52 protein-coding genes and 1 tRNA gene (1 of these 53 only partly in view) are annotated in these 57,181 nt (G+C 57.0%); 30 read left to right on the forward strand and 23 right to left on the reverse strand.

Features of this window, described 5'->3' with window-relative positions; all coding sequences use genetic code 11:
* The first annotated feature begins 129 nt into the window (after positions 1-129).
* From speE to P406_RS19240, 8 genes are all read left to right on the forward strand, one after another.
* Entirely contained in the window at positions 130-990 is an 861-nt protein-coding gene (gene speE / locus P406_RS19210; protein ID WP_004410209.1) for a polyamine aminopropyltransferase, read from the forward strand.
* A gap of 263 nt (positions 991-1,253) precedes the next feature.
* Complete coding sequence (locus tag P406_RS19215) at positions 1,254-3,341, forward strand: LTA synthase family protein (RefSeq protein ID WP_046237046.1); 2,088 nt, start codon at positions 1,254-1,256, stop codon at positions 3,339-3,341.
* A 190-nt stretch (positions 3,342-3,531) separates the two neighbouring features.
* Entirely contained in the window at positions 3,532-3,780 is a 249-nt protein-coding gene (locus P406_RS19220) for a hypothetical protein (RefSeq protein ID WP_032698242.1), read from the forward strand.
* 237 nt (positions 3,781-4,017) lie between these two features.
* The gene (locus P406_RS19225) at positions 4,018-4,359 is read left to right on the forward strand and encodes a ribonuclease E inhibitor RraB (RefSeq protein ID WP_003315117.1); all 342 of its coding nucleotides are present in this window, start codon (positions 4,018-4,020) and stop codon (positions 4,357-4,359) included.
* An 83-nt stretch (positions 4,360-4,442) separates the two neighbouring features.
* Positions 4,443-4,655: a hypothetical protein gene (locus P406_RS29460; RefSeq protein ID WP_162234443.1), complete on the forward strand. Its 213-nt coding sequence runs from the start codon at positions 4,443-4,445 to the stop codon at positions 4,653-4,655.
* Positions 4,656-4,820: 165 nt separating this feature from the next.
* The gene (locus tag P406_RS19230; protein ID WP_003371557.1) at positions 4,821-6,230 is read left to right on the forward strand and encodes a circularly permuted type 2 ATP-grasp protein; all 1,410 of its coding nucleotides are present in this window, start codon (positions 4,821-4,823) and stop codon (positions 6,228-6,230) included.
* Positions 6,231-6,242: 12 nt separating this feature from the next.
* A complete protein-coding gene (locus P406_RS19235; protein WP_003415868.1) occupies positions 6,243-7,202 on the forward strand; it encodes an alpha-E domain-containing protein in 960 nt (319 codons plus the stop codon).
* A complete protein-coding gene (locus P406_RS19240; RefSeq protein WP_046237047.1) occupies positions 7,199-8,029 on the forward strand; it encodes a transglutaminase family protein in 831 nt (276 codons plus the stop codon). The genes P406_RS19235 and P406_RS19240 overlap by 4 nt, the downstream gene beginning before the upstream one ends.
* A 54-nt stretch (positions 8,030-8,083) precedes the next feature.
* Here P406_RS19240 and P406_RS19245 read toward each other — a convergent pair whose 3' ends face one another.
* The gene (locus tag P406_RS19245) at positions 8,084-8,455 is read right to left on the reverse strand and encodes a rhodanese-like domain-containing protein (RefSeq protein ID WP_003415870.1); all 372 of its coding nucleotides are present in this window, start codon (positions 8,453-8,455) and stop codon (positions 8,084-8,086) included.
* Positions 8,456-9,064: 609 nt separating this feature from the next.
* Here P406_RS19245 and P406_RS19250 point away from each other — a divergent pair.
* Positions 9,065-9,793, forward strand: a complete 729-nt coding sequence (locus P406_RS19250; RefSeq protein WP_003415871.1) for an amidotransferase — start codon at positions 9,065-9,067, stop codon at positions 9,791-9,793.
* A gap of 63 nt (positions 9,794-9,856) precedes the next feature.
* On the opposite strand, the gene P406_RS19255 is transcribed toward P406_RS19250, so the two are convergent.
* The 3 genes from P406_RS19255 to P406_RS19265 all read right to left on the reverse strand — a co-directional run bounded on the left by P406_RS19255 (position 9,857) and on the right by P406_RS19265 (position 12,060).
* The gene (locus P406_RS19255) at positions 9,857-10,828 is read right to left on the reverse strand and encodes a magnesium and cobalt transport protein CorA (RefSeq protein WP_003371567.1); all 972 of its coding nucleotides are present in this window, start codon (positions 10,826-10,828) and stop codon (positions 9,857-9,859) included.
* Positions 10,829-10,951: 123 nt separating this feature from the next.
* Positions 10,952-11,641, reverse strand: coding sequence for a crotonase/enoyl-CoA hydratase family protein (locus P406_RS19260; protein WP_004410220.1), 690 nt, complete (start codon positions 11,639-11,641; stop codon positions 10,952-10,954).
* A 125-nt stretch (positions 11,642-11,766) separates the two neighbouring features.
* On the reverse strand, positions 11,767-12,060 hold the full coding sequence (locus P406_RS19265) for a DUF6388 family protein (protein WP_003415874.1): 294 nt from the start codon (positions 12,058-12,060) through the stop codon (positions 11,767-11,769).
* A gap of 152 nt (positions 12,061-12,212) precedes the next feature.
* Between P406_RS19265 and P406_RS19270 the strand changes: the two genes are divergently transcribed.
* Positions 12,213-12,542 carry an EthD family reductase gene (locus P406_RS19270; protein ID WP_046237048.1) on the forward strand — a complete coding sequence of 110 codons (330 nt, stop codon included), beginning with the start codon at positions 12,213-12,215 and terminating at the stop codon, positions 12,540-12,542.
* A gap of 1 nt (position 12,543) precedes the next feature.
* Here P406_RS19270 and P406_RS19275 read toward each other — a convergent pair whose 3' ends face one another.
* The gene (locus tag P406_RS19275; RefSeq protein ID WP_046237049.1) at positions 12,544-12,963 is read right to left on the reverse strand and encodes an iron ABC transporter substrate-binding protein; all 420 of its coding nucleotides are present in this window, start codon (positions 12,961-12,963) and stop codon (positions 12,544-12,546) included.
* Between the two features lie 157 nt (positions 12,964-13,120).
* Between P406_RS19275 and P406_RS26845 the strand changes: the two genes are divergently transcribed.
* Complete coding sequence (locus P406_RS26845) at positions 13,121-13,291, forward strand: DUF6021 family protein (RefSeq protein WP_046270237.1); 171 nt, start codon at positions 13,121-13,123, stop codon at positions 13,289-13,291.
* A gap of 66 nt (positions 13,292-13,357) precedes the next feature.
* Here P406_RS26845 and P406_RS19280 read toward each other — a convergent pair whose 3' ends face one another.
* The 3 genes from P406_RS19280 to P406_RS19290 form a co-directional block, all read right to left on the reverse strand.
* Positions 13,358-13,726, reverse strand: a complete 369-nt coding sequence (locus P406_RS19280) for a c-type cytochrome (RefSeq protein ID WP_046237050.1) — start codon at positions 13,724-13,726, stop codon at positions 13,358-13,360.
* A 66-nt stretch (positions 13,727-13,792) separates the two neighbouring features.
* A complete protein-coding gene (locus P406_RS19285; protein ID WP_046237051.1) occupies positions 13,793-14,323 on the reverse strand; it encodes a hypothetical protein in 531 nt (176 codons plus the stop codon).
* Positions 14,324-14,584: 261 nt separating this feature from the next.
* Positions 14,585-15,088 (reverse strand): cupin domain-containing protein, encoded by a 504-nt coding sequence (locus P406_RS19290; protein ID WP_046237052.1) that lies wholly within the window; start codon positions 15,086-15,088, stop codon positions 14,585-14,587.
* Between the two features lie 214 nt (positions 15,089-15,302).
* On the opposite strand from P406_RS19290, the gene P406_RS19295 reads away from it, so the two are divergent.
* The 6 genes from P406_RS19295 to P406_RS19320 all read left to right on the forward strand — a co-directional run bounded on the left by P406_RS19295 (position 15,303) and on the right by P406_RS19320 (position 24,099).
* The gene (locus P406_RS19295; protein ID WP_011267297.1) at positions 15,303-15,560 is read left to right on the forward strand and encodes a DUF1652 domain-containing protein; all 258 of its coding nucleotides are present in this window, start codon (positions 15,303-15,305) and stop codon (positions 15,558-15,560) included.
* Positions 15,561-15,841: 281 nt separating this feature from the next.
* Positions 15,842-18,334 (forward strand): ATP-dependent endonuclease, encoded by a 2,493-nt coding sequence (locus P406_RS19300; protein ID WP_235810429.1) that lies wholly within the window; start codon positions 15,842-15,844, stop codon positions 18,332-18,334.
* Entirely contained in the window at positions 18,331-20,229 is a 1,899-nt protein-coding gene (locus tag P406_RS19305) for a UvrD-helicase domain-containing protein (protein WP_046237053.1), read from the forward strand. Before P406_RS19300 ends, P406_RS19305 begins: the two co-directional genes overlap by 4 nt.
* 231 nt (positions 20,230-20,460) lie before the next feature.
* Positions 20,461-21,549: a hypothetical protein gene (locus P406_RS19310; RefSeq protein WP_046237054.1), complete on the forward strand. Its 1,089-nt coding sequence runs from the start codon at positions 20,461-20,463 to the stop codon at positions 21,547-21,549.
* Positions 21,550-22,074: 525 nt separating this feature from the next.
* On the forward strand, positions 22,075-23,262 hold the full coding sequence (locus tag P406_RS19315; RefSeq protein WP_144431126.1) for a DUF6932 family protein: 1,188 nt from the start codon (positions 22,075-22,077) through the stop codon (positions 23,260-23,262).
* A 588-nt stretch (positions 23,263-23,850) separates the two neighbouring features.
* Positions 23,851-24,099 carry a hypothetical protein gene (locus tag P406_RS19320; RefSeq protein WP_032698248.1) on the forward strand — a complete coding sequence of 83 codons (249 nt, stop codon included), beginning with the start codon at positions 23,851-23,853 and terminating at the stop codon, positions 24,097-24,099.
* Between the two features lie 33 nt (positions 24,100-24,132).
* Here P406_RS19320 and deoC read toward each other — a convergent pair whose 3' ends face one another.
* Entirely contained in the window at positions 24,133-24,813 is a 681-nt protein-coding gene (gene deoC, locus P406_RS19325) for a deoxyribose-phosphate aldolase (RefSeq protein WP_046237056.1), read from the reverse strand.
* A gap of 102 nt (positions 24,814-24,915) precedes the next feature.
* On the opposite strand from deoC, the gene deoR reads away from it, so the two are divergent.
* On the forward strand, positions 24,916-25,686 hold the full coding sequence (deoR, locus tag P406_RS19330) for a DNA-binding transcriptional repressor DeoR (RefSeq protein WP_046237057.1): 771 nt from the start codon (positions 24,916-24,918) through the stop codon (positions 25,684-25,686).
* 5 nt (positions 25,687-25,691) lie between these two features.
* Here deoR and P406_RS19335 read toward each other — a convergent pair whose 3' ends face one another.
* The 4 genes from P406_RS19335 to P406_RS19350 form a co-directional block, all read right to left on the reverse strand.
* Positions 25,692-26,759 carry an aldose 1-epimerase family protein gene (locus tag P406_RS19335; protein ID WP_046237058.1) on the reverse strand — a complete coding sequence of 356 codons (1,068 nt, stop codon included), beginning with the start codon at positions 26,757-26,759 and terminating at the stop codon, positions 25,692-25,694.
* A complete protein-coding gene (gene fucP, locus P406_RS19340) occupies positions 26,756-28,087 on the reverse strand; it encodes an L-fucose:H+ symporter permease (protein ID WP_046237059.1) in 1,332 nt (443 codons plus the stop codon). The genes P406_RS19335 and fucP overlap by 4 nt, the downstream gene beginning before the upstream one ends.
* Positions 28,088-28,116: 29 nt before the next feature.
* Positions 28,117-29,043, reverse strand: coding sequence for a ribokinase (rbsK, locus tag P406_RS19345; RefSeq protein WP_046237060.1), 927 nt, complete (start codon positions 29,041-29,043; stop codon positions 28,117-28,119).
* A gap of 514 nt (positions 29,044-29,557) precedes the next feature.
* Entirely contained in the window at positions 29,558-30,490 is a 933-nt protein-coding gene (locus P406_RS19350; RefSeq protein WP_046237061.1) for a DUF4145 domain-containing protein, read from the reverse strand.
* 1,021 nt (positions 30,491-31,511) lie between these two features.
* On the opposite strand from P406_RS19350, the gene P406_RS19360 reads away from it, so the two are divergent.
* Positions 31,512-32,132: a recombinase family protein gene (locus tag P406_RS19360; protein ID WP_046237063.1), complete on the forward strand. Its 621-nt coding sequence runs from the start codon at positions 31,512-31,514 to the stop codon at positions 32,130-32,132.
* A 292-nt stretch (positions 32,133-32,424) separates the two neighbouring features.
* Here the strand turns inward: P406_RS19360 and P406_RS19365 are convergent, their stop codons facing one another.
* The gene (locus P406_RS19365) at positions 32,425-32,790 is read right to left on the reverse strand and encodes a Rap1a/Tai family immunity protein (RefSeq protein ID WP_144430980.1); all 366 of its coding nucleotides are present in this window, start codon (positions 32,788-32,790) and stop codon (positions 32,425-32,427) included.
* Between the two features lie 64 nt (positions 32,791-32,854).
* On the opposite strand from P406_RS19365, the gene P406_RS26850 reads away from it, so the two are divergent.
* From P406_RS26850 to P406_RS19380, 3 genes are all read left to right on the forward strand, one after another.
* The gene (locus P406_RS26850; RefSeq protein WP_052739344.1) at positions 32,855-33,550 is read left to right on the forward strand and encodes a hypothetical protein; all 696 of its coding nucleotides are present in this window, start codon (positions 32,855-32,857) and stop codon (positions 33,548-33,550) included.
* 249 nt (positions 33,551-33,799) lie between these two features.
* Positions 33,800-34,816, forward strand: a complete 1,017-nt coding sequence (locus P406_RS19375; protein ID WP_046237065.1) for a RelA/SpoT domain-containing protein — start codon at positions 33,800-33,802, stop codon at positions 34,814-34,816.
* 451 nt (positions 34,817-35,267) lie between these two features.
* Positions 35,268-35,960 carry a hypothetical protein gene (locus P406_RS19380; protein WP_046237066.1) on the forward strand — a complete coding sequence of 231 codons (693 nt, stop codon included), beginning with the start codon at positions 35,268-35,270 and terminating at the stop codon, positions 35,958-35,960.
* A gap of 248 nt (positions 35,961-36,208) precedes the next feature.
* On the opposite strand, the gene P406_RS19385 is transcribed toward P406_RS19380, so the two are convergent.
* The 3 genes from P406_RS19385 to P406_RS19395 form a co-directional block, all read right to left on the reverse strand.
* Positions 36,209-36,592: a hypothetical protein gene (locus P406_RS19385; RefSeq protein WP_235810371.1), complete on the reverse strand. Its 384-nt coding sequence runs from the start codon at positions 36,590-36,592 to the stop codon at positions 36,209-36,211.
* 256 nt (positions 36,593-36,848) lie between these two features.
* A tRNA-Ser gene (locus P406_RS19390) sits at positions 36,849-36,938 on the reverse strand.
* Positions 36,939-37,116: 178 nt separating this feature from the next.
* The gene (locus tag P406_RS19395) at positions 37,117-37,866 is read right to left on the reverse strand and encodes a 3-oxoacyl-ACP reductase family protein (RefSeq protein WP_046237067.1); all 750 of its coding nucleotides are present in this window, start codon (positions 37,864-37,866) and stop codon (positions 37,117-37,119) included.
* A 113-nt stretch (positions 37,867-37,979) separates the two neighbouring features.
* On the opposite strand from P406_RS19395, the gene P406_RS19400 reads away from it, so the two are divergent.
* Positions 37,980-38,546, forward strand: coding sequence for a cysteine hydrolase family protein (locus P406_RS19400; protein ID WP_024649001.1), 567 nt, complete (start codon positions 37,980-37,982; stop codon positions 38,544-38,546).
* Between the two features lie 13 nt (positions 38,547-38,559).
* Here P406_RS19400 and P406_RS19405 read toward each other — a convergent pair whose 3' ends face one another.
* The 3 genes from P406_RS19405 to mfd all read right to left on the reverse strand — a co-directional run bounded on the left by P406_RS19405 (position 38,560) and on the right by mfd (position 45,368).
* Positions 38,560-41,304 carry a DEAD/DEAH box helicase gene (locus tag P406_RS19405; protein ID WP_004418371.1) on the reverse strand — a complete coding sequence of 915 codons (2,745 nt, stop codon included), beginning with the start codon at positions 41,302-41,304 and terminating at the stop codon, positions 38,560-38,562.
* A 75-nt stretch (positions 41,305-41,379) separates the two neighbouring features.
* A complete protein-coding gene (locus P406_RS19410; RefSeq protein ID WP_046237068.1) occupies positions 41,380-41,904 on the reverse strand; it encodes a CsiV family protein in 525 nt (174 codons plus the stop codon).
* An 11-nt stretch (positions 41,905-41,915) separates the two neighbouring features.
* The gene (gene mfd, locus P406_RS19415; RefSeq protein WP_016567723.1) at positions 41,916-45,368 is read right to left on the reverse strand and encodes a transcription-repair coupling factor; all 3,453 of its coding nucleotides are present in this window, start codon (positions 45,366-45,368) and stop codon (positions 41,916-41,918) included.
* 190 nt (positions 45,369-45,558) lie between these two features.
* On the opposite strand from mfd, the gene P406_RS19420 reads away from it, so the two are divergent.
* Entirely contained in the window at positions 45,559-47,022 is a 1,464-nt protein-coding gene (locus tag P406_RS19420) for a glyceraldehyde-3-phosphate dehydrogenase (protein ID WP_003315085.1), read from the forward strand.
* Between the two features lie 146 nt (positions 47,023-47,168).
* On the forward strand, positions 47,169-48,431 hold the full coding sequence (locus tag P406_RS19425; protein ID WP_046237069.1) for an MFS transporter: 1,263 nt from the start codon (positions 47,169-47,171) through the stop codon (positions 48,429-48,431).
* 63 nt (positions 48,432-48,494) lie between these two features.
* Here the strand turns inward: P406_RS19425 and P406_RS19430 are convergent, their stop codons facing one another.
* The gene (locus P406_RS19430) at positions 48,495-49,787 is read right to left on the reverse strand and encodes an MFS transporter (protein WP_003415899.1); all 1,293 of its coding nucleotides are present in this window, start codon (positions 49,785-49,787) and stop codon (positions 48,495-48,497) included.
* Between the two features lie 392 nt (positions 49,788-50,179).
* Here P406_RS19430 and P406_RS19435 point away from each other — a divergent pair, with 392 nt between their 5' ends.
* Positions 50,180-51,202, forward strand: a complete 1,023-nt coding sequence (locus P406_RS19435) for an FAD:protein FMN transferase (protein ID WP_046237070.1) — start codon at positions 50,180-50,182, stop codon at positions 51,200-51,202.
* A 165-nt stretch (positions 51,203-51,367) separates the two neighbouring features.
* Positions 51,368-52,762, forward strand: a complete 1,395-nt coding sequence (gene sthA / locus P406_RS19440) for a Si-specific NAD(P)(+) transhydrogenase (protein WP_003436620.1) — start codon at positions 51,368-51,370, stop codon at positions 52,760-52,762.
* Positions 52,763-52,804: 42 nt separating this feature from the next.
* On the opposite strand, the gene P406_RS19445 is transcribed toward sthA, so the two are convergent.
* On the reverse strand, positions 52,805-53,527 hold the full coding sequence (locus P406_RS19445) for a glycerophosphodiester phosphodiesterase (RefSeq protein WP_046237071.1): 723 nt from the start codon (positions 53,525-53,527) through the stop codon (positions 52,805-52,807).
* 44 nt (positions 53,528-53,571) lie between these two features.
* Positions 53,572-54,159: a PilZ domain-containing protein gene (locus P406_RS19450; RefSeq protein ID WP_046237072.1), complete on the reverse strand. Its 588-nt coding sequence runs from the start codon at positions 54,157-54,159 to the stop codon at positions 53,572-53,574.
* Positions 54,160-54,261: 102 nt separating this feature from the next.
* On the opposite strand from P406_RS19450, the gene P406_RS19455 reads away from it, so the two are divergent.
* From P406_RS19455 to P406_RS19465, 3 genes are all read left to right on the forward strand, one after another.
* A complete protein-coding gene (locus P406_RS19455; RefSeq protein WP_004410272.1) occupies positions 54,262-55,512 on the forward strand; it encodes a lipoprotein-releasing ABC transporter permease subunit in 1,251 nt (416 codons plus the stop codon).
* 7 nt (positions 55,513-55,519) lie between these two features.
* On the forward strand, positions 55,520-56,203 hold the full coding sequence (lolD, locus tag P406_RS19460) for a lipoprotein-releasing ABC transporter ATP-binding protein LolD (RefSeq protein WP_172452211.1): 684 nt from the start codon (positions 55,520-55,522) through the stop codon (positions 56,201-56,203).
* A 75-nt stretch (positions 56,204-56,278) separates the two neighbouring features.
* On the forward strand, positions 56,279-57,181 hold the 5' portion of the coding sequence (locus P406_RS19465) for a lipoprotein-releasing ABC transporter permease subunit (protein ID WP_004410275.1). 342 nt of this gene lie beyond the right edge of the window; only the first 903 of its 1,245 coding nucleotides appear in the window; it begins with the start codon at positions 56,279-56,281; its stop codon lies off the right edge, out of view.

Below are 57,181 nucleotides of genomic sequence, written 5' to 3' on the forward strand. Positions count from 1 at the left end.
GCATTCGCGGCGGCAGTGACACGCTAAGCTGCATAGAGGTTCGACCTGTCATGTTCCTCGACGTAGAATGCGCGCCTTTGTTGTGGGCGGTCGGCCGTCCTGTCATCAGTACCCAGCGGGAGCTTACCCATGAGCGATTATCAGGAAACGTTATACGAAGGCTACGGCCAACGCTTTCGTATGGAAAAAATGCTTCACGAAGTACGTACCGATCACCAGCACCTAGTGATCTTCCAGAACCCGCGCATGGGCCGTGTCATGGCGCTGGACGGCGTCATTCAGACCACCGAAGCGGACGAATTCATCTACCACGAAATGCTCACCCATGTGCCGATTCTGGCGCACGGTGCAGCCAAGCGCGTACTGATCATCGGCGGTGGCGACGGCGGCATGCTGCGTGAAGTCGCCAAGCACATGAGCGTTGAACACATCACCATGGTCGAGATTGATGCGACCGTGGTCGAGATGTGCAAGGAATATCTGCCCAATCATTCCAGCGGTGCCTTCGACGATTCGCGTCTGAACCTGGTCATCGACGATGGCATGCGCTTCGTCGCGACCACCGAAGAGAAGTTTGACGTGATCATCTCCGACTCCACCGATCCGATCGGCCCGGGTGAAGTCCTGTTCTCGGAAAACTTTTACCAGGCCTGCCATCGCTGTCTCAATGAAGGCGGCATTCTGGTCACCCAGAACGGCACGCCTTTCATGCAGTTGAGCGGTGTGCAGACCACGGCCGGGCGCATGAACGGTCTGTTTGCCGACTGGCATTTCTATCACGCTGCGATCCCTACTTACATCGGCGGAGCAATGACCTTCGCCTGGGGCTCAACCAACAAGAGCTATCGCAAACTGCCGCTGGAAACCCTGCGTCAGCGTTTCTCGGGCAGCGGTATTGTTACGCGTTATTACAATCCGGAAGTCCACATCGGTGCGTTCGCCTTGCCGCAGTACGTCCTGCAGGCCGTAGGCAAGGCCAGCAACGACTGATGAGTCGGTCCGGCTCCTCGAGCCGGATTTTCTCGAGCGTGGCCTGTGAGGCTTTATAAGCGCTTAATTCGCGACAGAAATTTCACACGATCTGTCACAAAATTGCGCGCGAAGCTGAACAGGCACGCGTCTTCATGGGCTGACCTGGCCCCTGGCGACCCGCAATCAAGTAATATCTGCGCCCTGTCGCGCGCCGTCTCCCTCAAGAGGAGGGTGGCGCTGCACTCTGAACCTACCCCTGAATCCACCGGATCCTGACAACCATGGCCAAAACGGACGCCCAGATTCATCGGCAAGCCCGCCTGCAAAATCCCACTGTCAAATCGCATCTGGCTTACATCCTGCTCAGCGGCTTCGCCCTGATGGTGATGTACACCCTGTTGCGTATCGGTCTGCTGGTCTACAACCGCGAGATGATTGGCGACACGCCTGCCTCGACGTTCCTTGAAGCACTGTTCAACGGCACGCGCTTCGACCTGCGCCTGACCGTGTACCTGCTCATTCCGCTGGTGCTGTCGCTGTTCAGCGCCCGCGCCATGGCGGCACGCGGGTTCTTCCGTTTCTGGCTGACGCTGGTCGGCAGCATCACGCTGTTCTTCGGCCTGATGGAAATGGACTTCTACCGTGAGTTTCACCAGCGCCTGAACGGTCTGGTGTTTCAATACGTCAAGGAAGACCCGAAGACTGTTCTGAGCATGCTCTGGTACGGTTTCCCGGTGGTCCGTTACCTGCTGGCATGGGCCGTGGTGACCTGGCTGCTGAGTCTGGTGTTCAAGGGCATTGACCGTGCAACCCGTCCACGTGTCGCGGCAAAAACCAGCCCGGAGGCCACTCGTTCCATTGCGCCTTGGTATGTGCGCGCCGGTGTGTTCGTGCTGGTGTTGCTGGTCATGGTGGTCTGCATCCGTGGCACTCTGCGCCAGGGCCCGCCGCTGCGCTGGGGTGACGCTTACACCACTGACTCCAACTTCGCCAACCAGTTGGGCCTGAACGGCACACTGACGCTGATCACTGCGGCCAAGAGCCGTATGTCCGAAGATCGCGACAACATCTGGAAAGCCACGCTGCCACAGGACGAGGCCCAGCAGACCGTGCGCGACATGCTGCTGACGCCGAACGACAAGCTGGTCGAGCCGGATATTGCCGCTGTGCGTCGTGACTTCACGCCACCGGCAGAGAAGACCTTGCCGATCCGCAACGTGGTCGTGATCCTGATGGAAAGCTTCGCCGGTCACTCGGTGGGCGCCCTGGGCAACGATGCCAACATCACGCCGTACTTCGACAAGTTGTCCAAGGAAGGCCTGTTGTTCGATCACTTCTTCTCCAACGGTACCCACACCCACCAGGGCATGTTCGCCACCATGGCGTGCTTCCCGAACCTGCCGGGCTTCGAGTACCTGATGCAGACGCCGGAAGGCAGCCACAAGCTGTCGGGTCTTCCGCAATTGCTGAGTACGGGTCGCAACTACGACGATGTCTACGTCTATAACGGCAACTTTGCCTGGGACAACCAGTCGGGTTTCTTCAGCAACCAGGGCATGACCAACTTCGTCGGCCGTGAAGACTTCGTCAACCCGGTGTTTTCCGATCCGACCTGGGGTGTTTCCGACCAGGACATGTTCGACCGTGGCGCGCAGGAGCTCAAGGCCCGTCAGGACGGCAAGCCGTTCTATGCGTTGCTGCAGACCCTGTCCAACCACACGCCGTATGCGCTGCCAGATCCTTTGCCGGTCGAGCGCGTCACCGGACATGGCTCGCTGGATGAGCATTTGACCGCCATGCGTTATGCCGACTGGGCGCTGGGCCAGTTCTTCGAGAAGGCCAAAAAAGAGCCTTACTACAAGAACACGCTGTTCGTGGTGCTGGGCGACCATGGTTTCGGTAACGACAAGCAACTGACCGAAATGGATCTGGGCCGTTTCAACGTGCCTCTGCTGCTGATCGGCCCTGGTGTGCAGGAGAAGTTCGGCCAGCGCAGCAGCATCGTGGGTACGCAGGTCGACGTCGTGCCGACCATCATGGGACGTCTGGGTGGCCTGAACCGCAACCAGTGCTGGGGCCGCGATCTGCTGAACCTGCCTGAGGGTGACAAGGGCTTCGGTGTGATCAAGCCGTCGGGCAGTGAGCAGGTGGTCGCTATCATCAGCGGCAACCGCATCCTGATCGAACCGACCGAGATGCCTGCCAAGCTATTGACCTACACCCTTGGCGCCAAGCCGCATGCCGAAGAAGTGCCGGATGCGCCCGACACGCAGGAGCTCAAGCGCAAGCTGGAAAGCTTCCTGCAGACGGCCACCAAAAGCCTTCTGGACAACACGGCAGGTGTAGAAGCCAGCAAGAACCGCAACTGACGAATACTGACTCGTCCGGGCGACCGGCGAGTCGGATCAGTCAAGCGACAAGGGTCCTCGGCATTGACTGCGAGGGTCTTTTTTTTGCCCGAAATGCCTGGCCCTGCGGCGTAATCGGTTGAACGAATACGTGGACTGAAAGGTCCAGATCACATAAGCCAGAGTGCCTGGCTTCGTATGGGAGGCATTGATGAAACAGTGGACCATTGTGTATCTGGACAAGGATGGTGTGCGGCAGCACCTTGAGGCCGATTTTGAACAGCATCCCAGTGATGAGCAAGTTGCACGTCTACTGCGCAAGGGCCTGTATCCAGTGACTGATGAGCTGGATCTCAATGACCTTGATGGGCGTACTGATGATCCTACCGTGAAGACGCTCAAGGACCATAACAGTGTGCAGATCATTTCCATTACAGAAAAGTCGCCTGATCTGCGTTGATCAAAAACCTTTTCGTGGCAACCACTTGGCATCCGGCCCACGATGGGGCTACTCTGCAGATGAGGCTGTTCACGCAGCCTCTGACATCTCGATACCCGACCGGCGCCAAGCCAGGTCCGGTCAGCTACATGCTTGATTCCCCGCGTCGGATTATCTGTCGTGAGGTGGCCTCCGAAGACTCGGCGGTCGCTCTGGAAGAGTTGAAACTCTATCTATCGTTGCATAGGAGGACGTTTCATGAGCACAGCCTATCAAGAGGACATCAGCAGTAACGTACTGCGCCGCATGAAAGAAGGCGGTTTTGACTTCGCGCGAATCTATCCCATCGAGTTCTACGCCATCTTCCCGGACGAGGAACGGGCACGGCAGGCCGCAGAGCAATTTCGCGGCGAATCCCTCAACACTCAGGTAAACGTACGTGATGACGGCCATTGGCACCTGCAATTGAGCAAAGTCATGTATGCGACCTATGACGGCATTGGTGACTTCGAGCAGGATTTCCAGACGGTCATTTCACCTATGGACGGCGAAGTCGAGGGATGGGGCGTTACTCAGGAGATCAGAAGACTGCACGCTTGATGGCTGCGGATTGTCAGGTAACACACCACCGGCTGATTCGGGATACTTTCCGGATCGGCCGGTTGTGTTTCTGGTGCTTGTTCATGAACAGTGGTCAAAAAAAAGCCACTCAAACGAGTGGCGCAAAGGGAAGTCTGTTTAAAATCCGCAGGCATTTTTGGCTTGCTGGACAAAATATCGGTGGCGGCAAAAAAGGCTTTTGGTGCCCTGTTTGCTCGGTTGCTGTGGAGTGTGGCGAACTAATGTCGTTGGCGGAAATCAACTCTGACTATGCTGATCATAGATTTCACGGTTGAATGACGCTTCCGAATGAGGCGTGAAAGATTTGGCTTGGGCGTTTAATGCACAGGAATGGTGCGTAGAGCGTCGGGTGTTTACCTAACCTTTTGAAATCAAAGCGTTTATGCCGGTGGCACGGGCTTTGCGATGGTCTTGGTGTCCATGGTGACAAGGAGTACGGCATGATCCGCACCTTTTATGACGAGATGTACGATGCGGGCGGCGTAGTCCGTCCGCACTATCGGGAGTTCGCCCGCTGGCTGGGTGATACGCCTCCCGAACTTTTGGCTCAGCGCAGGCGCGAAGCCGATCTGCTGTTTCACCGTGCCGGGATCACGTTCACACTCTATGGTGATGAGCAGGGCACCGAGCGGCTTATCCCTTTCGATACCATCCCGCGCAGCATCCCGGCCAGCGAATGGCGGGTTGTCGAGCGTGGCTGCATTCAGCGCGTCAAGGCGCTGAACATGTTTCTGGCCGATCTGTATCACGACCAGCGGATTATCAAGGCCGGGATAATTCCCGCCGAACAGGTGCTGGCCAACGAGCAGTACCAGTTGGCAATGCAGGGCCTGAATCTGCACCGCGATCTGTACTCGCATATTTCCGGCGTCGATCTGGTGCGCGACGGTGACGGCACCTATTACGTGCTGGAAGACAATCTGCGCACCCCGAGCGGCGTGAGCTACATGCTCGAAGACCGCAAGATGATGATGCGCCTGTTCCCGGAGCTGTTTTCCGCGCAGCGCATTGCGCCGATCGACCACTACCCGAACCTGTTGCTCGACACGCTCAAGAGTTCCAGCCATCTGGACAACCCGAGTGTCGTGGTGCTGACGCCTGGCCGCTTCAACAGCGCCTTTTTCGAGCATGCGTTTCTGGCTCGCGAGATGGGCGTCGAACTGGTGGAAGGTGCCGATCTGTTTGTCCGCGATGACCGCGTGTTCATGCGCACCACCGACGGCCCGAAAGCCGTTGATGTGATCTATCGTCGTCTCGATGACGCATTCCTCGATCCGCTGGCCTTCAACCCTGATTCGATGCTGGGCGTCCCTGGGCTGCTGTCTGCCTATCGATCCGGCAACGTGGTGCTGGCTAATGCCATCGGTACCGGCGTCGCGGATGACAAGTCGGTTTACCCCTATGTCACCGACATGATTCGTTTCTATCTGGACGAAGAGCCGATTCTCAAGAACGTGCCGACCTGGCAGTGCCGCAAGCCGGAAGAGCTGTCCCATGTGCTGGCCAACCTCGGCGATCTGGTCGTCAAGGAAACCCAGGGCTCCGGTGGCTACGGCATGCTGGTCGGCCCCGCAGCGACCGCCGCCGAGATCGAAGCCTTCCGGGCACGCCTCAAGGCCAAGCCGCATGCGTACATCGCCCAACCCACCTTGTGCCTGTCGACCTGTCCGACCTTTGTCGAGAACGGCATCGCCCCGCGACATATCGATTTGCGCCCGTTTGTTCTGTCCGGTCGTGAAACCCGCGTTGTGCCTGGCGGGCTTACCCGAGTGGCCTTGCGTGAAGGTTCACTGGTGGTCAATTCGTCGCAGGGTGGCGGAACCAAAGACACCTGGGTGGTCGAGGATTAAGGATGCCTGCCAATGTTAAGTAGAACTGCCTCTGATCTTTTCTGGATGTCGCGTTACCTGGAGCGAGCGGAGAACCTCGCCCGCATGCTGGACGTGAGCTATTCGCTGTCGCTAATGCCGCAGGACGGGCGGGGCGACGGGCTGGATGAAATAGCCATGCCGTTGCTGATCACCGGCACCCTGGAAACCTATATCGAGCGTCATGGCGAGCTGCATGCCGAACGCATGCTGCACTTCTTTGCCCTGGACGCCACCAACCCGGCGAGCATCTACAGCTGCCTGGGCGCAGCGAGGGCCAGTGCGCACGCGGTGCGCGGGCGCATTACCGCAGACATGTGGGAGAACATCAACTCCACCTGGCTGGAGATTCGCGGCATCGCCCAGCAGGGCCTGACCCGCTACGGCATGAGCCGTTTCTGCGAATGGGTCAAGGAGCGTTCGCACCTGTTCCGTGGTGCGACCTACGGCACCATCATGCGTAACGATGCGTTCCGTTTCATCCGTCTGGGTACGTTCATCGAGCGCGCCGACAACACCATGCGCATGCTCGATGCCCGTTATGAGATGCTTGAATTGCGTGGGCCACAGGCCAACGCTGCGGCAGACAACTCGGCGGCCGGGTATTACCAGTGGAGCGCCTTGCTGCGCGCACTGTCCTCGTTCGAGGCTTACACTGAAGTCTATCGGGATGCGCCAGGCGCGCGTCAGGTTGCCGAGCTGTTGCTGCTGCGTGCCGACATTCCGCGCTCGCTGCGCGCGTGCCTGGAGGAGATGGACGTCATTCTGGCCAGCCTGCCGGGCGTCAACGGTCGACCCGCACAGCGCATGGCGGCCGAGATGGACGCCAGATTGCGTTATACCAGCATCGACGAGATTCTGGCTGAAGGCCTGCACGAGTGGTTGAACGAATTCATTCCGATGCTGGCTCAACTGGGTGATGCCATTCACACTTCGTATCTGGAGGCTGCATGAGACTTTCGATAAGCCATGAGACCACCTATCACTACGATGACCAGGTGCGCTCGAGTATCCAGTATCTGCGCCTGACACCTCACGACAGTGAGCGTCAGCAAGTGCTCAGCTGGCAGCTGACGTTGCCACGTCCGGTGCGTGCGCAGATCGACCCCTTTGGCAATATCCTGCATGTTCTGAGCCTCGAAGAGCCGCACGAAGCGATCATCATCGGCGCGCGCGGGCAGGTGGAGATCGACGAGACCCGCGAGGCCGAGCACGAAAGCCAGTCGGCATTGCCGTTCTTGCGCGTGACCCGACTGACCGAGCCTGACGAAGCGATTCGCAGTTTTGCGGCGATGGAGTGCCGCAAACGAGCTGACCGCACCGGGTTGATCGACCTGATGCAGGCGCTCAACCAGCACATGACCTACACCCAGGGCGCGACCGAGGTGGACACCAGTGCCGCGCAGGCTTTCGCCGGACGCTCGGGCGTGTGTCAGGACCATACCCACGCGTTTCTGGCCTGTGCCCGCAGCCTCGGGGTGCCGGCTCGTTATGTCTCCGGTTATCTGTGCAGCGAAGACAGCGAACATCTGTCCAGCCACGCTTGGGCCGAGGCCTGGATAGACGACGCCTGGTACAGTTTCGATGTCACCAATCAGCTGGCCATCCCCGAGCGTCATTTGAAACTGGCGGTAGGGCTGGACTATCTGGACGCCTGTCCGGTGCGCGGCATGCGGCGCGGCGGCGGATCCGAGCATATGCACGCCAAAGTCGTGGTGTCGCCCATGACCGGCACGCCGAAAGTGAAAACCCGCGTGCAGGTCCAGACGCAGCATCAGTAAACCGTAACGGGCTGTGCGTCATGAAATGGCCGGGCTCAACTGCCCGGCCATTACTTATTCGGCGGGGTCGTCGGTGATGTCGTAGAGCGCGTTGTGCAGCTCTTCATAGTTGCCGCCATTGATGACGCTGAAGTAGCCCGCAGCCCGGAGCTGGTCCTGAGCCTTGTCGGCCTTGCTGTCCGTGCTGCTGAAAATCACGAACACCGCATTGCGATCGTTGAGCACCTGTTTCATCTGATTGACCAGCCGTCGGTCATCGACGCGCACGGCGTTCAGTACTGTGCCTGCGTCATAGTCGGTCTGACTACGCACATCCATCGCCAGCTTGCCTTCCTTCAGCGCTGCCACGGCCGCAGCCTGATCGACCATCCCCGCGTGTGCTGCGAAACTGCTGACAAGTGCACAAACAGCAATCCATTGGCGCATACATTCAACCTCCCTAAGTGCGAAGGGAAAGAGTGGCACAGTTGAACGTTGATCGAAAGCGCGTGGATCAGCCAAACAATCGATTCAGGTTAGGCACGATCAATAACAGCGCAGTGGTGAAGAGGATCAATCCCGCCTGACGTACTTTGGAGTGTTTGTACTTGAACATGGCTGACCGCCTTTTGTTGTTATTCCTGAGCGACAGAAGCAGGCCCGATCTGCAAGACAGATAATCGACTGCTGGCAAGGTTGTGCATTGAACAGGTGGGTCCGGTCATTCGACCGCTGGCCCGAGCGCTGAAAGGATTTTGCGCGCCTCCTGTTACAGATATAACCATAGAGCCGAGGTGCCGTTCAGCTTAGAACTGTTAGGAATCTCAATGTGTTTATCTAGAAGCAAACGTTATTACCGGGTGCGGCGCTGAATGCACAGCCCTTTTCTAGACGCTTCGGCATTGGCCGTCAGCTTTGCACCGTTCGTCCGGGACAGAATTTTCCTACATGGAATAAACGTCTGAAACGGGCCGGGGGGCAGCTTGATTTGCCGAGGTCTTCAAGGCAGGCTCTGCCGGTGCGCTATTGCCTCATTACTGCTTCAGGGTCCCTTTTATGTCTTTACGCATCTGTATTCTGGAAACCGACAATCTGCGGCCTGAACTGGTCGAGCAATATCATGGGTATGGGCGGATGTTCGAATTACTCTTCGCTCGCCAGCCCATCGCCGCAGAGCTGACGGTCTACAACGTGGTGCAAGGGGACTATCCACCTGCAGACGAGCAGTTCGATGCTTACCTGGTGACCGGCAGCAAGGCCGATTCATTTGGCACCGACCCGTGGATTCAGACCTTGAAGGTCTACCTGCTGGAGCTGTATCAGCGCGGCGAAAAACTGCTGGGCATCTGCTTCGGTCACCAGTTACTGGCCTTGCTGCTGGGCGGCAGGACCGAGCGTGCGGTGCAGGGGTGGGGCGTCGGCATTCACCATTATCAACTGGCCCCCGCCAGGCCGTGGATGACGCCGGCGATGGACAGCCTCACGCTGCTGATCAGCCATCAGGATCAGGTTACCGCGCTGCCCGAGAACGCGACGGTGCTTGCGTCCAGCGAGTTCTGCCCGTTTGCCGCCTACCATATCAATGATCAGGTGCTGTGCTTCCAGGGGCATCCCGAGTTCATCCATGACTTTTCCCGCACCTTGCTTGACCTTCGTCAGGAAGCGCTGGGCGAGCAGATTTACCAGCAGGGTGTCGCCAGCCTGGACCACGATCATCATGGCGCGACCGTGGCGGAATGGATGATGCGCTTTGTGGCGCACAAGCCGGAAAAACAGTCCGTCTGACCCGGCGCATGGCTCATCGTCATGCGCTTGCTGGATTGTCTGAACGGGAATGCGGTGGCGGAGTTATAGCCAGCCGGAGCGCTTGAAGCTGGCGAACAGCGCCGTACACCCGCCCAGAATGACGCCCAGCACGATGAAGTAGCCGTATTCCCACTTGAGTTCAGGCATGTTCTCGAAATTCATGCCGTAGATGCCGGCAATGGCCGTCGGGAACGCCAGAATCGCTGCCCATCCGGCGAACTTGCGCTGCACGATGCTTTGCCGCGAAGACTCCAGCAGCAGGCCGATTTCGATTGTCTGGCTGGCGATGTCACACAGGTTGCCCAAGTCTTCCATCTGCCGCTTGACGTGAATTTCGACATCGCGGAAGTAGGGGCGCATGTTCTTGTCGATAAACGGAAAACTCAGTCTCTGCAATTCTTCGCCCACTTCCACCATCGGTGCCACGTAGCGGCGCATGCGTAACAGGTCGCGGCGCAGGGCGTGAATGTGCTGGATGTCGGACTCGCGCAACGAACCACCAATGACGCTCTGCTCCAGTTGCTCTAGCTCGGCGTGGATGGCTTCGGTCACCGGCTGATAGTTCTCGGTCACGAAGTCCAGAAGCGCGTAGAGCACGAAGTCTTCGCCGTGCTCCAGCAGAAGTGGTCTGGCCTCGCAGCGCTGACGCACCAGCCCGTAGGACTTGGAGTGGCCGTTGCGCGAGGTGATGACATAGCCCTTGCCGGCGAAGATATGGGTTTCGATGAACAGCAGCTTGCCGTTGTCGCGCACGGGGGCGTAAGTCACGATGAACAGTGCATCGCCAAAGGTTTCCAGCTTCGGACGGCTATGCACCTCCAGCGCGTCTTCAAGGGCCAGCTCATGCAGGTTGAACTGCTCCTTGAGGCTGGTCAGCTCCGCGTTGGTGGGCTGTTCCAGTCCTATCCAGACGAAATGATCGGGCTTGGCTGCCCAGGCAGCGCCCTCATCGAGGGTAATATCACGGACTTTTTTGCCCTTGCTGTACACCGCTGCTGCAACAACTCGGCCCATGGCGCTATCGCTTCTTCAATTTGTCAGTGGCGCAAAAACATGCGCGGTCGCTGATCAGATTGATCAAACGCGTATGAGTTCGCCGATAAACCAAAGCCCGTTGACACGGGCTTTGGTTGAGGATCAGAGCATGTGCTGCCGATCCTGTTCGATCGCCGCCTCCAGCGTGTCGAGCAAGGCCTTTCTGACCTTGAGTTTGGTCTTCTTGTGCGCGCTCATATTGATCTTCTTCAACTGCCCGGCGACGGCCAGCGCGGTGCTCTGCAGCTCCTCGACGCTGACCACCCGGTCGAGGAAACCGGCGGCCATCGCTGCTTCAGGGTCGAACATCTCGGCGTTGATCACTGAGCGATTGAACGCCGATTTGCGCAGCCGATCGCGTGCCAGTTCGATACCGGCATGGTGCATGGTCATGCCGATCTGCACCTCGTTCAGGCCGATACTGAACGGCCCGGCGACACCGATTCGATAATCGGCAGACAGCAGCAGGAAGGCACCCTTGGCAACCGCGTGGCCTGGGCAGGCGACGATGATCGGGAAGGGGTGCGACAGCATGCGCCGCGCCAGCGTCGAGCCTTGTGCGACCAGCTCGATCGCGGCCTCGGCGCTGGAGGTCATGACCTTGAGGTCGTAACCGCCCGACAGAATGCCCGGCTGGCCGGTGAGAATAACGATGGCCCGGTCCTTTTCGGCCTGATCCAGCGCCGCGTTGAACGCAACGATCACGTCCGGGGAAATGGCATTGACCTTGCCGTTGTTCAGGGTCAGCGTGGCGACACCGTCGTCCAGATGGTACGAGACCAGATCACTCATGACGTGATTCCTTTATTGAAGTGAGCAGACGTTACTCATCCCTAAGGAACAGGTAAAGCGCTGACTGCCGGGTCACTGAATGGTGTGCCGATCAATGGCTGATTTAGCGCCGACTGCGCGCCGCGTCATGGCTGGATATCGTTGAATCCGCAATATTCTTCCCACTCCATCCCCAGCGCTTCGGCGACCTGGCGGTGTGCTTCAAGGCGCATGCTCTGCAACTGTTCGGGCGACTCGGCAATCAGCTCCAAGGCCAGCTCCCAGGTCTCGATACCCTGGCTCTCGGCCTCGTCTTCGAACGCCCATTGCACTTGCTGCTTTTGCTCCTTGGGGCTCAAGGCGCTGATTTCATCCTTCAGGGTCGGATGGGTCGCGAGGTATTTCGCCAGCGCGGCCTCGTTCCACTCAAGTGTATTCATGTAGTTTTGCCTCAAACGTTTCGATAGCCAGGCTGTCTCTTTGAGTAGTCTGGCAAGACCGCGTGATTGTGAGGGAGGTGGCCTTTGGTGTCAGCACTTGCAAACGGTTGTCCGCACGAATTTATCGATCATTTGAAGAGGAACCTGTCGTTATGATCAAAGTGAGCGTGCTGTATGCGTATGAAGAGGGTGCCCGTTTCGACCACGATTACTATCGTGACAGACACATGCCGCTGGTGCAGGAGCTGATGGGCAAGTACTGCAAGGGTTACAGCGTGGACCGCGGCATAGGCGGAGCCACACCAGGCTCCGACCCTGTGTATATCGGCATGTGCCACATTTACTGTGATTCCATTGAAGACTTTGAAGCCGGCATGGGGCCGCATTCAAAGCAGATCAATGCCGATATCATCAACTACACCGACCTGATCCCTGAAATTCAGATCAGCGAAGTGCGCGCCGATGTAAAAACCGCTCTGTAAGTTATCGAGCGGCATCCCGAAACGCCGCCTGTTTTTTCGAGGACATTCCACCCGACGGATCGAAACACTGACTGTCGTAACGCGGGCTTTGGCACTGCGACGGAATGTTCGGGGGAGGCGGGCGGTTTCGCTGGAAAGCCTTGTAGCGTTCGGTCTCGATCACCTGCACTCGAGTGCGACCGCCGACCTTCAGGTATTCGGTTGCCTTGAGGTTGGTCTTGTGAACGTAGTCCAGCGGCTCGTCTGCGTGCCGCATATAGGCTGGGCCTTTGCGTTGCAGTGCGCTTTGCGCGCTTTCATCACACGGGATAGATGCATAACTCACTTTGCCCTGGGGTGATGTGCATTTGAAGATCTCGCCGTACGCTGCGCCGCTGACCAGCAAAGCGAACACCGACAGCGTTATTGAAAGCCTTTTCATTGTGTTATCCCTACTGGACGCGAGCATGGCGCAAGGCTACCACTTGCTCTTTGTCGCTGCCATATCCCTCTGCCAGGCCCGTTCGTCAGACACATCGCACGGCTGTGGCCGCAGGCTCTCTGAATATCAGGTCCTGAATTTAAAAACGGAGGCGCATATGACCGGCACCCAGCCAGGCAGCAGCAAACACCACAAGAATGATCCGGGTTTCGACGAGAAGTCGCCGAACACCCAAGACCCGCAGATCGACCCTACCGAGCCTGCGAAGACTCCTGCCACCGAGAAAGGCAGTAAGGATGATTACCCGCCTTACACACCGGACAAGTAACTGACAGATTGCCCTCGGTGAGTACCGGGGGCGATTTATATCCGGACCTCGCTTTACCCCCTCGTGCTACTTGTTGGCATCCAGATATTCCAGCAGATCTTCCATTCGCTCATCGCTACCCATCCACCACAGCTTCATGCGTGTGCCGGGGACAACTTCGCTTGGGTCCTTGATATACGTGCGCAACTCTTCACGCGTCCAGACCAGCCCCGAGTTCTTCATCGCGTCGGTGTACACGTAGCCTTCCTGCTGCCCCGCCTGACGACCAATGATGCCGTTGAGCGGCGGGCCAAATGCGCTGCGTGCAGAGGGGCCGATCTTGTGACAGCCCGAGCAGAGGCGGGTGAACACGGCTTTCCCGGCCTCCGCATCGCCCGCGCCATGAGCAAGCGCAGGCAGGGCCAGTGCCAGCAGGAGTAATGCGGTTTTTTTCATCGGTCATCCACAGCGCGTTCGGCCTTTCGCTCAAAAGGGGCAAATGTTAGCGCAATTATCGCGGGATCACTTGCTGGCCGGTATCTGGCTCGACAGTTCGTCGAAGTCACGCTTGTAACTCGCCATCTCGGCTGCGCTGACAAAGCTCTGTTCAAGGACCACCTTCTTCGCGCCGGACTCGATGGTGTCCAGTTGGTGAAGGAAGCGCTTCTTCTTTCTGGCCTCCATCCGTGTGCCAGCCTTATCGATAGCCGTGCGTAGCTCTGTTGCCCGCTGGTTTACAAAATCCTGGCCGCGACGATCAACCGTTAGCCCGTCATTTTCGACATAACCTTCCAGCCCGGTTTTTTTCAAGACCAGCCACAACGCCTGATCCGGGGTGAAGGTGCCCTTGAATTTCTTGACCTTTCTGCTGCTGTCTGCGCCCAGGTCGACCTTCACCGGGCAGCCGGATCGATGGGCCAGTTGCTGCAAGGCCTCGTCTAGGCGTTGCGAAGGCATGTCGTACTCCACTGGCGTCATCTGACACGCAGCGAACACGGGAGCAGCCGCCAGACACGCCGCGGCGAGGAGCATTTTTTTCAGGGTGTTTTTCATGATTGACAGGTTTCATCCGGGAGGTAGGGCTTGGAAATCGTTTTCTGCATGATGTTCCCTGTCTGCCCGACGCTTGCTTGAGCAGTCGTGTCCCTGGTGTTTCTTGACCCATGCCAAACGCTGCATGCTCAAATCGCAGACAAAGAAAAGCCCGCGATGGGGGGTAGCGGGCTTAAGGTCTTGCTGGGAATTGAGTTAACAATAAACCCGCGAACGTGAAAAAAGCGTGAACTGCCGGATACAATTTACAAACAATTCAAATCACGGCTCGCCGTCCCAGTAATCGAGGTTTTCCGTGGTCCGCTGGTTGGCGGTAAACACTCGGGTTCCCTGCACTGAAACCATCGCCTGGTACTTGCCCGAGTCCGGGTATTCACAAACCTCCGGCGTTTCCCGGGTGCTGATCGACAGGTACTTCAGCGGCGCCTGCGAGGTGTTGATTATCTGATGCGGATAATCGGCACCCGCGGGGATAAACAAGACGTCCCCCGTCTTGATCGGCAGCATCTCGCCCGCAACACGCAAACTGCCTTCACCCTCGACGATCACGAACATCTCTTCCTGCACATGATGAAAATGATAAGGGCAGGAGCGCTTGCCCGGCGCCACGACATCAATCGAGGCCCCCAGCTTTTGCGCGGCCGTGCCAGTGCCCAGGCGGGCTGCCGAGCTTTCATAGAGCGGTTCACGAACTTCATGTGCGAGAGGGGCCTCGTTGAAATTGCGAATCAGACGAGACGCCAGTTCACGTGCGCGTTCATTCATGTCGGTCGAGGCTCGGGGAGTTCAGAAGAGGGTACTTTAGACCAGAGCGAGTCAGGTGTTGCAGGCAGTTACCTCGATCAGAAAAAACAGCCCCAGGCAGCCGCCACAAAAAGCCCCCCGCGCCGCGTGTATCCGTTGCGCAGCTCGGAAACCTATTCGCCTGAAACTCGTCTACACTTCACAACACGATTTGGCCCCTTCCAGAGGACGCACCATGTTTTCAAAACCCGATATTCAGCGAGTTCTTGAAACAGCTTTTCTGCCTTCAAAGTGCGAGTGCGTCGTCGCGCCCAATGAAACCTTCTCGGTGAAGCTTCTCCATCCCGAGTCAGGTGATATCCAGCTCTACGTAACGGGGCTGTCCCTGTCCGAGGTAGACAGCAGCCGATCCATCGCCCGGCTGGTGCTCTCCCTGAGAGAACAACGAGACCTGATGGGGCAGATGAATTTGTCTCTGAGGCGGATGGCGTAGGGACTGGGGTCGGGTTTTGATTGTGGTTGTTTGATCGCATTCGCAAAGCCCCTGAATTCCTTTCAGAGTTCAGGGGCTTTGCGTTTTATCGATATGGAGATGAAGGAGGGGGGCTCAAGTAATCGTCAATGGCGTGGTGCGATCCAGAAGCGTCTACCCTTGCTAGTTCATCACCAAGACAATGACTTGATGCTTTCCCGAGAAACGGGCTTTGAGTCGGGCCTGAGGTTGATTCCCTCTCGTAATGTCGACTGATTGCATCTGGTCGCAGGCGTCTCCGCTTGGGTTTGAATCTGCCGGTGGCGACTGACCGCTATCGGCCAGAAGCGGACATTGGTCAGAGGGCCCCTGCACTCAACTTAATTACTTGGCGTGTGTGGGAAAGTGGAAACGAGTCGTTCAGTATTCAAAAACTATTTTTCAGGGAACGAAAGGATATGCATATTGAGACCGTTTGGGTGCGTAATTTCCGTCGTCTGAAGGACACTCGCATCGATCTGGCGTCCGATATTTCAATATTCGTCGGGGCCAACAACAGCGGTAAAACATCTGCGGCGCACGCTTTGCAGCTTTTTACCTCCGCTTCGAAGGATCGATTTACCCTCCATGATTTCAGCTCAGAGTGCTGGGACGCCATCAACGCTTTCGGAGAAGGGGCGGACGGAGTCGAACTGCCAACTATTTCCCTCGACATCTGGTTCTGCGTCACGCCAGCCGATCTGCATCGAGTTGTAGATCTGCTACCTAGCCTAGATTGGCAAGGTAACCGGGTTGGTATTCGAGTGGAGCTCGCAGCAGCAGATGCCGGCCTTCTGAGAAGCAGTTTCCAAGAAGCACGGGCCAGCGCGCGGCATGCTCTGTTGCAGCCAACAGAGGAAGGCGTGGCACAGCGAGATGTGGAGCCAGCCATTGCGCAACACGGGTACAACCCGCGACCGCGTGACCTTTGTGACTTCATTGCAGATACCGTAGGTGACAGGCTACGGCGTGATTTCGAATTGAGGTACTACATACTCGATAGCGCTGGATTTGACCCTGAGTTTAGACAGCTTGATGGTTTCGTGCCGCTACGCCTGATTCCTGATAAGGGTCGCAGTGGAAGGGATGTACTGGGTAGCCTGGTAAAGGTCGACTGTTTACATGCTCAGCGTCACCTGTCCGACTCCAATGCTGGATCTCGATCTGAAGATCTCTCCCGCTGTTTGAGTCGTTTCTACGAAAGGAACCTTGAGAAGCGCGGCGAGGATTATGACGCTCAGCGCGCACTATACCAGTCCGAGAGCCTGCTGAATGACCACCTGGAACGTGTTTTCGGTCCCACTTTGGAGCGTTTGGCAGATCTGGGCTATCCCGGGGTCAACAATCCTCGGCTGCTGATCAAGACTGCATTGAACCCTGCGACCATTCTGAGTAGCCATGAAGGGGCACGTGTGCACTACGCGCTTGGCGCTCTCGGAGCAGCAGAGGTCACGGCAACCTTGCCTGATAGGTACAACGGCCTAGGTTTCAAGAACCTGATTTATATGGTTGTTGAACTGCTCGATGTTCACGGTCGATGGTTGGACATTGAGGAAAACCGCCCACCGCTCCACCTGATATTCATAGAAGAGCCGGAGGCGCATCTCCATGCTCAGCTGCAGCAGGTTTTCGTTCGGAAAGTGTTAGACATCCTCGCCGTGCCAGAGGAAGACAGCCCATATTGCACCAGCCAGCTTGTAGTCTCGACGCACTCGCCTCACGTCCTTTACGAGCGAGGCTTCAAACCTATTCGATATTTTCGGCGAGTAGCGGATGCCGGCATACAGCAATCTAAAGTGCTCAGCATGGCAGCTTTTTATGAGGCGGCCGTAGATCCTAACGACCCGAATGACCGCACTAGGGATTTTCTTGAGCGATATCTCAAGCTAACTCACTGCGACATGTTCTTCGCTGATGCGGCCATTTTGGTTGAAGGGAACGTCGAGCGGCTGCTGATGCCGCAAATGATTGCTAAAGCTGCACCTCGACTTCAGTCGAACTATTTGAGCGTTTTAGAGGTGGGTGGTGCGTTCGGACATCGATTCAAAGGCCTCATTGATTTCTTGGGGCTCACTTCGCTGATCGTGACCGACATTGACAGTGTTTCTCCGCCCGCAGCGGGCGCTTTAGCCGCAAACGGCGAGTTGCCGGTTGATGAGGATCCAGCGGATGCAGAGCCTGACGACAATGAGGACGCGGAGGAGGCTGAAGCGAGACGTAAAGGGCGCAAGGCGTGCATGGTTCATGAAGCCGGGGCTCTTACTTCAAACCAGACGTTGATCAAGTGGCTGCCTGGGCACACCACGATTGACGATCTGCTGGCTGCGACTGCCGAACAGCGCACTCAATCCCGAGACGAAGAAGGCGGCGCCCTTGTACGTGTTGCTTACCAGACACCAGTAGCGGTGGTGTGGGGCGGAGCGACTCAGGTGAGGACAGGCAGGACGTTGGAGGAAGCGTTTGCACTGCAAAACCTAGCCTGGACGCAGCACCTGGACCGCAAGGATCTCGGCCTACGTATCAAGGGTTCCAATAATCTGGAAATCGCAGGTATTGCGGAGCGCCTTTACCGTAAGGTCAAAAGCTCAAGTTTTCGTAAAACTGATTTCGCTCTCGGGCTGCTGGCTCAAGAGCCATCGGCATGGACGGTGCCAAATTACATTTCGGACGGTCTTCGTTGGTTGGAGGATCTGGTCGCCCCGCCACCGCCAGCAGTAGCTGAGGCGGAGGCGCCTCTCAACGGGGGTGAGGTATGACTGCGCGTATCGGTCAGCCGGATACTCAAGCAGATATCGAACTAAGGTTGTGCTTGGACCAGCGTCCTCAACGCAGCTTTGTCATGGTTGCTGGCGCGGGTTCTGGAAAGACGACGTCGCTGGTAAAGGCCCTGGCGCACCTCGGCCAGACGCGAAGACTAAAGCTCAACATGCGTGGTCAGAGAGTCGCTTGCATTACCTACACTGAAGTAGCGGTCAAGGAGATCTGGGGGGACGTAGGTAACGATCCGCTGTTCCATGTCTCGACGATTCATAGTTTTCTGTGGACGGTAATCAGGCCATTCCAAGTGAACTTGAAGGCTTGGGTCATCGCAAGGATCCACGAGAAAATCGCCGAGGCGCAGCAGCATCACGACAAGCCTAGGACTCGGGCAGCAACTCGTGAGCGGCTCGTGAAAGATATCGCGCGTTACCAGCGTCACCTTGAGGCCGTAAGGCATTTGACTCATTTTAACTACGGCGCCGGAAGCGATTTCGGGCGAGGTGTACTCGGGCACTTCGACGTTATTTCGGCCGCGGTCGAGCTAATCGAGCAGAGCCAGTTGCTTCGTGATGTCATCGCCAGCAGGTATCCAGTCCTTTTCATTGATGAAAGCCAAGACACGCGTCCGGAAGTAGTGGCTGCATTTAGAAGGATCGCCGAGACGACTCCTGTGGAGTTCTGCCTCGGATTTTTTGGCGATCCGATGCAAAAAATCTACCTTGAAGGTGCTGGAGTCATTGAGACGGCCGCAGGCTGGGAGCAAATCACCAAGCCAGAAAATTTCAGGTGTCCGCAGCGAGTGCTCCAGGTAGTGAATGCTATCCGGGAGCCCGATGACGGTTTGTCTCAAACACGAGGCCGGATGAACTGGGTCGACGGCAATCCTGAACCTGTTATGGGATCTGTTCAATTCTTCCTACTGAGAGCAGATGACCATCGCTCTATGAAGCTAGCTAAAGTTCGTGAATGGATGCGGCGTACGAACGATGACGATCATTGGGTGAGTGGTGATCTTGCCGCTGACTTCAGGGTTTTGGTTGTCGTGCATCGGATGGCGGCAGCGAGGCTCGGCTTTCCGAATCTTTACGCTGCTTTGAATGACAACGATGCACCACCGTCCATCAAGGAGGGCCTTAAGGACGGCACCGCATGGCCGCTGCGGCCGTTTCTGGATTACTTGCTACCCTTGGCAACGGCGGTTTCAGAAAACCGAAAGCTCGACGTCATGACTTTTCTGCGTTCGGAATGTCCATTATTGCAGCCAACGGCTCTGGTCGGTAGCGATCCGGTAGCGGTGCTTCGGGCATTGCAAGCATCCACAACAGAGTTGGCCAGACTCATTTTTTCGAGCGATGCATTGCTGCAGGACGTGCTCGTTCACTCCCAGGCAGCAGGTCTGCTACAACTGGACGAAGCGTGGACAAAATACTTGGGCCCAGACCGCACAGCTGACGATGATGATCCTGAGATCCCCGCCGTGTCGGCTTTCCTACGTTGCGGTGTCGGTGAATTGGCTGGCTATCGTCACTACCTCGAAGATCTTTCACCGTTTGCGACCCAGCAGGGAGTGAAGGGGGCGGAATTCGAACGCGTTTTGGTGCTCATAGATGACGAAGAAGGTAGAGGACAAAGGCAGTTCTCCTACGAAAAATACTTCGGCATTGTGGAGCCCTCAGATACTGATCTGGAAAACCTTGCACAGGGCAAGGATAGCGTGATGGATCGCACCAGAAGGCTTTTCTACGTGTGTTGCTCCCGAGCGACTAGGGATCTCGCTGTGGTCATGTTCGTGCAGGACATCGAAACCGCTCGAGAAAAAATTGCCGAAACCGGCATCTTTGATTCTGCCGACATTGTGGATGAGGAGACTTTGGAAGCCGCTCTAACTTAGCGCTGGCATATTTTCGCGTTCACTGCTTCTGCCTTTCATGACTGACCGGTGTCAGTAGACTGCACCTACGGCGACTGACTCATGTCGGCCAACAGCGGACGTTTATGGGGAGGCTGTTTCCAGTAAAGTTCGGCTATCCTACTGACCATGGTGTATAGAATGATAATGTTCTAGTCATCGTTACTTAGGCGTATGCCCACACATAAAATTCGTTCTCACGGAACTTAAAAAATGGATAAAATTTTTACTCTAAATGCAAGAGGGAATATTTTTCTCGAAGTAACTAGCGAAGCTTTTAAAGTTTCTCATTCGAGAATGACGAGCGAAATTCAATATATGTTCAAAAGTACCGTTCGTGACCTTAAGAAAAGCGGCGTGGACTATGCGAATCTAAAAGCAGCGCTAACTCCATCTTTAGAGCATAACGAAGTTGGACTTATTTTCGATTCAACAGCAATAGAATCTAGCAGTTATGGTCGCGAGGTAATGCAAGCGGTCTTACCTTTTCTAGATCCTAGAAGCACACATAGTATTCTTGCTGGAGACCTCGTCGCGAGCAACGAAGAACAGGACCTTGTATACGACATACTATGTGAGAGCTTGATTCTTACAAAATCGCTTGAATATAAACACAGTAATCTTCTCTTTTGCGTATATTTAAATAATGTCACCGATGCGTCTTTGGAGAGAATCCATGAAGGTTTAAAATCATTTTCAGCGTATCTGGGACTTATTCCGACCACTTACGCTTCCCCAGCAAAGGCCTACCTTTCTACTATTTTAGTAAATGTATGCATAAAACGAGAGAACCTGATCATTCTCCCTCATGAGGATGATCGGTCGAACGATGAAAACATTAACATCACATTTTATCCGTTTGAGGACCTTGGATTTAAAATAAAGAGCATTCAGTCGCACGATTTCAGCCATTTCCTCAGCTATAAAATCGAAAGGCCGACTTGGCCAGGATTCGAGACAGATACACATTTCTCACTCAATGCAATTTCAGGGGTGGTGTCGCCGCTAGCAGACATGGATATTGAAATAGAAGATAAGAAATATGAGTACTTAATAAAAGCAGGAAAGCTGATAAAAGGTGGTCTTGTTGAGCTTGACAAGGATCAGTTGGCGAGTCTAATACGTTCGAAAATTGAAGCGAGCTATATATATAATCTTCGCTACTTGAAAGAATTTGATGTGAAAATATTTAACGTAATAATTGAGGTGCCACAATCCGGGTCAGGCCGCATCGCCCGTATGAATGTTGCTCTAGAGTATAAACCTGATGATCATCTTCTTCGAATGATCACATTCTACTAGTCGGGTTCTGATGCAGAATTACCGATGGTGATGCTAGTTATACCGAAACCGGGTTGGCGCTAGCGTGTACTGACGTACTAGGAGCTGCCTCGCAATTCCACCAGTTTACTTAATCGACTTTTTCTTTGACTTCTCCGAACTCGGTTCCAACGCTCTTAAACCTGCCCGCAATATGGATATGAACGTCACTAGTTGCTTGTTTGGTAAGAAGCCTACCGTTTCTACCAACCGGTCACTACTGGCAGCTTTAGGCCGATTGCAGCCTGTCGCGAAGGTCCGCAACCGACCCAAAGCTGACTGTCGCGACGCTTTGGATAACGAGGGGTGATTCAGTGAGCTATTAATCTAATCGCAGAAATCGGATCGTTATCAGCAGTGTTACCTTAATCAATGCGCTTGGCCTGGCATTTTCATGTAGGGCGGGAAAGAAACGCGCTTTTTATATCAATTTTCTGCGAAATCTAGGTAGTATTGTAGGAGATCGTATAAAGTTAGTTAGCCTTCCATCCATCCGCGAGAAAAATCATGAATAGGCTGCCGGCGCTTACATCGAAAGGTTTTTTACCAACTGGAACCCATGTTTGTTCTGCTCAAGAATTTATTGAACGATTCTGTCTGGTAAATGAAAAAAGGAAGCAAATCAGAAAAGCATTTGTAGATATTTTGGATTTCTCTAATTCGCGAAATGCAGTCTGTGTTTTAATTGGTGGCTCATACGTAACCGACAAAGAAGATCCTCACGACCTAGATGTGGTGATTGTTCTACAAAAAAAGGAACATATACCTTCCAAGCCCGAGCGACTCGTTTTAGATGGAAGACGAACCGATATTATGTTTTGCTCTATTGATGAGCCAATCATTGCTTCATCTTTTGTGAGGCTATTGTCCTACGCGAGATACGGTCATGAAGTGGGGGTGGTGCAGATCAGTCTGAATCATCCGGACAAACCGTGGGAAACAACTCACGAGCCTGATGATGAAACCTTCGAGGTGATCAAGAGAGCTTATTTTAATAGGCACTTGGTCGATTTAAACGAAGCCCCTGGCGTTCTGGTGACTATTCATGGTCTTATGTCGCATGCAGACTGGAATGCAAGTTTAATTCCGGTCGCAAACAGCCAGGGGTGGATTGTTGCTCCATATATTTATGGCTTTACGACGCCCGATATTTTATTGAATAAAGGAAAAAGAAAAGAGGCTGTCGATCTGTTCAGGGATTGGATCTTCTCCATAAAAGAAGATTACTGCCAGAACGGAGAACGGATCTCCGTAATTGCACATTCGTTTGGTACTTATCTGATTGGAGCATACCTAAATGGGTTTGAGGAGTTTCCTCCTGTAAACTTTAATACTATCATCCTGACCGGTAGTATTTTGAACGAAAAATACGACTGGGAAAGTTGTGCTGGATTTAAGGTGGCGCGAGTCAGAAATGAAATCGCTCCTAATGATCAATGGGTAAAGTGGATGCCCAAAAAACCGGCTGAATGGTTAGGTCTCGATCCATTATTTGGTCAAGCAGGGACAGAGGGGTTTAAATCAAAAAGCGAGATTCTGACTCAGGTCAGTAACAAGATTTTTGATCACAACAATGTAATCAAAAAAGATGTGATAACGTCGATGTGGATGCCATTCCTAAATAGCAACAAGCACGCCGGTGATGAAGAAGATTATAAGCGAATTATGCAAAAAATAAAAAGCGAAAATCTATAAGTAGGGCCTCATTAGTATTATCACATTGTAGCTTGGTCTTCGAAAACATCTATCAAACGACATTCGTCAGAGACCAACAGGCACTGCGGGCTGTACGGTTCTTAAATAGCCAATTTTGGCTATTTTGTGCCACCCGCAAGTGACCGCTATTGGCCGATAGTAGCCCAATCACAGCAGCCAGCCACCGACCCAAGGCGGCCATGTTTAGATCTCTAACGGCCCATCAGGCGCTGATGATGGACAGGGCAGGCCAGATAGCTGCGCAGTTTTCTGAGCACCTTTTTCTACTTCGAATTTTGCTGTTGATCTAACGACGAGGCTGAAAAGATCGTAGAGCCCGTGCCGTTGATGCCACGGATTACCAATCCGGACACGATTCATCTGATGGCCTTCCGGCTGATTGCTTTCCCGGCTTACAGCTTCTCTGAAGCCTTCCGGCGCAAGATAAATATGCAAATACCCGGAGGAGTGCAGGGGGGCTGGTGCAACGCCGGAGTGACAGCTCATTCGCAGCCCGCTCAAACCCGACTGAACTGTGAAGCCCTCACGGGGACTGAACTTAACCCCCCCCCTTAAGGAGCTACCCCCATGAACAGCGATCAACTCAATCAATACGACGCCGAGCGCCTTCACCAGCGAGTAGCGGCTGAACTGGGCATTACTGCCGAAGAGCTGACCACCTGGATGATCAACGATATCGAACGGGTGACCGAAGGCGGCAAGGACGTCGGGCACATGGTGGTCTTCCGCGAGTCGACCCCTGCGGAGGTTCTCGACAAGGTTCAGCACAAACAAAGCCATTTCACGGCCATGACCGGTGTGATCGATCTGAGCTAAGTGCAGCGGGCTTTGAGGTCAAAGCCCGCAGACTCAATAGCCCGCCCCCGTACCGGCGCCTGTCACGATCGCAATCCCGGAACTGGTGCCCAGGCGTGTTGCGCCAGCTTCGATCATCGCTCTGGCCGTGGCCACGTCACGCACTCCGCCAGACGCCTTGACGCCGATGTCAGGGCCTACCACCCGGCGCATCAGCGCCACATCCTCGAGCGTTGCGCCACTGCGGCTGAAGCCGGTTGAGGTCTTGACGAATGCCACGCCCAGTTCGCGGCAGATCTCGCAGGCGCGCACCTTCTGCGCCTCATCGAGCAGGCAGGTTTCCAGGATCACCTTGAGCGGCACCTTGCCACAGGCCTGCAGCACCGCGGCGATATCGTCGCGGACTTCATCGAACAGGCCGTCCTTGAGCCAGCCGATGTTCAGCACCATGTCGATTTCCTGAGCGCCGGCGGCGATCGTCAGGGCTGCTTCCGACGCTTTGCTGGCACTCAGCCCGGCGCCCAGCGGAAAGCCCACCACCGCACAGACCTTCACGGCAGAGCCGGCCAGTTGTCGAGCGGCAAAAGGCACCTGGCCGGAGTTCACGCACACCGAGTAGAAGCCGTGTTCCCGGGCTTCGGCGCAAAGTGTGGCAATCTGCTCTCGGCTGGCATCCGCCGCCAACAAGGTGTGATCGATGGCCTGGGCCAGTGCAGCGGGTTCTAGCGAATTCATCAAGGGATTCCTGTCATCAGTAAAAACACTTGGGTGGATACCCATAAGTTAAAAAATTAACACTTGGTGTTACTCTAGCGACACCACTAACGGATTGCCGGGATGCCCATGGACGTCAAGAAAACCGACCGCATCAAACAGATTCAACAGGCCCTGCAAGATCAGAAAGCCATCCATCTGCGGGAGATGGCGGCGCTGCTTGAGGTGTCCGAAATGACCTTGCGCCGCGACCTCAGCCGGCACCCGGAGCAATTACGGCTGCTGGGTGGCTACATCACCCGCGCCCACGATGATCCTGAGCCGGGGGATTACCGGGTCAGCGAGCAGGGCACCCGCCATGTCGAGGAGAAGCGCCGCATCGGCAAGCTGGCCGCCACTTTTATCCGGCCCGGCGACACGGTATTTTTCGACTGTGGCACGACGATCCCCTTCGTGGTCGACTTCATTCCTGACGAGCTTGAGTTCACTGCGGTGTGCAACTCGCTCAACGTGCTGCTCAAGCTGCAGCAGAAACCCAACTGCAGCATCGTCCTTTGCGGCGGCATGTTCCACCGCAAGAACCAGGTGTTTGAGAGCCATGCCGAAACCAGCATTCTCGATGGCGTGCGCCTGACCTGGGCCTTTGTTTCGGCGGCCGGGGTCAGCCTGGACTGCGGTGTCACCTGTTTCAATTTCCACGAGGTGGAGGTCAAGCAGAAGGTCATGCGCCAGGCCCGGCAAAGCCTGCTGCTGGCCGATCATTCCAAATTCGACGCCGTACGCACTGCGCACTTCGGTGCCTTGAGCGATTTCCATTGCGTGGTCAGCGACAAGAAAATCCCGCGTAGCTACCGCGAGGCCATCGAGGCGGGCGGCGCGCAGCTTGTGCTTTAAAAGCATCACGGTTGCAGCGCCCGGCGTTCGTTTGCGTTCAGGTAACCGGTGGTCAGGCTGAACTCGGCGCTGGCACCGGGCGCGAGGCTGCGCACGTTGCCTTTGGCGAGTTCGGCGCGGTAGCCCTCCGGTTCGCAGGTGGCCGGCAAGATAAAGGCCGCCACCTGCTGATCGGTGTTATGCAGGATCCAGCGCGCGGCATGTTCAAATTGCCGCGGGCTGTAGCGGGTGTAGAACGCCGCGCCGTCGGGATGATCGAGAAAGAAATGCGCCTGTCCCTGAGCGTCGCTGCGCACGCCATCGAAGAAGCAGACGATCTCCGGGTCATACAGCGCGGGCGAGTCGAGCACCTTGAGGCGGGTCGGGTCCTCGCTCAGTTCTGCTATATAGGCGCTCCATGTCGGCGTCGGCCGCACATGGGCCGGCACGCTGGCGCGCACCCGTGTGCGCTCGCAGCCCAGGGGCTGGGTGAGGCGGGCGCCGTCGACGTAGGCGTAGTTCATGTGCGCCATGTACATCAGGTCCATGGGCTTGCCGGCCAGATTGACCACCTGCATGCCGATCTCGAACAGCCCGCTGGCCGGGCGCAGGGTCACGCTCGGGCTGGCCCGGTAATGGTCGCCGAAGCCCTGCACGTATTCGCAGGTGCCGCCGAGGCGCAGATAAGCGCCGTGCTCGTCCTCACCTGCCTGCAGCCAGGCATCGTCCATCGGCGCGCAGGGCATTTCGCCGTGCAGCGCATGATCATCCTTCGGCCCCGGGCAACCGTTGCGCAGCAGGCCGCTGTGAAACATGAAACAGCCGTAGGTGCCGATCACGCTGGCACTGGGCCGCGGCTGGGTGAACATATTGAGCATGGTCAAATCAACGCCGTCGAATTCGGCCGACCAGATCATTTGCCCCTGCCAGGGCAAGATCACCAGCTTGCCGCGGCTGTTTTCCAGTGACAGCGCCTTGACCCCGCTGGGGTAGGTCCAGGCACGCACGCTGAAATTCGCGGATTCGAGCAGCAGCCGGCTGGCCTGGTCCCAGAGCTGTGGATAGAGCGGCAGGCGCAACGCTTCGCTACTCATTGCGCCACCGCCGTGGCCGAGCCACCCAGCACCGGTTGCGGCTGACGCATGCAATACACTGCGTACATCACGATGGCCACGAAGCACAGCAGCGGCACGCTGTAGGCAATCTGCATGTTGCCGCCATTGGCATCGCTGAGCAGGCCCTGGAAGATCGGCATCACGCCACCGCCTACGATGCTCATCACCAGCAACGAGCCGCCGACACCGGTGTCCTCGCCGAGCCCATCGATGGTCAGACCATAGATGGTCGGCCAGCAAGGCCCGAGAAACACACTGACCCCCACGGCGGCATACACCGCGCTGATGTTCGGCACCAGGATGGTGTAGGCCAGCAGCACGATGCACAGCACGCCATACACCGCGAGAACTTTGGCCGGGTGCATTTTGCGCATCAGCAGGTTGGCGATCATCTTGCCGATGAAATAGGCAGCAAAGGTGGTCAGCAGGAACCACGAGGCACTGCGCTCGTTCATGCCGCCCATTTGCATGGCCAGGCGAATGGTGAAGCTCCACACCCCGACCTGCGCGCCAACGTAGAGGAACTGCGCCAGCACACCGAAGCAGAAGCGCGGATTGCGCCGCAGGCGGCCGAGGCTCTGGCCGATGCTCGCCCGCGGTTCGCTGACGGTGCCGTTGCCCTTGCACGCCGGGAAGCGGGTGATGGCGATCAGGATGAACATCAATATGAGTACCGCGATCATCCATTTGTACGGCAGCAGGGTCGACTGGATCATTTGCAATTGCTGCGCCGCCGCCTCACTGGCGCTCATCTGGGCCAACTGTTCGCGCGTGGCGTCGGTGTCCTTGAACATCACGAAGCTGCCGACGTACACCCCGGTCATGGCGCCAAACGGGTGGAAGGTCTGCGAGATGTTCAGGCGCCGTGTGCCGGTTTCCCGCGGCCCCATCAGTGTCGAATAGGTGTTGCACGCGGTCTCGAGAAACGACAGGCCGGCGGCGATGACGAACAGTGCCATCAGGAACATGCCGTACTTGGCGGTCGACGCCGCTGGAAAGAACAGGGCGCAGCCGAACAGGTACAGCATCAGGCCGATGAGGATGGTGGTCTTGTAGCTGAAGCGACGCACCACCAGTGCGGCCGGAATGGCGACGAAAAAGTAGCCCAGGTAGAACGCCGACTGGACGAAAGCGGTCTGGAAGTCGCTGAGCAGGAAGGCCTTCTTGAAGTGCGCGATCAGCACGTCGTTCATGCTCGCGGCCGCCGCCCACAGGGCGAAGATGCTGCAGAGCAGGATGAAGGCGAACCACGGCGTACGGTTCAGGTAGAACCCGTCCGGGGTTTGTTGCAGCGCAGGCTTATTCATTATTGTTCTCCGCGAGATGCTGGTGAGTGTCAGTTGGCCGATGCATTGAGGAAGCGCGCAAACGTCGGCGCATCGGGGTAAGAAGATTGCGTGCCGAGGCCGGTGACCGAGCAGGCCGAGTAGGCCACCGCCTGCTGCATGGCCTGGCGAATATTGCTGTCCTGACTCCAGTGCCGGGCGAAGCAGCCAATGAAGGCGTCACCGGCACCGGTGGTGTCACGCGCCTGAACCTTGACCCCCGGTGTCTGCCACTCGCCTTCGGCACCGACGTACAGCGCCCCTTGTTCGCCCAGGGTGACGATGACGTGGCGTACGCCCAGCGCGACCAGTTGGCGGGCAGCCTGAGCCGCTTCCTCAGCGCACGTCACCGGCTGGCCGCTGATCAGAGCCAGCTCGCTCTCGTTGGGGATCAGGAAATCTAACTGCGCCAGGTGCTCGCGGCTCAGGCCGGCCAAGGCCGGCGCCGGATTGAGCAGCACCGGGATGGCATGCCGATGAGCGAAGGCGATGGCGTGGTAAACGGTCGCCAGCTCGACTTCCAGTTGCAGCACAATCAACGCGCAATCGCGCAGCTGCGCCTCGGCACGGTTGATATCGGCCGGGCTCAGGTGGGCATTGGCACCTTTGACGATGAGGATGCTGTTGTGGGAGTTCTCCTGGACGAAGATCGGTGCCACGCCGCTCGACACGCCCGGCACCCGTTCGACGAAACGCGTATCAATGCCCAGACGTTGAAAATTGGCCAGGGTGGTATCGGCAAAAGCATCGTCGCCGACCTTGCTGAGCATCAGCACGTCCGCGCCCAACAGCGCTGCGGCAGCGGCCTGATTGGCACCCTTGCCGCCGCAGCCCATGGCAAAACGCGGTGCTTCGAGCGTTTCGCCCTGGGCAGGCATGCGTTCGATGTAAGTAATCAGGTCGACCATGTTGCTGCCGATGACTGCAATCTTGCTCATTGTTATTTTGACCTCACCAGCGCCGATGGAAGCCTCGACGGCTTTATTTATGTTATTTAAATAACATTTTCTGTGAGGATTCAATCTTTATTTTTTGATGTGAGCATGCGCTATCAAAACGCCTGCAGGGCGTTTTGGTGGCCGTTCCGGATCGGAGAAAGGGGTGTCGCGCGCGCAAGGCGTGTCCTTGAACAATTGATTCCACGGCCATTTTTTCAGACCCCGGAAACCACAAATGTATCGTTCAGTTCTCGGGCGAAGATGTGATGACCGGGTTTCTTAAGGCCGTAAAGCTTCAGGCCTTGACACGACACAAAACTTTGTAATAGCTACATGGTCACCTAAACCCAGACGTGCCAAAGCACGAGGAACACCTTGCTAAGCTGGATGGGTTGTCTAGCAAAGCGCCCTTAGCTACGGTGCTGAAGACGTTCACGAACTTTACAGATGAGCTTAATGGGTATGTGCCGGACTCACCGATGCTACTTACGCTAACTCTGTCAACTCGAACGGCTCAGAAAGGGATTTCGTCTGGATCTTCTTGGAAGTAATCCGGATTAACCTGATACATATGGATGACTTTGCCACCGTCGTTTTGTGGGGTGGCTTTGAGCAAGAATGGAATACGGTCCGCGTCAAGCTCTTGTAGCAGCTGGGTCTCAAAAACGTCCAGGCTTATGGCAATAAGTCGTCTTTGTTTACCTAGAATTCCTAGCAAGTTTAAGGCATTGCCATCTTTATGCTTCCGCGCACACTGTTCTAACAGCTTGAGAAATTCTTGATAGTCTTCTACTACGGTCTCTAGACCTTTAGCCCTGCTTTCAAGGATGAAAACTGTATTAAGCAAATGTTCAACGATTTCAAGCGCTATGAGTATGTCCGTTCTTTGCGGCTGCTTAATTTCATGTGCAGCATCATTTCCAAGAAAACGGATGGCGTGCAAGCGCCTCTTATCTCCGCTGGAGACATAGCCTGCTTTGAAAAGTGAGTCGATACGCTTCTGCAGATTAGTCCCAGATACTGTGAGGTTGTTACATACCGCCTCAATTGTAGCCCTAAGTCCAATGCTTGCGAGGACGTTAGCATTCTGACTCAGTGCTTTAACTGTTTGTTGATAAATTGTATTTATCAGATGCGGCAACAAGTGTGTCGCAGAAAGCGGCCGATGCTTCCTTATGACGCTGGGGAAAGAAGTATCGGTAACAGAATGCTGTAGTTCTCCTTCAAAATCTTCGAAGACTTGCTCAAAGTCTTCGTTTCTCAAGTGAAAAGAATTCGTCAGGCAGCCCTGACACTGAACCACAGCCCAGGAGTCTCTCTCGTTCTCCCACGGATTGTGGCGCTTGTCTACAATCAATCCCTTAATCTGATGTCGAGTTTTGGAGTTGCATTTTCGGCAATCACTTTTTACTACATCCCCAATTTCCAGATCGCCATTCTCTTTCAATGCTAACCTCCTTATCTGCATGCAAGCTGAGAGCGGCATTATGCCATCATCTCGCAGCGTTGAACATCAGCTAATCACCCGCGATTGCGATCAGGCATGTCATGCAACATCTTCAAAGGGTGCTGAGCTTCGTCGTCATCATGCTTGCATAACACCTAGAGCGGGAAGCTCTTTTCTGACGCAGTCAACGGCTGCGTAGTCATGCAGCTGAGCAGACGAGCAGACGAGGCTCCTACCCATCAACACGAATACTGCGTTCCATTCGAAGATATCCATTATCTGTTTCTCCTAGTTTAAACCCAGCTTAAAACCCCAAAAACCATCTGGAAACGCTCGAAAACATACCTTCGAATGAGGTTTTCACATCGGGCTGTAATCTCCATCATAGCTACAGCCCAGTAAAGGCGCGGGCTGTGCGGGATGAGGGTCAAGCCGGGGCCTGTGAAACATAGTTTTCAACCAAGTCGACACTGTAAAAGCGCTCAAAACAATGCAAAATGATTGAATCATGCAGAGCCCGCGTACAATCGTATACCAAAGGCTCAAGAGCTTTGATACCCGGACGGATAGCCGTTATGGGGTGCCAGCAAACTACACCTCCATACCGTGCTCCAATTATCTGTAGACTGAGTTTCCACTAACGAGGAGAAGTGATGATGTCAATGTTCAAAAGGGAGGAAGATTTGCTGGTGGCTATTCTTGAGGGCCAGCATGAGATTGGAGACCGAAACGCAGATTCGTTTAGTCAGCTGCTTGCCCAAGGGCTCGTGTCTGGTGCAGACATTGGCGGGGGGCGGTACGAGGGAGTGTCACTAACCGCAGAAGGACGATCACGGATACCTGCAATAATCCAGCGAGACTGACTTGCTGCATCTTGGATCATTAGGGCAGCTATTTTTTAGGCCTACCTATAGAGTAGTGAGATAACCGCCCGTCACCTGCTATCAGATAACGTTTTATGATAGCTATATGATCGTATTGTCATTTGCCTATCACTTAGCAATCTAAAGGATAGACAGCAATGAATGCCCATCTGTACCTGGGAGCACCGACCAAGGATCAACACGCTGACCGCGCTCAGGTCTCACTTGAAGCATTTGCTGATGAAAAGGAACTAACCATCGTTGGCGTCTATAGCGAGAACATCAGCGGCACCAAGTTGAATCGGCCTGAGTTGCTGCGTCTGTTGGAAGTGGCCCAGCCCGGTGACGTGCTGCTGGTGGAATCTGTAGACAGGCTGTCCCGCCTTTCCCAAGCTGATTGGCGAGTGCTGCGCTCTACTATCGATACCAATGGTCTCCGCCTCGTTGTGCATGACCTGCCCACCAGCCACATGATGGTCGAAGATAAGGGCATCACAGGCCAGATCATGAAAGTGATCAACGACATGTTGATTGACCTCATGGCTACCATGGCAAGGCTGGATCAAGAAAAACGTGTAGAGCGTATCCACCAAGGCTTAGCTAACAAGCGGGCTAACGAAGACTGGACACCTCCCGGTATGGCCAAGAATGCCAAATTGTGGGAGAAGGTTAAGGCTCAGATGGCGAAGCATCCGAACATGAGTGCCGATGACTTGGCTGTCCTCGCCGGATGTGGCGTTGCAACGGTGTACAGGATCAAACGTGAACTGAAGGCCTGATCGCTCTATGGGTCACCAGAGCCCGCATAAGCGGGCTTTGTCGTCTCTGCTCCTGGGAGACCGTGTGACTAACCCTCAGCAACCATCACGCCGCCAGCAAGCGCAACCTTTAGGCCTTATTTCAGAATTTTGGCGAAGTAGCCCTCGAGCTGGTGCGCTGTGTTTCACGCCTATCGCACAGGCACCATTCCCCACCATCCCATCTTACTTTCCAGCCAGTACAGTCGATCGCCGTCGAAGGTGCATGTTTGTCTGGACGGCGGGATTGGTTTTTAGCGGAAAAACGGATTGGTTATCTACACGGATATGCTTTGCGGAATGCCTTCATAGCGAGCGTCGAGGAATTCTCGTTGAGAGTCTCGGGATGGTCATCGAGGTATTTAAGCAGGATTCGAGCTGCCTGCCCCATGGTAAAACCATCTATCGGGATGCAGACAGACACCGCGTCTGGGCTAACGATATGGGCGGTCTTCAGAGTATCGGTAACGCCATAGACCAATCCAGCACATACACCGGCGCCGAAAGATTGCTCAGGGTCTAGCTTCTCGCTTAGGAACGCTCGGCAGTATCCTGCCATCTCAGCACCAGTATCGGCCTGTGCTAGCTGTCCCCAAAGCACAGTGCCAAAGAGTGCCACCGCCGCCATCCCTGCTTTCATGCTTATCTCTCGTGCCTATGATTTTCACAAATGCTACCATTTCGCCATCTACCAAGGAGGCGTTATGAATCCCGGATTCGACGAGGGAGATTTCAAGAAGGCAAGGGGTATGCTGCTGTCCTTTTCCTCTCTGCTCATCGCGTTATGGTTCTTCGGAGCAGACCTTAAGACAGTATCGCTGCTTGGGACGAAGGTTGCGTTTACCAAGAATCTCCAACACGTCTGGCTTGTTGCACTGGTTGCCAATTCTTATCTGATGCTTAGGTTTTACCAGCACGCCCCGGAGGTAACATACGTTGATAATACGGTTTATCGGCGGTCGTTCGAAAGATGCTTGATTACCGTCATGAGACACATCAAGGCCAGAGCAATACGGAAGGACACGTCAGAGCATATGACCTTTCTAGGGCATGAGGTCGAAGGCGATGTCCAGCCTGAGATAGTCAAGAAGGGTTACCGGATGGTGTCGAACACTGCTGAGAAAAGACGCTTGACTGTAGGCGCTGGTCATATTGTAACGTTTCACGTCAGATGCAGTTATCGCGATAAAGTGTCGCCGGAATTCCGACTCTTGCCCGCGTTTGAATTCAGTTATCCGTGCCCTTACTGGCTAGTTTTTTTCGCGACCTACTACGCTCGTGTAATTGCAAATCTGAAGACTTCACATGGCACGGAATACTCGTTGCCATACCTATGGGCGAGTATCGCGCTCACCGCCTGTGCAGTTAATTGGCTGGCAGCTAACGCATACATCTTGTAGTGGACCTTGCCATCGCCTGATTCCAATGCAAAGGTCCTTGCTTTGGTGCGTATCTCTTCAGTGCAGGCCTTCGATGCACACCTTACCTGCGATGATCGAATCGCCCTCGGAATAGCCCCGCTGACGCTGTTGGTGTCACCCTCCATCAACGGAGTCCGCAACCCGTACTTATTCCTGATGGCTTTTTGACTTTTATTGCCCTAGGATGCTCGGACTGAGTGCGTTTTATCCTTCAAGCTAGAGGTTTACATGCCTGACGTATCAGTTTTTCCCGGTGGTTCGAAGACACGCGTCAATGCAGCGGGCCGTACCATTCGTGATCGCTGTGCGTCGCCCGAAGATATCCGAGTCATCGATGAGTGGAGGGCAGCGCATCGGATAGTCTTAAACACGTTTCAAGCTAGTCTCAGGACTCGGACTCGTGGAAAGCAGGTCGTCGTGGCTCAGCGTCACAAGCGTAAGAATACTATCTTTGACAAGCTCCTACGCTTACCGAAAATGGAACTTTCTCGCATGGATGATGTGGCCGGTTGCCGTCTCATTTTTCGCTCTATCGATGATCTATACGAATTTCGAGAGGACTTCCACAGGGCACGATTCAAGCACAAGCGAAAGAATGACACAGACAAGTACCACTATATAAAGTCGCCAAAACCTACAGGCTATCGGGGTATCCATGACGTGTATACCTATGATGTGCGGTCAAAAAATGGCGATCAGTACCGAGGTCTTCTATTAGAAATACAATATCGAACCCTCGTCCAACACGCTTGGGCGACTGCGGTCGAGGTAATAGGATTCATCACTGAAAGCCAGCCGAAATTTCAACAGGGCGACAAGCGATACGAGCAGTGTATGGCACTTGCCTCTGAGATATTGGCTCGTGCACATGAAGATCACACCGGGCCATTCCCTGACCTCAGTAACAAAGCCCTCCTTGATCAATTCTTGTCCATAGACAGTGAGATTCATCTTGTGCGGATGCTTACCGGTCTTAACTCATCCGAAACAGTGTCTACAGAAAATAGAAACTCAATCCTCATTTTTAAGGAAGACGGAAGTCTAGAGGTTAGGAGCTTCAAAGAAGCACCAGACGCTCTGAAAGAGCTTTTTAGGCTTGAAAGAGATTTTCCCAACCTTGATGTGGTACTCGTCAAGGCCGATACGAATGAAGAAATCCGGATGGCCTTCAAGAACTACTTTTCTGACGCAAAAGATTTTATTCGGCTGTTGACAGAGGGCCAAGAAATTCTCGGCGCCAAATAACTCTGTGCCGCTGTTCACAATCTTACGAGTGCTTTCACAACCCCGTGCTTTTGGGCCGCGTGTCGCCCCTGTTATGGGGAGGTGCAAGCACGCTAGTCGCCCTATGTGTTTGGCTCAGAGTTAACCATTTCTTTGGGCTCTGACAGGCGTCGCAGGTGAGCTTCATGCTCCGCCACTTCCAGCTCCGTCTTGGTTTTCAGCCAATCAAGCCGCCAGCAAGGCCAGAAGAGCGGTAAGGTTTTACTTTACAATCACTTAGACCCCGACTACGCCACGGTGCGACTCGCTCAACACCTCGGTAGAAAATACCGCACCCGTGCTTACTTTTCCTGCTGCACAGTCAATCGCCGTTGAATGTGCAACCTTGCTCCGGGCGGCGGGGAGATGTCAGGGCAAATCGGGCTGACCTCCGCCATGATGGCGCGACATCTCACCTCGCTAAGGAGGCCATATGACACAGTTTCAGGTCAAATTTCTGGGAAGAGCCCTCGGTTTGATAATGCTGGGAGTTGCAGGTTTCTTCGTTTGGCATTTTGGACTCACCCCTTCGTCAAAACATGAGGATTGGGGTACGTTTGGCGACTACTTTGGCGGAGTCTTGAATCCTCTCTTCGCCCTGTTCGGCTTCGTCGGAATCATGCGGTCGCTACATTTGCAGCAGGAACAGATTGCTTCGGTCCAGCGGGGTAAAATTGCCGAAGAGGTTTTGGAAGCTGTCAAGGACATCGACCTCCGGATCAATATCGCGTTGGGTTCACATGTGGGAGTTGTAAGGGCACGGTCAATCAACACGGCTGACACTGAGCTCTTTGTGTCGCACATGGTTGCTGAAGGCTTGCGAGGTGCGAAAAAGTGCGGTGACTCCTCCTCTTACGCCGAATTCATAAAAACCTGCCGGCAAACTGGATCGGTCGTTGGCGTCGCCGTGGCAGAAGTACAGTCGCTGGTCACCCAACTTGCAGATATTGTTCGTCACCATCCAAGTCATTCGAAAGACGAATACAGCCCGGTACTTTTCTACTATGTGAACAAGGCGGCACGACTGATTCCGATGCTGGAGGACGTCGGTGGAATTTCCAATGACACCATGGCGTTCTATAAAGACGTGCGATGGACTCGGCAGCAATCACAAGTCACCACCTAATCACTCGCCTCCAGACCATCACACCACAGTCAGTGGCCGCACCATCGATACCTCGATCAGTAATAATGAATACCCAATCCAGCTTTTGGCCTTGCTTCACAAGCTCTTCAGTTTGTTCGTGCAAAGCCCTTAAGCTTTTGTCTTTTTACATCTGTCTTATTGAGTATCGGTCTTACTATCAGACGAATTTCGACTACGCCGGATAGACGATTTCCGACCATGGCGTGGTCGAGTTTAGGCTACGTCTCTCATCCATTCCGGCTGATCTTCGAAGTGTTCGTCGTACGCCATAACGCTGGGCGCCGGTGCAATCTGGGCCGCTTGTGGCAAGGGAGCAGGGGTGTACTCAGGCACACGTTCGCCTCCTGGGTTTGGTGTGCCGCTACAGGCTTAGGGATGGCCTCCAGCGGCGACACGGACGCCAGAATAAGGTCGCGGGTGATCGTCATCGAGTTGGAATATGCGCAGCCATGAATACGGCGCTTTTCGACGGTCAGGTAACCATGCTGACGAAGCTTCGGAATCAAGGCTTTCGCCGCTGTGAGGCTACAACCACAAGCGCTGGCGATGTCGGTCTGATTGTCGAACCAAAGCTTGCCTTCGCCGGTGAAGTAGTCGTGCCGATCTTTCATGAACACCCACAGAAGCTTGTCCTGTGCAGAAAGTGCGACGGGCTGGCGAGTGGTCAGACTGAAAAACTGGTGGGGTTGGAGAAGGGTGTGCGGGCGTCAAGAATGTATGCACATCCCCAGCCATCGGAGGAGGGGAAGCGCTGACCGGCGAGAATTTGCAGCACTGTGAGTAGTACAAATGAGTAGTACAAATGAGTAGTACAAACAAAAAACCCCGTGAATTCTAAGAAACTGAATTCACAGGGTTTTCTTAATATGGCGGTGAAGGAGGGATTCGAACCCTCGATACAATTTCTTGTATACACACTTTCCAGGCGTGCTCCTTAAGCCACTCGGACACCTCACCGTATCTCGACGACAACGTTGTGTCTGCCGAGGCGCGCTAATGTAGTCGAAAGCTTTTCCTAACGCAAAACTTTTTTTCAGATTTTTCATGCGCTTAAGCAAAAAAACGCTGATTCGCCAGTAAAAGGCCCTGGCAGAGGATACGGCCCTTGGGCAAAGGGCCGCTTGTTGTGGTGGCGTCAGGCGCTGAAGCCGCCGTCGATGGTCAGGCTGGCACCGGTGATGTAGCCCGCTTCAGGGCCAGCGAGGTAGGCGACGAAGCTGGCGATTTCTTCGCTGGTGCCGTAGCGGGGCAGGGCCATCAGCGCTTTCATGGTTTCGGCGAATTCGCCCTGCGCCGGGTTCATGTCGGTGTCCACCGGGCCGGGCTGGACGTTGTTGACGGTGATACCTTGCGGGCCGAGGTCGCGGGCCATGCCTTTGGTCAGGCCGATCAGCGCCGATTTGCTCATGGCGTACGTGGCGCCGCCCGCAAAGGGCATGCGATCGGCGTTGGTGCTGCCGATGTTGATGATGCGACCGCCTTCTTCCATGTGTCGCGCGGCTTCCTGGCTGGCGATGAATACGCTGCGCACGTTGATGGCCAGGGTCTTGTCGAAGTCCTGCATGCTGAATTCATTGAGCGGGGCGATGGCCAGAATCCCGGCGTTGTTGACCAGGATATCCAGCCTGCCAAGGGTCTCGGCAGTGGTCTGCACGGCCTGGCGGACGGCTTTTTCGTCGGCGCTGTCTGCGCGAATGGCCAGTGCGCGGCCGCCATTGGCGACGATGCTGTCCTGAATCTCCAGAGCGCTGACCTCGGAGCTGACGTAGGTAAACGCCACGGCAGCGCCTTCTTTGGCCAGGCGCTGGACGATGGCCGCGCCGATACCACGTGAGCCGCCCTGCACGAGCGCTACTTTGCCGGCGAGTTTAAGGTGTTCGATCATGATGTTCTCCTTGGGGGCAGGTCTCGGACAAGCCTGAGGCTGTCGACGATTGCGACCAGAATAGACCTTGATTGCGATAGTCTTGCTGAACCAAAAGTTCGGACTGATTGATCATGGATATTCAAGACAACAGCGCGCTGATTCTCATCGACCTGCAGCAGGGCATCCATCATCCCAAGCTCGGGCGACGCAATAACCCACTGGCCGAGAGCCATGTCAGCGCTCTGCTCGGTGCCTGGCGGCAATCCGGGCGGCCGGTGATTCACGTCCGGCATTTCTCGACGTCGCCCGAATCAGTGTTCTGGCCGCAACAGTCAGGCGTCGAGTACCAGCCAGCGTTCTTGCCGCAAGCCGATGAGCGTGAGCTGAGCAAACAGGTCCCCGACGCGTTTTGCGGGTCTTTCCTGGAAATGTGGTTACGCTCCGACGGGATCAGGCAGGTGGTGATCGCCGGTGTGGTCACCAACAACTCGGTCGAGTCCACCGCGCGCAGTGGCGGCAATCTGGGGTTTGACGTGCTGGTCGCGCACGATGCCTGCTTTACCTTCGATCAACAGGACTTCTTTGGCACGCCGCGCAGTGCCGAAGAAGTGCACGCGATGTCCCTGGCCAATCTGCATGGCGAGTACGCTACGGTGCTGTCGACGGCGCAGATTCTCCAGCAGGTTGCTGTCGAATAAGCGCCTGACGGGCTTACTTGCGGGTTTTCTTCGGTGCAGCGGGCAATGGGGCAAACAATGCCTGCAGGTCTTCATCGCGCAGTTTCCAGTCGCCGGTTGTACGGCCGTCGAGCACGCCCGAGGCCAGCGCTGATTTTTCCCGCTGCAGGCGCTGGATTTTCTCTTCCACGGTGCCGCGCGCGATCATCTTGTAGACGAACACCGGTTTGTCCTGGCCGATACGATACGCACGGTCGGTCGCCTGATTTTCCGCTGCAGGGTTCCACCACGGGTCGTAGTGGATCACCGTATCGGCGGCGGTCAGGTTGAGGCCGGTGCCGCCTGCTTTGAGGCTGATCAGGAAGATCGGCAGCTTGCCGCTCTGAAAATCATGAATCGGCGTGCGGCGATCGCGGGTCGAGCCGGTCAGCAGGGCGTAGGCGATACCGCGCTGCTTGAGCTCTTCCTCGATCAGGCTGAGCATCGAAGTGAACTGCGAGAACAACAGAATCTTGCGACCTTCGGCCAGCAGTTCTTCGAACATCTCCATCAGGCTGTTGAGCTTGCCCGAGGTGCCCTGTTTGCTGTTGACCGGCATGTCCTGATTGACCAGGCGCAGGTCGCAGCAGACCTGACGCAGCTTGAGCAGCGCCTCGAGAATGATGATCTGGCTGCGTGCCACGCCTTTGCGGGTGATTTCGTCCCTGACCTTCTTGTCCATCGCCAAGCGTACGGTTTCGTACACATCGCGCTGCGCGTCGTTGAGATCGACCCAGTGGATGATCTCGGTCTTGGGTGGCAGTTCGGTCGCGACCTGCTCCTTGGTGCGGCGCAGCAGAAACGGCTTGATGCGCGCATTGAGGTGATGCAGGCGGTCCTGGTTGCCATGCTTTTCGATGGCGGTGCGGTAGTTGCTGTTGAATTCCTTGCTGTTGCCCAGCCAGCCGGGCATCAGGAAGTGAAACAGCGACCACAGCTCGCCCAGGTGGTTTTCCAGTGGCGTACCGCTGAGGCACAGGCGCTGACGGGCGTTGAGGTTGCGTGCGGCCTGGGCGGCCTTGCTGTTGGGGTTCTTGATGTACTGCGCTTCATCGAGAATCAGCACGTGGAAGGGCTGTTTTTCGAGCAGTTCCAGGTCCCGTGGCAGCAAAGCGTAGGTGGTCAGGATCAGGTCGTAATCCTGAAGGTTGCCGGCGTCCTGATGCCGGTTGGCGCCATACAGTGCCAGCACCTTGAGGTCCGGGGTGAAGTGCTCGGACTCGTCCAGCCAGTTGGGGATCAGGCTGGTCGGCATCACCGCCAGTGCCGGGCGATCGAGGCGTCCGGCCTGTTTTTCCATCAGCAGGTGAGCGAGGGTCTGCAGGGTCTTGCCCAAGCCCATGTCGTCGGCCAGCACGCCGCCGACTTCCAGCTCGCGCAGCGACTGCATCCAGCTCAGGCCTTCCAGCTGATACGGGCGCAGCGTGGCGTTCAGGCCATCGGGCAGGCTGACTGGCGCGTCCTTGATGTTGATCAGGCGTTCGGCAAAGTGACGCAGGCGGTCGCCGCCCTGCCAGGTCAGCGGCAGGTCTTCGAGCTGGGTAAGGCGCGCGGCATCGGCTTTGCTCATGCGCAGCGCGTTGTTGCCTTCCTGCCGCCAGTAGAAATCCCCCAGCGTCGCCAGTACCGGCTTGAGCCGCCCGTAGGGCAGGGCGATCTGTACCGGGCTGCCGCCGCTTTGCGTGAAGTGGTTGAGCTGCACCAGCAGTTGTTCTTCGTCGCCGCGCTTGGCTACGGCCGACGGGCTCATCAGTTCGGGATGGCTGCGGATCAGGTTGATCAGGATCGGCAACAGGCTCAGGCGTTCGCCGTTGACGATGATGCCCAGTTCCAGGTCGAACCAGTCGCGTTCGTTCTCTTCGTCGATGACCGCGTACCAGTCTTCCACCGGCGTCACGTCGAAGCCGAACTCTTCCTGAATGTCGATTTCCCAGCCTTGCTCGCGCAGGCGCGGCAGGTCATCGAGGACGAAATGCAGCCAGGCCTTGTCGTTGGGCAGTTCGTACATGTCGCCGGCGCTGTCGGGCAGTGCCTTGCTTTGCCGGGTGGCGACCTTGAAGCCCAGATCGGCCAGTTCCTGACGCAACTGCCGCTCCCGTTCGCCCTGACGACGGATGCGCAAGGTTTCGGTGTCGGTGTGTTCGATGATGTCGCTTTTCTGGTTCACCAGATCGCTACCCAGCGAACTGACCAGAATGCTCACGTTGGTGGTGCCGACCGCGTAATGCTTGCCGTAGGCAAAGGCCAGCGCGGCACGGTGCTGAATGTGCCGCTGCATGCGCCCGTTGCGCGGCTCGTAGGCACTGAACTCGATGCTGGCCAGAATCAGCCTGGGCCGTGGCTGCAGATCATCGATCAGGCGCTCCGGCAGCCTGGGCTTCTGCTCGACGGGCTTTTCCGGCTCTTGCTGGTGCGAGGCCAGTGCGGCCTGCAGCAGCGGACGGTTGTGCGGGTCCTGCAGAAACAGCAGGGCGGCCACGCAATGTTTGCAATCGTTGCGAACCGGGCAGGTGCATTTGCAGGTCAGGTAGTTCTTGTAGCGATCGGGGTCCTTGAACAGCAGCGTCTGGGTATAGATTTCCAGGCCCGAGCCCCGACAGGCGGTGCGGATGATCTGCGGGCTGGAGTCTTCCAGCACGATGCGTTTTTGCCGGGCGTAGTCGCGCCCTCGCTCAAGCGTTCGCTCGTGGAATAGGTCTGTCCAGGCCGCAGCCAGGACTTTTTCGAGAATGGACGACAAGTTTTAAAAAGCCCTACGCCGCAGCGATGCTCAAAAAGAAAGGGGACGCCTGGGCGTCCCTTGCGTACGTAAAGATCAAAGAGGAGAAACCTTGATCAGCAACGCGAGGTTGCCGTTGTCCAGATAGGTCAGCTCACCGTTCTTTACCCTGGCAGTCTGCTTCAATCGTTCACTGCTGATGACCACGCCATGCGGGTCCAGCTTGTTGACCCAGAATTGTGCACCAATATCGGTGAAGCGTGCCATCGCCAGACTCACGGTGCCCTCGATCGGGAAATGCCCAAGCCGCTCTTCACCACTGGTGATGGCGACTTTGCCCGGTTCGCTGCCGATGCTCTGCTGCCAGGCGCGCTGCATCAGCACTTCATAGTTGCCGCTGCCTTGCAGTTTGCTCGCCAGATCATTGAGCGCGGGGCTTCGTTCATCGTTCGCGTCGATCTTCTGTGCGCCTTTGTCCCAGTTTTCCGGTACAAGCTGGCGGGTCGAGGCCGGCTCGCCGTTCTGGCGAAACAGCAGAATCTCGACCTGATACAGGCCATCGGCGAACGCGGCCGGCGCGATCAGCGTCAGCAGCAGGATCAATGAACGAAACAGAAGCATGCGTGAATCCTTCAAGCAGTTTTCGGGGTCAGGCGCTCAAGCAGCGCTTCGATCGTGTTGAAGCGCTCTTCCGGGCGCTCCATGGGAACCATGAATTTGAACAGCGTGGCACCTTCGAACTTGTAGCGGTTGGGCTGGCTCTGGATCAGCTTGATCAGGGTCAGTGGGTCAACCGGCGTCTCGGCCGCAAACTCGATACGGCCACCTTGCGGGCCACCGTCGATTTTCCGGATGCCCAGCTGTTCGGCGTGCAGTTTGAGCAGCGTGATACGCACCAGATTCTTGGTCGGTTCCGGAAGCAGGCCGAAGCGGTCGATCATTTCGACCTGCAGGTCCTTGAGGGCCTCTTCGTCAGCGGCGTTGGCAATGCGCTTGTAGAGAATCAGGCGCGTGTGCACATCCGGCAGGTAGGCTTCGGGGATCAGTGCCGGCACGCGCAGGTTGATTTCCGGTCCGCCGCCCAGCGGCTGGTCGAGATTGGGCTGCTCACCCTTGCGGATCGACTTCACCGCGCGCTCGAGCATTTCCATGTACAGGGTGAAGCCCACCGCCTGGATCTGACCGCTCTGGCCGTCCCCGAGCAGTTCGCCTGCGCCACGGATCTCCAGGTCGTTGGTGGCGAGCACGAAGCCCGCGCCCAGGTCTTGGGTGTTGGCAATCGCTTCCAGACGCTTTTCGGCGTCGTGGGTAATCTGTTTGCGTGGCGGGGTCAGCAGGTAGGCATAGGCCTGGTGGTGACTGCGTCCGACGCGACCGCGTAACTGGTGCAACTGGGCCAGACCGAACTTGTCGGCGCGCTCGATAATGATGGTGTTGGCACTCGGTACGTCGATGCCGGTCTCGATGATGGTCGAGGCGATCAGCACATTGAAGCGCTTGTGATAGAAGTCGCTCATCACCTGTTCGAGTTCGCGCTCGCGCATCTGCCCGTGGCCGATGCCGATACGCGCCTCCGGCACCAGCTCGGCCAGGTCGGCGGCGCATTTCTCGATGGTCTTGACGTCGTTGTGCAGGTAATAGACCTGACCGCCGCGCAACAGCTCGCGCAGCAGGGCTTCCTTGATGGTCGGCTTGTTCTGCTCCATCACGAAGGTACGCACCGACAGCCTGCGCGCCGGTGGCGTGGCGATGATCGACAGATCACGCATGCCCGACACGGCCATGTTCAGGGTGCGCGGGATCGGCGTTGCGGTCAGGGTCAGAATATCGACCTCACTGCGCAGCGCCTTGAGCTGTTCTTTCTGGCGCACGCCAAACCGGTGTTCTTCGTCGATGATCACCAGACCGAGGTTCTTGATCTTGACGTCATCCTGCAGCAGCTTGTGCGTCCCGATGACGATGTCGATCTTGCCCTCGGCCAGATCGGCAACCGCAGCGTTGACTTCCTTGGCCGACTTGAAGCGGCTCATCACTTCGACGGTCACCGGCCAGTCGGCGAAACGGTCGCGGAAGCTGTTGTAGTGTTGCTGGGCGAGCAGGGTGGTCGGCACCAGAATGGCCACCTGACGCCCGCCATGCACGGCGATGAAGGCGGCACGCATGGCCACTTCGGTCTTGCCGAAACCCACGTCGCCACAGACCAGACGATCCATCGGCTTGGGCGCCAGCATGTCGGCGCGCACGGCGTCGATGGTGGTTTGCTGATCCGGTGTCTCTTCAAACGGGAAGCCTGCGCTGAAGGTCGCGTAATCGGCTTTCGGGTCGGCAAACGCATAGCCTTCGCGGGCTGCGCGACGCGCGTAGATATCCAGCAGCTCGGCGGCCACGTCACGGACTTGCTCGGCAGCCTTGCGCTTGGCTTTCTGCCAGGTTTCCGAGCCCAGGCGGTGCAGCGGCGCGGTTTCGTCGTCGCTGCCGGTGTAGCGGGCAATCAGGTGCAGGTTGGCGACCGGGACGTAAAGCTTGGCGTCTTCGGCGTAGGCCAGCATCAGGAATTCGGCGACCTGGTTTTCGACTTCCAGCGTCGCAAGCCCCAGATAACGGCCTACGCCATGATCGATGTGCACCACCGGCGCGCCTTCGCGCAGCTCGGTGAGGTTCTTGATGACTGCGTCGTTGTTGCCGCCGTCGGTGCGTTTTTCGCGGCGACGGCGCTGCATGACGCGCTGGCCGAACAGCGGGCTTTCTGCGATCAGCGCCAGGGCTGGTTGTTCCAGCAGCAGGCCTTCGTCAAGCGGCGCGATGGTGATTGCCAGCCGGTCCTTGCCGTCGACGAAGTCCAGCCAGCTGTCGACGGTTTTGGGGCGCAGCTTGAGGCGTTCGAGCAGCTCCAGCAGCACTTCCCGGCGTCCGGCGGACTCGGCGGTGAACAGCACGCGACCGGGGAAGTCATCCAGAAAATTCGACAGGGCCGCCAGTGGTTGAGTGGCCTTGGCTTCGATGGACAGGTCCGGCAGGGACTGCGCCGGGAAGCGCTCGCGTCCGGCACCGGCGTCGACATCCTGCTGGCTGGCGACCACGCGCGGCCAGTTTTTCAGGCGCGCGAAGCAGTCTTCCACCGGTAGAAACAACTCGGCCGGCGGCAACAGCGGCCGGGCAGGGTCGACGCGGCGTTCTTCATAGCGATTGCGCACGTCGTTCCAGAAGTTCTCGGCAGCCTGTTCGATGCCTGGCAGGGAAAACACCTGGGTGTCCTGCGGCAGGTAATCGAACAGCGTCGAGGTTTCCTCGAAGAACAGCGGGATGTAGTACTCAATGCCGGCCGGCGTGATGCCGCTGCTCAAGTCCTGGAAAATCGGGCTGCGCCGGAAGTCCACGTCGAAGCGCTCGCGAAAGCGCGCCTTGAAGCGTGTGACTTCTTCTTTCTGCAACGGGAATTCACGGGCGGGCAACAGGCGCACCGACTCGACCTTGTCGATGGAGCGCTGGGTGTCCGGATCGAAGGTGCGCAGGGTTTCGATTTCATCGTCGAACAGGTCGATCCGAAACGGCAGTTTGCTGCCCATCGGGAACAGATCGATCAGCGCCCCGCGCACGGTGAACTCGCCGTGTTCGTAGACCGTGTCCACATACCGGTAGCCGCTGGCCTCCAGGCGCGTACGCATGGCTTCCACATCGAGCTTCTGGCCGACATCCAGCACCAGGCTGCTGCCGAGCAGAAATTTGGTCGGCGCCAGTCTGTGTAGGGCGGTGGTGATGGGGACTACCAAAACGCCATGCTCCAGTTCCGGCAGGCGATAGAGGCTGGCAATACGCTGGGAAATGATGTCCTGGTGCGGCGAAAACAGGTCGTAGGGCAGGGTTTCCCAGTCCGGGAAGTGCAGAACCGGCAGCGTAGGCGCAAAAAACTTCAGTTCTTGCTCGAGCCGCTCGGCGCTTTGGCTGTCGGCGGTCAGGAGCAGGGTGAAGCGCTTGGCCGCGCTGGCGGCTTCGGCAATGGCCAGGCTCAGTGTGGCACCGGGAAGATTGCCCCAGTGTTGTTTGCCTGCAGCGGCAGAAAGATGCGGTAGACGCAGAACTGGCACGGGAAGGTCGGGCTCCAGGCGTTGCAACAGGGGCGGCGATTGTAACGGGGGAAGGTGGTGGCTGTCAGTTTTCCGGAGTATTACCGAGTGTTTACGGGCGAAAATTATGTAGTGCGCGTCGATATGACAGCCGTGCATTGCTCATAAACAAAGGCGCGGTCATAATGTAGCCCCTTTTTTCAGCCCCTACATGTGGAAGGTTCCCGTGACTCAGAAGCCCGACCAGTGTCTTGGTGAATGGATTGATCGTGAAGCTCTCGCCGAAGCGATGATCCCGCTCATCGGTCAGCTCTACCGCAATAATAATGTGGTGAGCTCGATCTATGGCCGTAGCCTGATCAACCGTTCAGTCATCGCGATTCTCAAAGCTCACCGCTTTGCGCGTCATCGTCAGTCCGATGCGGTTGAGTTGTCCGTACACGAGACGTTCCCGCTGATCAAAGCGATGAGCGAGCTCAAGCTGGGTGCCGCTTCGGTGGACCTGGGCAAGCTGGCGGTGAAGTTCAAGACCGAAGGCAATGGCCGTACGCCAGAGCAGTTCGTTCGTGAAGAACTGGCCAGTGTAGTGGGTCAGCAGGGCACCAGCCCACGCAAGGGCACCGATGTCGTGCTGTACGGTTTCGGTCGTATCGGTCGCCTGCTGGCGCGGATCCTGATCGAGAAGACCGGTGGTGGCGACGGCCTGCGTCTGCGCGCCATCGTGGTCCGCAAGGGCGCGGAAAACGATCTGGTCAAGCGTGCCAGCCTGCTGCGCCGTGACTCGGTTCACGGTCCGTTCGATGGCACCATCACCATCGACGAAGCCAACAGCACGCTCACCGCCAACGGCAACCTGATTCAGGTGATCTACGCCAAGAACCCGTCCGAGGTGGATTACACCCAGTACGGTATCAAGGACGCTCTGCTGGTGGACAACACCGGTGTATGGCGTGATGCCGAAGGTCTGGGTCAGCATCTGGCCTGCCCGGGCATCGACCGCGTGGTCCTGACCGCGCCGGGCAAGGGCAAGCTGAAGAACATCGTGCACGGTATCAACCACGGTGAAATCACTGCGGACGACAAGATCGTCTCGGCGGCCTCCTGCACCACCAACGCCATCGTGCCGGTGCTCAAGGCGGTCAACGACAAGTTCGGCATCACCAACGGTCACGTCGAAACGGTTCACTCGTACACCAACGACCAGAACCTGATCGACAACTTCCACAAGGGCGACCGTCGTGGTCGCAGTGCTGCGTTGAACATGGTCATCACCGAAACCGGTGCGGCTACCGCTGCTGCCAAGGCCTTGCCTGAGCTGGCCGGCAAGCTGACCGGCAACGCGATCCGTGTTCCGACGCCGAACGTGTCCATGGCCATTCTCAACCTCAACCTTGAGAAGCAGACCACTCGCGAAGAAATGAACGAGTACCTGCGCTACATGGCGCTGCACTCGGACCTGCACAAGCAGATCGACTTCGTGAACTCGCAGGAAGTGGTCTCCACTGACTTCGTCGGCTCGCGTCACGCCGGTGTGGTGGACGCCGAAGCCACCATCGTCAACGACAACCGCGTTGTGCTGTACGTCTGGTACGACAACGAATTCGGTTACAGCCACCAGGTGGTTCGCGTGATGGAAGACATGGCAGACGTCAATCCGCCAGCTTTCCCGCAGTAAACGTTGAACGCTTGAGCTGCCCGGTCTGACCGGGGCAGCAGATAAACGGGCCGAATCCTGCGCAGGCAGGCTTCGGCCCGTTTTGTTTTGTGGCTGACCATGAGAATCTGTCACGCGCAAAGTTTCTGGACGATGGAGTATCAAGGATGAGCAGTTCGGCCCTGGACGGTTCGCAACACCCCCTCAAAAGCAGCTTCTTCCTGCTGTTTCTGACGATCTTCATCCCCTTCGGGCTGGGGCATTTCGTTTCCTACCTGTTTCGTACCGTCAACGCAGTGATCTACGTCGACCTGCAAACCGACCTGAGCTTGCCCGCAAGCAGTCTGGGTTTGCTGACTGGCGTGTATTTTTTGACCTTCGCGGCCGCGCAGATTCCGCTTGGCGTGATGCTGGACCGCTATGGGCCGCGCAGCGTTCAGGCGCCGATGCTGCTGTTCGCGGTCGCCGGTTCGGTCATCTTCAGTATTTCCAGCACCGAGACAGGGTTGTTGATCGGGCGGGGGCTGATTGGCCTGGGGGTAGCGGGCTCGCTGATGAGTGCGATCAAGGCGTGCGCCATCTGGTTGCCGGTCGAGCGTTTACCGCTGAGTACCGCCTGCCTGCTGTCGATTGGCGGGCTGGGCGCGATGGCGTCGACCACGCCTTTGCATGCGCTGCTGAGCTGGTTGACCTGGCGAGAGGCGTTTCTGGTTCTGGCGCTGCTGACCTTTTGTGTGGCGGTGGTCATACACCTCAGCGTTCCCAAAGCCTACGAGAGCAAAAACACTCGTTACAGCGATATGTTTGCTGCGGTCGGCAAACTGTACTCGTCGTGGACGTTCTGGCGTCTGGCGCTGTACTCGGTGTTCGCACACGCGATCTACATGTCGGTCCTGTCGCTGTGGATGGGGCCGTGGCTACGCGATATGGCCGGCTTGAGTGATTCCGGAATGGCCAATGTGCTGTTGTTCGGAGCTATCGCGATGGTGGCGGGGTCCCTGACGTTCGGCGCGATCACCGATTATCTGCGCAGGTTCGGCGTGCAGCCAATCATGATCTGTGGCACTGGTATGCTGATCTTTATCGGTTTCCAGGTGCTGATGGCCAGCGGCTTGTCAGTATCGCCCTATCTGATTGCCATGGGCTTCAGCTTCTTCGGCACCTCGACGACCATGAACTACGCCATTGTGGCGCAATCGGTATCACCGGAACTGGCGGGCAGGGTGAGTTCTTCATTCAATCTGGTGGTGTTCGTGCTGGCGTTTTTCCTCCAGTGGTTGATGGGAGTCGTACTTAATCTATGGCCAGCGTCCCAGGGCGCCGGTCATTCGCTCGAGGCCTACCAGTGGTCGCTGGGCCTCATGATTGCGCTGCAATTGCCTGGCGTGCTGCTCTGGCTCAGCTTTCGTCCCTGGAAACGCAAGGTCTGAAAATGCAAAATCCCGGCCGAGAGACGCTCGAACCGGGGTTTTCTTTTGCAACGCAGCGATTGATCAGCTGGCGGAAGCCGCCACAGGCGCTTCAAGCTTTTGCCCGCCCTTGCGGAACAGCACCAGCGTGGCCACCAGGCCCAGTACTGCTGCGCCAGTCAGCCAGATGCCAGGCGCTGCCTTGTTACCCAATTCGTGAATCAGGTAAGTACAGGCCGCCGGAGTGAAGCCGCCGAAGGTCGCCGTCGCCAGGCTGTAGGCCAGCGAGAAACCCGTGGTGCGGACTTCGACCGGCATGATCTCGGTCAGCGCCACTACCATCGCGCCGTTGTAGGAGCCGTACAGGAACGAGAACCACAGCTCGACCATCAGCAGATTGCCGAAGCTGGGGTGTGCAACCAGCCACGACAGGGCAGGGTAGGCAGTGGCGATGGCCAGCACGGTCGCGGCAATCAACAGCGGCTTGCGGCCGATGCGATCGGAGAACGAACCCATGATCGGCAGCCAGATGAAGTTAGACACGCCCACGCAGACCGTCACCAGCAGACTTTCCAGGTCGGTCAGGTTCAGTTCGTTCTTGCCGAAGGTCGGGGTGTAGGCGGTGATCAGGTAGAACGACACGGTGGTCATCACTACCAGCGCCATGCCGCCCAGCACCAGACCGAAGTTCTGACTGATGGAGCGCACCACTTCACGCAGCGTCGGGCGATGCGTGCGAGCTTCGAACTCTGGTGACTCTTCCAGCGAGCGACGGATGATGAAGATGGCCGGCACGATCAGGCAGCCGATCAGGAACGGCACGCGCCAGCCCCATTCGCCCATCTGCTCAGGGCTCAGCCAGTGGTTCAGACCCACGCCCAGCAAGCCGGCGAAGACCACGGCGGCCTGTTGGCTGGCGGACTGCCAGCTGACGAAGAAGCCTTTGCGGCCCGGTGTCGAGATTTCAGCCAGATACACCGAAACGCCACCCAGTTCCACACCCGCCGAGAAACCTTGCAGCAAACGACCGAGCAGCACCAGCAAGGGTGCGATGACACCCAATGTGGCGTAGCCCGGCACGCAGGCAATCAACAGAGTGCCCATTGCCATCATCGCGAGGGTGATAATCAGCCCTTTGCGACGCCCGTGACGGTCGATGTAGGCACCGAGAAAGATCGCGCCCAGCGGACGCATCAGGAAGCCTGCGCCGAAGGTCGCCAGCGACAGCATCAACGAAGCGAAAGCGCTGTCGGAAGGGAAGAAGGTTTTTGCGATGGCCGTGGCATAGAAGCCGTAGACCATGAAATCGAACATCTCGAGGAAGTTACCGCTGACAACGCGAAAGATCGCTTTGCCCTTACTTGTTGTGGAGGCCATTTAGTTACTCGCTCAGGCTCGTCGGCTTGGAGTCCGTTGTCGTTTTTATCCCGTTCGCATCGCCATTTCGTGTGTGCAACTGGCGATGCGCACTTGTAACAGTATGTGTAACAGGGCTCAAAAACAACCGTTTCGGCGATTTGCTATCAGTTAACTGACGCTTGACAGGTCAAGACAATTGAGATCGTGCGGCGTGTCATTTTGATGAAACTTGATGAAACCTGATGAATAGATAGGGCACGCAGGGAGCATAAGTGGCCCTCGACCACTCAATATGCCGATCGGCGTTTTATCGGGCCGGTTCACTGGGTGTCAGAGCAGGTTATGGACGCTTTTCTGTCTTGTTCGCCAATGGCAGCAAGTCACTCTGAAGGTTTTTTATAGTGCGGGGCATGGGTTTGCGTAGGTTTGGCAAGGTTGCAGGGTGCCTCGTGTTGCTGGTGTGCGTTGGTTGTGGTCAGGCGCGCAAGCTGGAAAGCTTTGGCGGGCCGACCATGGGCAGCCATTATTCCGTGGTGTATGCGCGCGCGTCCGGGCAGCCAGAGCCTGCGGCTGTACGTCCTCAGGTTGAGGCGATTCTGGACGAGGTCGATCAGCAGATGTCGCTCTGGCGCACGGATTCGGATATCGAGCGCTTCAATGCATTGCCTGCCAATAGCTGCCAGGTGATGCCGGAGCCGGTCTTGAAAATGATCGGCGTGGGCGAACAGTTGGCGCAGGAGAGCGACGGCGCCTTCGACCTGACGGTCAAGCCGTTGATGGACCTGTGGGGGGGGGGGCCTCATATGCTGTTCGAGCAGATGCCGCTGGTGCGGCAACTGGCCCGGACCCAGACGCTGGTTGGTTATCGCAACCTGCGCATCGTCGGCGACCGGTTGTGCAAGAGTGCCGCCGTGCAAGTGGACCTCAACAGCATCGCCGCCGGCTATGCGGTAGATCGCATCAGCGAACGGATGGACGCGCTCGGCTTGCACGATTATCTGGTGCAGGCCACGGGTGAGCTGAAAGTCAGCGGGCTCAAGCCCGACGGCTCGCCCTGGCGGGTGACCCTGGACGCGCCGCTCGATGATGGCACTGTCACGCAAAAAGTATTTCCGCTCGAAGGCTACGCCGTGTCTACGTCGGGGGACTTTCGGCGTTACATCGACCATGACGGGTGGCGCATTTCCGATACGCTCGATGCCTTGACCGGTAAGCCGATCAGCCACGGCCTGGCGTCGGTGACCGTCATTCATCCCTCGGCCCTGATGGCCGACGGTCTGTCCTCCCTGCTGTTGATTCTCGGCCCGCAACAGGGCTGGAATTATGCGCAAGAACATAAAATCCCTGCTTTTTTTGTGATTCGTGCCGATAAGCGCTTTATCATCCGCAGCAACGCGTCGTTTGATCGTCTGGTTGTGGAGCAGCCGCGATAAGTCAGCGGGCCGGATCAGCCGATCACTGGCGCCAAGTGCAGACAAAAATTGGCCTTCGACGCGACCAAGGGTTAATGTTCGCCGCCTCGGTGCAGCGCTAGACTGCGCCGCGTGATTTAGCCAGAGATGCCAGAGTGGCGCCTCGGTCTGTTTAAAGGAGTACGCATGGCTGTCTACAACTACGACGTAGTGGTACTGGGTTCCGGCCCTGCCGGAGAAGGCGCGGCAATGAACGCCGCCAAGGCGGGGCGCAAGGTCGCCATGGTCGACAGCCGTCGGCAAGTGGGCGGTAACTGCACCCATTTGGGCACCATTCCGTCCAAGGCCCTGCGTCACTCGGTCAAGCAGATCATTCAGTTCAACACCAATCCCATGTTTCGTGCCATCGGCGAGCCGCGCTGGTTTTCGTTTCCGGATGTGTTGAAAAACGCCGAAATGGTCATCTCCAAGCAAGTGGCCTCGCGCACCAGTTACTACGCCCGGAATCGCGTCGACGTGTTCTTCGGCACCGGCAGTTTTGCCGACGAGACCAGCATCAACGTGGTCTGCACCAACGGTGTGGTGGAAAAGCTGGTGGCCAACCAGATCATCATCGCCACCGGTTCGCGCCCTTATCGGCCGGCCGATATCGATTTCAGTCACAAGCGTATCTACGACAGCGACACCATCCTCAGCCTGGGCCATACCCCGCGCAAGCTGATCATTTATGGCGCCGGTGTGATCGGCTGCGAATACGCCTCGATCTTCAGCGGCCTTGGCGTGCTGGTCGAGCTGGTGGATAACCGTGACCAGTTGCTGAGCTTCCTGGATTCGGAAATTTCCCAGGCGCTGAGCTATCACTTCAGCAACAACAACGTGATGGTTCGCCACAACGAAGAGTACGAGAAGGTCGAAGGTCTGGATAACGGCGTTATCCTGCACCTCAAGTCCGGCAAAAAGATCAAGGCCGATGCCTTGCTGTGGTGCAACGGCCGTACTGGCAACACCGACAAGCTGGGTCTTGAGAACATCGGTCTGAAGGCCAACGGCCGTGGTCAGATCGAAGTGGACGAGACCTACCGCACCAGCGTTTCCAACGTCTATGGCGCCGGCGACGTGATTGGTTGGCCAAGCCTGGCCAGTGCGGCTTACGACCAGGGTCGTTCGGCAGCGGGCAGCATGGTCGACAATGGCAGCTGGCGTTATGTCAACGATGTGCCGACCGGGATCTACACCATTCCCGAGATCAGCTCGATCGGCAAGAACGAACACGAACTGACGCAGGCCAAAGTGCCTTACGAAGTGGGCAAGGCGTTCTTCAAGGGCATGGCGCGTGCGCAGATTTCCGGTGAGCGGGTCGGGATGCTGAAGATCCTGTTCCACCGCGAGACGCTCGAGGTGCTGGGCGTGCATTGCTTCGGCGACCAGGCGTCCGAGATCGTGCACATCGGTCAGGCAATCATGAGTCAGCCGGGTGAAGCGAACACCATGAAGTACTTCGTCAACACCACGTTCAACTACCCGACCATGGCCGAAGCCTATCGGGTAGCCGCATACGATGGCCTCAACCGGCTTTTTTAAGCGACTCCGGCCGGTGGCCTGAGCCGGCCGGGGAGACCGATTTCAGTGATTCCCGAGCGTGGCGCTGGCCAAACCGGGAAAGTCTGTAATCAGGCTGTCGACGCCGAAATCAGCGAGCCTGCGCATCAGTGCAGGCTCGTTGACTGTCCATACCGACACATGCAGGCCCTGACGCTGTGCTTTTTGCAGGCGCTCCGGGGTACACAGTGTCCAGTTCAATGCCAGAATTTCACAGCCGTAGCTCTGGGCGACCTTCAACGGGTCGAGCCAGGCGTATTCGGCCACCAGCCCGCGCGAGATGTCCGGCGTCAGGTCCAGGGCGGCGCGCAGTACTTCGCGTGAGCTGGAGGTGATCGTCACCTTGTCCAGCAAGCCATGGCGCTGAGCCATTTCACGAATCGCCAGCACGGTGTTGGCGGCACGAGTGCGTGAAGCGCTTTTGACTTCCAGCTGCCAGTGCTCGAAAGCGCATTGTTCGAAGAGTTCTTCCAGGCGTGGAATCGGGCACGGCGAGACCCAGCCAGGGCCACCCTTGCGCGCGTCATACGTCACCAGGTCGTCTGCCAGGTGTTCGTTGACCTTGCCGCGTCGGTCGGTGGTGCGTTTGAGGGTCGGGTCATGAATGACCATCAACTCTCCATCCTTTGAAAGATGCAGGTCCAGTTCACAGCGGCGCACGCCGTGCTTGAGGCATTCCTGAAAGCTGGTCAGGGTATTTTCCGGTGCTTCGCCCTTGGCGCCGCGGTGGCCGTAGATAAGGGTCACGTTTACTCCTGGCTACTGCTGATAGTGATAAAGGGGCAGGGCGTTCAATTTCCGGAGGGCTGGCCCTGTTCCAGCGCCTGACGCCGCTGCTGAGCCTGACGCTGCAACACGTGGCGGGCGAGTAACTGGCGCTGGGCGTCCGGAAGATTGACGAACTCGGTACTGATATCGAAATTGCCGTCTGCCAGCGTGTCGCACTGGCAAACCCTGGCGCGCAGCATCAGACCTGCGGCCTGAGGCATGAGCACCATCTTGATCGACAACTGTTCGCCGACTGCAAAATCCTGTTGCGAATTGAACTGAATACCGCCTTCGGACAGTTTGACCGGCTGAGGAGCGCCCAGCTTGCCGAGTGCGGTGTGGGCAACCACTTCGCCCAGCAGGTCGATGCGCTTGCTCAGCGACTTGAGAAAACTGTTCAGCACCCGGTCGCGCTCGTCGAGCTGGCGCATCAGATGCTGCGACTCGAACTCGCTGACGTGCAGCTCGCTGAGCAGGTCGAACAGCGTCGAGGTGTCCTGCATGGCATCCTGGCTTGCCTGGTCGTCGGCAGACAGGGGGTTAATTTCCAGTGCGACGCTGTCGTCGATACGGTAGTATTCGCGGCGTCCTGCTTCATCTAATGTCGACATGGCGAACCCAAGCTAGCGGCGGTGGTCAGAGAGTTTCGAGTGTAAAGCTGCACGTCAAGGCCCGCCACACGGACGTCCTCATTCCTGCGAACAAATTCCTACATGTTCAGACCTCTTTTTGTATTTATCGGCACGCGCTACACCCGTGCGAAGCGACGCAATCATTTTGTTTCCTTCATCTCCCTGACCTCCATGATCGGCCTCGCCCTGGGCGTTGTGGTCATGATAGTCGTGTTATCGGTGATGAATGGTTTCGATCACGAAATGCGTACCCGCGTGCTTGGCATGGTGCCGCACGCGACCATCGAATCGGCTGATCCGATCACCGACTGGCGCGGTCTGGCCGCGAAGGTTCAGGAAAACCCGCAGGTGCTGGCCGTTGCGCCGTTCACCCAGATGCAGGGTTTGCTGACCCACGATGGCAAGGTGCAGAAAGTGTTGCTCAACGGTATCGATCCGGTTGAAGAGCGCAAGGTCTCGATCATTGACCACTTCATCAAGCAGGGCGAGCTCGACAGCCTGTCGCCCGGCAGCTTCGGCATCATGATCGGCGACAAGGCCGCGGCCAAGCTGGGCGTCGGCATCGGTGACAAACTGACCTTCGTTGCGCCTGAAGTGACGGTGACGCCGGCCGGGATGTTTCCGCGCATGAAGCGTTTCGAGGTGACCGGCATCTTTCACGTCGGCGCTGGCGAAATCGACGGCTTTCTGGGGCTGACCAACCTCGATGACCTGGGGCGTCTGCACCGCTGGAAACCCAATCAGGTACAGGGGTTGCGTCTCAAGTTCGACGACCTGTTCGCGGCGCCACGTACCTCGTGGGAAATCGCGCAGAAGCTGGGCGAAAACAATTTCTACTCGCGTGACTGGACGCGCACCCACGGCAACCTGTATCAGGCCATCCGCATGGAAAAAGCCATGATCGGTCTGTTGCTGCTGCTGATCGTGGCGGTGGCGGCCTTCAACATCATTTCCACGCTGGTGATGGTGGTCAATGACAAGAAGGGCGACATCGCGATTCTGCGTACCCTGGGCGCTACGCCGCGACAGATCATGGCGATATTCATGGTCCAGGGCACGGTGATCGGCGTGGTCGGCACGCTGATCGGCGCGGCACTGGGTATTCTGGCGGCGCTCAATGTCAGCGCAGCCATTGCTGCACTCGAAGGGCTGATCGGCCACAAGTTTCTCAACGCCGACGTCTACTTCATTGATTACCTGCCTTCGCAACTGATGGCCCAGGACGTGTTCCAGGTCTGCGGTGCAGCGTTGGTCCTGAGTTTCCTCGCCACCCTGTATCCCGCCTGGCGTGCTGCGCGCACCCAGCCGGCGGAGGCGTTACGTTATGAGTGAGTCGGGCATGTCTGATAAAGCAGTATTGAGTTGCCGCAACCTGGGTAAATCCTACGAGGAAGGCCCGGAGTCGGTGGTGGTGTTGTCCGGCCTGCAGCTGGAGTTGCACCCTGGCGAGCGTGTCGCGATCGTCGGCAGTTCGGGGTCGGGCAAAAGTACCTTGCTCAACCTGCTGGGCGGGCTGGACACGCCGTCCGAAGGCAGTGTCTGGCTGGCAGGCGAAGAGTTATCGGCGCTGGGCGAAAAGGCTCGCGGCCTGCTGCGCAACCGGGCGCTGGGTTTCGTCTACCAGTTCCACCATCTGCTGCCCGAATTCACCGCGCTTGAAAACGTCTGCATGCCGTTGTTGATCGGTCGTACGCCGATCCCCGAAGCCCGCAAGCGCTCCACCGCATTGCTGGAGCGTGTCGGCCTCGGTCATCGTCTGGCGCACAAGCCTTCGGAGCTGTCCGGTGGCGAGCGTCAACGTGTGGCGATTGCCCGTGCCCTGATCAATCAGCCGGGTCTGGTGATGCTTGACGAGCCGACCGGCAACCTCGATCACCACACGGCGCAGGGCATTCAGGACCTGATGCGTGAACTGAGCACGTCGTCGCGCACGGCGTTTCTGATCGTGACCCACGACATGAGCCTGGCTCGGCAAATGGACCGTGTCCTGCGTCTGGAAGACGGCCGCCTCGTCGAGGCCTGATCGACCCGGCCCGGCGCAATTCATCGCGTCGGGTTCCAGTTTTTATACGGTGTATTTTCCCACGGTGCTTCGCGAATGTTCAGACCGTTACCCATCTTCATCGGCATGCGCTATACCCGCGCCAAACGCCGCAAAAGCTTCATCTCGTTCATTTCGATGACCTCGATGATCGGTCTGGCACTCGGTGTCCTGGCGATGATCGTGGTGCTGTCGGTAATGAACGGTTTCCAGCGGGAAATGAGCTCGCGGATTCTCGGCATGGTGCCGCACGCAGTGATTGCCGGTAACACTCCGGTCGATGACTGGAAACCGCTGGCCGACGCTGCGCTGAAAAACCCTGAAGTCACCGCTGCCGTACCGTTCACCGACATGGAAGGCATGCTCTCCTACAAGGGCTCGATGCAGCCGATCCAGATCAGCGGCGTAGACCCGGCGCTGGAACATGAAGTGTCGATCGTCACGCAGCACATCACCCGCGGAAGCCTCGAAGACCTCAAGCCGGGCGAGTTCGGCGTGGTGCTGGGCGACATTACCGCGCGCCGCTTTCGCTTGACCATCGGCGACAAGCTGACCCTGATCGTCCCGGAAGTCAGCAGCGCTCCTGGCGGCATCACGCCGCGCCTGCAACGCCTGACCGTCGTGGGTATCTTCAAGGTCGGTGCCGAGCTGGATGGTTCGATGGGCCTGATCAATATTGCCGATGCGGCGCAGATGCAACGCTGGCAGCCCAATCAGGTTCAAGGTGTGCGACTGGCGCTGAAGGATCTGTATAAGGCGCCCCAGGTGTCCACCGCCATTGCCGCCGGTCTGGGTGAAGGCTATCGCGCCGACGACTGGACCCATACCCAGGGCAGCCTGTTCAGTGCCATGAAGATGGAAAAGACCATGATCGGTCTGTTGCTGCTGATGATCGTCGCTGTGGCTGCGTTCAACATCATTGCCACGCTGATCATGGTGGTCAACGACAAGGGCGCAGAC

Origin of the sequence: Pseudomonas syringae pv. coryli str. NCPPB 4273 (genome assembly GCF_000972175.1) — a bacterium.
Lineage (GTDB): Bacteria > Pseudomonadota > Gammaproteobacteria > Pseudomonadales > Pseudomonadaceae > Aquipseudomonas > Aquipseudomonas syringae.

What these genes read in the sequence shown, in the direction of transcription:
- P406_RS19265 (WP_003415874.1), bottom strand. Translation starts at nt 12,060, where the DNA reads ATGAATACACTTGAGTGGAACGAGGCCGCGCTGGCGAAATACCTCGCG.
- P406_RS19380 (WP_046237066.1), top strand. Translation starts at nt 35,268, where the DNA reads ATGACACAGTTTCAGGTCAAATTTCTGGGAAGAGCCCTCGGTTTGATA.
- P406_RS19425 (WP_046237069.1), top strand. Translation starts at nt 47,169, where the DNA reads ATGAGCAGTTCGGCCCTGGACGGTTCGCAACACCCCCTCAAAAGCAGC.
- P406_RS29460 (WP_162234443.1), top strand. Translation starts at nt 4,443, where the DNA reads ATGAACAGTGGTCAAAAAAAAGCCACTCAAACGAGTGGCGCAAAGGGA.
- P406_RS19235 (WP_003415868.1), top strand. Translation starts at nt 6,243, where the DNA reads ATGTTAAGTAGAACTGCCTCTGATCTTTTCTGGATGTCGCGTTACCTG.
- fucP (WP_046237059.1), bottom strand. Translation starts at nt 28,087, where the DNA reads ATGAATAAGCCTGCGCTGCAACAAACCCCGGACGGGTTCTACCTGAAC.
- P406_RS19215 (WP_046237046.1), top strand. Translation starts at nt 1,254, where the DNA reads ATGGCCAAAACGGACGCCCAGATTCATCGGCAAGCCCGCCTGCAAAAT.
- deoR (WP_046237057.1), top strand. Translation starts at nt 24,916, where the DNA reads ATGCCCATGGACGTCAAGAAAACCGACCGCATCAAACAGATTCAACAG.
- P406_RS19280 (WP_046237050.1), bottom strand. Translation starts at nt 13,726, where the DNA reads ATGAAAAAAACCGCATTACTCCTGCTGGCACTGGCCCTGCCTGCGCTT.
- P406_RS19240 (WP_046237047.1), top strand. Translation starts at nt 7,199, where the DNA reads ATGAGACTTTCGATAAGCCATGAGACCACCTATCACTACGATGACCAG.
- sthA (WP_003436620.1), top strand. Translation starts at nt 51,368, where the DNA reads ATGGCTGTCTACAACTACGACGTAGTGGTACTGGGTTCCGGCCCTGCC.
- P406_RS19335 (WP_046237058.1), bottom strand. Translation starts at nt 26,759, where the DNA reads ATGAGTAGCGAAGCGTTGCGCCTGCCGCTCTATCCACAGCTCTGGGAC.
- P406_RS19435 (WP_046237070.1), top strand. Translation starts at nt 50,180, where the DNA reads ATGGGTTTGCGTAGGTTTGGCAAGGTTGCAGGGTGCCTCGTGTTGCTG.
- P406_RS19450 (WP_046237072.1), bottom strand. Translation starts at nt 54,159, where the DNA reads ATGTCGACATTAGATGAAGCAGGACGCCGCGAATACTACCGTATCGAC.
- P406_RS19365 (WP_144430980.1), bottom strand. Translation starts at nt 32,790, where the DNA reads ATGAAAGCAGGGATGGCGGCGGTGGCACTCTTTGGCACTGTGCTTTGG.
- P406_RS19305 (WP_046237053.1), top strand. Translation starts at nt 18,331, where the DNA reads ATGACTGCGCGTATCGGTCAGCCGGATACTCAAGCAGATATCGAACTA.
- P406_RS26850 (WP_052739344.1), top strand. Translation starts at nt 32,855, where the DNA reads ATGAATCCCGGATTCGACGAGGGAGATTTCAAGAAGGCAAGGGGTATG.
- P406_RS19225 (WP_003315117.1), top strand. Translation starts at nt 4,018, where the DNA reads ATGAGCACAGCCTATCAAGAGGACATCAGCAGTAACGTACTGCGCCGC.
- P406_RS19320 (WP_032698248.1), top strand. Translation starts at nt 23,851, where the DNA reads ATGAACAGCGATCAACTCAATCAATACGACGCCGAGCGCCTTCACCAG.
- P406_RS19290 (WP_046237052.1), bottom strand. Translation starts at nt 15,088, where the DNA reads ATGAATGAACGCGCACGTGAACTGGCGTCTCGTCTGATTCGCAATTTC.
- P406_RS19230 (WP_003371557.1), top strand. Translation starts at nt 4,821, where the DNA reads ATGATCCGCACCTTTTATGACGAGATGTACGATGCGGGCGGCGTAGTC.
- P406_RS19400 (WP_024649001.1), top strand. Translation starts at nt 37,980, where the DNA reads ATGGATATTCAAGACAACAGCGCGCTGATTCTCATCGACCTGCAGCAG.
- speE (WP_004410209.1), top strand. Translation starts at nt 130, where the DNA reads ATGAGCGATTATCAGGAAACGTTATACGAAGGCTACGGCCAACGCTTT.
- P406_RS19220 (WP_032698242.1), top strand. Translation starts at nt 3,532, where the DNA reads ATGAAACAGTGGACCATTGTGTATCTGGACAAGGATGGTGTGCGGCAG.
- P406_RS19360 (WP_046237063.1), top strand. Translation starts at nt 31,512, where the DNA reads ATGAATGCCCATCTGTACCTGGGAGCACCGACCAAGGATCAACACGCT.
- P406_RS19270 (WP_046237048.1), top strand. Translation starts at nt 12,213, where the DNA reads ATGATCAAAGTGAGCGTGCTGTATGCGTATGAAGAGGGTGCCCGTTTC.
- P406_RS19260 (WP_004410220.1), bottom strand. Translation starts at nt 11,641, where the DNA reads ATGAGTGATCTGGTCTCGTACCATCTGGACGACGGTGTCGCCACGCTG.
- P406_RS19255 (WP_003371567.1), bottom strand. Translation starts at nt 10,828, where the DNA reads ATGGGCCGAGTTGTTGCAGCAGCGGTGTACAGCAAGGGCAAAAAAGTC.
- P406_RS26845 (WP_046270237.1), top strand. Translation starts at nt 13,121, where the DNA reads ATGACCGGCACCCAGCCAGGCAGCAGCAAACACCACAAGAATGATCCG.
- P406_RS19275 (WP_046237049.1), bottom strand. Translation starts at nt 12,963, where the DNA reads ATGAAAAGGCTTTCAATAACGCTGTCGGTGTTCGCTTTGCTGGTCAGC.
- P406_RS19245 (WP_003415870.1), bottom strand. Translation starts at nt 8,455, where the DNA reads ATGCGCCAATGGATTGCTGTTTGTGCACTTGTCAGCAGTTTCGCAGCA.
- P406_RS19250 (WP_003415871.1), top strand. Translation starts at nt 9,065, where the DNA reads ATGTCTTTACGCATCTGTATTCTGGAAACCGACAATCTGCGGCCTGAA.
- P406_RS19315 (WP_144431126.1), top strand. Translation starts at nt 22,075, where the DNA reads ATGAATAGGCTGCCGGCGCTTACATCGAAAGGTTTTTTACCAACTGGA.
- P406_RS19375 (WP_046237065.1), top strand. Translation starts at nt 33,800, where the DNA reads ATGCCTGACGTATCAGTTTTTCCCGGTGGTTCGAAGACACGCGTCAAT.
- lolD (WP_172452211.1), top strand. Translation starts at nt 55,520, where the DNA reads ATGTCTGATAAAGCAGTATTGAGTTGCCGCAACCTGGGTAAATCCTAC.
- P406_RS19285 (WP_046237051.1), bottom strand. Translation starts at nt 14,323, where the DNA reads ATGAAAAACACCCTGAAAAAAATGCTCCTCGCCGCGGCGTGTCTGGCG.
- P406_RS19310 (WP_046237054.1), top strand. Translation starts at nt 20,461, where the DNA reads ATGGATAAAATTTTTACTCTAAATGCAAGAGGGAATATTTTTCTCGAA.
- P406_RS19410 (WP_046237068.1), bottom strand. Translation starts at nt 41,904, where the DNA reads ATGCTTCTGTTTCGTTCATTGATCCTGCTGCTGACGCTGATCGCGCCG.
- rbsK (WP_046237060.1), bottom strand. Translation starts at nt 29,043, where the DNA reads ATGAGCAAGATTGCAGTCATCGGCAGCAACATGGTCGACCTGATTACT.
- P406_RS19385 (WP_235810371.1), bottom strand. Translation starts at nt 36,592, where the DNA reads ATGAAAGATCGGCACGACTACTTCACCGGCGAAGGCAAGCTTTGGTTC.
- P406_RS19395 (WP_046237067.1), bottom strand. Translation starts at nt 37,866, where the DNA reads ATGATCGAACACCTTAAACTCGCCGGCAAAGTAGCGCTCGTGCAGGGC.
- P406_RS19455 (WP_004410272.1), top strand. Translation starts at nt 54,262, where the DNA reads ATGTTCAGACCTCTTTTTGTATTTATCGGCACGCGCTACACCCGTGCG.
- P406_RS19430 (WP_003415899.1), bottom strand. Translation starts at nt 49,787, where the DNA reads ATGGCCTCCACAACAAGTAAGGGCAAAGCGATCTTTCGCGTTGTCAGC.
- P406_RS19420 (WP_003315085.1), top strand. Translation starts at nt 45,559, where the DNA reads ATGTGGAAGGTTCCCGTGACTCAGAAGCCCGACCAGTGTCTTGGTGAA.
- P406_RS19295 (WP_011267297.1), top strand. Translation starts at nt 15,303, where the DNA reads ATGTTTTCAAAACCCGATATTCAGCGAGTTCTTGAAACAGCTTTTCTG.
- deoC (WP_046237056.1), bottom strand. Translation starts at nt 24,813, where the DNA reads ATGAATTCGCTAGAACCCGCTGCACTGGCCCAGGCCATCGATCACACC.